General features: G+C 55.9%; 51 protein-coding genes, 1 tRNA gene and 1 other RNA gene (1 of these 53 only partly in view). 22 read left to right on the plus strand and 31 right to left on the minus strand.

Annotated features, from left to right (window positions below):
- Positions 1-256: 256 nt before the first annotated feature.
- Together B3075_RS00800 and B3075_RS00805 are read right to left on the minus strand one after the other, a co-directional pair.
- Entirely contained in the window at positions 257-871 is a 615-nt protein-coding gene (locus B3075_RS00800) for a PA14 domain-containing protein (RefSeq protein WP_290488653.1), read from the minus strand.
- Positions 872-933: 62 nt separating this feature from the next.
- A complete protein-coding gene (locus B3075_RS00805; RefSeq protein WP_290488654.1) occupies positions 934-1,164 on the minus strand; it encodes a hypothetical protein in 231 nt (76 codons plus the stop codon).
- A gap of 246 nt (positions 1,165-1,410) precedes the next feature.
- Between B3075_RS00805 and B3075_RS00810 the strand changes: the two genes are divergently transcribed.
- Both B3075_RS00810 and B3075_RS00815 read left to right on the plus strand, forming a co-directional pair.
- A tRNA-Ala gene (locus B3075_RS00810) sits at positions 1,411-1,486 on the plus strand.
- Positions 1,487-1,636: 150 nt separating this feature from the next.
- Positions 1,637-2,641: a hypothetical protein gene (locus B3075_RS00815; protein WP_290488655.1), complete on the plus strand. Its 1,005-nt coding sequence runs from the start codon at positions 1,637-1,639 to the stop codon at positions 2,639-2,641.
- Here the strand turns inward: B3075_RS00815 and B3075_RS00820 are convergent.
- Positions 2,638-3,081, minus strand: coding sequence for a pyrimidine dimer DNA glycosylase/endonuclease V (locus B3075_RS00820; RefSeq protein WP_290488656.1), 444 nt, complete (start codon positions 3,079-3,081; stop codon positions 2,638-2,640). The two genes, B3075_RS00815 and B3075_RS00820, sit on opposite strands and share 4 nt — an antisense overlap.
- Positions 3,082-3,267: 186 nt before the next feature.
- On the minus strand, positions 3,268-4,689 hold the full coding sequence (locus B3075_RS00825; protein WP_290488657.1) for a cytidylate kinase family protein: 1,422 nt from the start codon (positions 4,687-4,689) through the stop codon (positions 3,268-3,270).
- 263 nt (positions 4,690-4,952) lie between these two features.
- Between B3075_RS00825 and ybaK the strand changes: the two genes are divergently transcribed.
- From ybaK to B3075_RS00840, 3 genes are all read left to right on the plus strand, one after another.
- Positions 4,953-5,447: a Cys-tRNA(Pro) deacylase gene (gene ybaK / locus B3075_RS00830; RefSeq protein ID WP_182916153.1), complete on the plus strand. Its 495-nt coding sequence runs from the start codon at positions 4,953-4,955 to the stop codon at positions 5,445-5,447.
- Between the two features lie 308 nt (positions 5,448-5,755).
- Positions 5,756-6,247: a pyridoxamine 5'-phosphate oxidase family protein gene (locus tag B3075_RS00835; RefSeq protein WP_046436288.1), complete on the plus strand. Its 492-nt coding sequence runs from the start codon at positions 5,756-5,758 to the stop codon at positions 6,245-6,247.
- Entirely contained in the window at positions 6,247-6,951 is a 705-nt protein-coding gene (locus B3075_RS00840) for a TIGR02206 family membrane protein (RefSeq protein ID WP_290488658.1), read from the plus strand. The genes B3075_RS00835 and B3075_RS00840 overlap by 1 nt, the downstream gene beginning before the upstream one ends.
- Before the next feature lie 59 nt (positions 6,952-7,010).
- Here the strand turns inward: B3075_RS00840 and B3075_RS00845 are convergent, their stop codons facing one another.
- A complete protein-coding gene (locus B3075_RS00845) occupies positions 7,011-8,147 on the minus strand; it encodes an NADH:flavin oxidoreductase (RefSeq protein WP_290488659.1) in 1,137 nt (378 codons plus the stop codon).
- Positions 8,148-8,262: 115 nt separating this feature from the next.
- Positions 8,263-8,880: an anthranilate synthase component II gene (locus B3075_RS00850; protein WP_290488660.1), complete on the minus strand. Its 618-nt coding sequence runs from the start codon at positions 8,878-8,880 to the stop codon at positions 8,263-8,265.
- 30 nt (positions 8,881-8,910) lie between these two features.
- On the opposite strand from B3075_RS00850, the gene B3075_RS00855 reads away from it, so the two are divergent.
- Together B3075_RS00855 and B3075_RS00860 are read left to right on the plus strand one after the other, a co-directional pair.
- Complete coding sequence (locus B3075_RS00855; protein WP_290488661.1) at positions 8,911-9,927, plus strand: aminodeoxychorismate synthase component I; 1,017 nt, start codon at positions 8,911-8,913, stop codon at positions 9,925-9,927.
- Positions 9,908-10,522, plus strand: coding sequence for an aminotransferase class IV (locus B3075_RS00860; protein ID WP_102735889.1), 615 nt, complete (start codon positions 9,908-9,910; stop codon positions 10,520-10,522). The genes B3075_RS00855 and B3075_RS00860 overlap by 20 nt, the downstream gene beginning before the upstream one ends.
- 66 nt (positions 10,523-10,588) lie before the next feature.
- Here the strand turns inward: B3075_RS00860 and B3075_RS00865 are convergent, their stop codons facing one another.
- The 5 genes from B3075_RS00865 to B3075_RS00885 form a co-directional block, all read right to left on the minus strand.
- A complete protein-coding gene (locus B3075_RS00865) occupies positions 10,589-11,770 on the minus strand; it encodes an AGE family epimerase/isomerase (RefSeq protein ID WP_094137026.1) in 1,182 nt (393 codons plus the stop codon).
- 19 nt (positions 11,771-11,789) lie between these two features.
- Positions 11,790-12,707, minus strand: coding sequence for a dihydrodipicolinate synthase family protein (locus tag B3075_RS00870; protein ID WP_094139575.1), 918 nt, complete (start codon positions 12,705-12,707; stop codon positions 11,790-11,792).
- Between the two features lie 354 nt (positions 12,708-13,061).
- Complete coding sequence (locus tag B3075_RS00875) at positions 13,062-14,618, minus strand: hypothetical protein (RefSeq protein ID WP_290488662.1); 1,557 nt, start codon at positions 14,616-14,618, stop codon at positions 13,062-13,064.
- Positions 14,619-14,630: 12 nt separating this feature from the next.
- Positions 14,631-15,464, minus strand: coding sequence for an NAD(P)-dependent oxidoreductase (locus B3075_RS00880; RefSeq protein WP_290488663.1), 834 nt, complete (start codon positions 15,462-15,464; stop codon positions 14,631-14,633).
- A gap of 32 nt (positions 15,465-15,496) precedes the next feature.
- Complete coding sequence (locus B3075_RS00885; protein WP_290488664.1) at positions 15,497-18,253, minus strand: tetratricopeptide repeat protein; 2,757 nt, start codon at positions 18,251-18,253, stop codon at positions 15,497-15,499.
- Between the two features lie 116 nt (positions 18,254-18,369).
- Between B3075_RS00885 and pepT the strand changes: the two genes are divergently transcribed.
- From pepT to B3075_RS00905, 4 genes are all read left to right on the plus strand, one after another.
- Positions 18,370-19,623: a peptidase T gene (gene pepT / locus B3075_RS00890; protein ID WP_290488665.1), complete on the plus strand. Its 1,254-nt coding sequence runs from the start codon at positions 18,370-18,372 to the stop codon at positions 19,621-19,623.
- Between the two features lie 243 nt (positions 19,624-19,866).
- Positions 19,867-21,291, plus strand: a complete 1,425-nt coding sequence (gene purB, locus B3075_RS00895) for an adenylosuccinate lyase (protein WP_290488666.1) — start codon at positions 19,867-19,869, stop codon at positions 21,289-21,291.
- A 229-nt stretch (positions 21,292-21,520) separates the two neighbouring features.
- Entirely contained in the window at positions 21,521-21,976 is a 456-nt protein-coding gene (locus tag B3075_RS00900) for a YbjN domain-containing protein (protein ID WP_094137033.1), read from the plus strand.
- 27 nt (positions 21,977-22,003) lie between these two features.
- Positions 22,004-23,116 (plus strand): efflux RND transporter periplasmic adaptor subunit, encoded by a 1,113-nt coding sequence (locus B3075_RS00905; RefSeq protein ID WP_290488667.1) that lies wholly within the window; start codon positions 22,004-22,006, stop codon positions 23,114-23,116.
- Between the two features lie 196 nt (positions 23,117-23,312).
- Here the strand turns inward: B3075_RS00905 and polA are convergent, their stop codons facing one another.
- Positions 23,313-26,150 (minus strand): DNA polymerase I, encoded by a 2,838-nt coding sequence (gene polA, locus B3075_RS00910; protein WP_290488668.1) that lies wholly within the window; start codon positions 26,148-26,150, stop codon positions 23,313-23,315.
- A gap of 239 nt (positions 26,151-26,389) precedes the next feature.
- Here polA and B3075_RS00915 point away from each other — a divergent pair, with 239 nt between their 5' ends.
- The 3 genes from B3075_RS00915 to B3075_RS00925 all read left to right on the plus strand — a co-directional run bounded on the left by B3075_RS00915 (position 26,390) and on the right by B3075_RS00925 (position 28,938).
- On the plus strand, positions 26,390-26,932 hold the full coding sequence (locus B3075_RS00915) for a phosphoribosyltransferase (protein ID WP_290488669.1): 543 nt from the start codon (positions 26,390-26,392) through the stop codon (positions 26,930-26,932).
- 93 nt (positions 26,933-27,025) lie between these two features.
- Positions 27,026-27,457, plus strand: coding sequence for a hypothetical protein (locus tag B3075_RS00920; protein ID WP_290488670.1), 432 nt, complete (start codon positions 27,026-27,028; stop codon positions 27,455-27,457).
- Between the two features lie 524 nt (positions 27,458-27,981).
- Positions 27,982-28,938 carry an acyltransferase family protein gene (locus tag B3075_RS00925; protein WP_290488671.1) on the plus strand — a complete coding sequence of 319 codons (957 nt, stop codon included), beginning with the start codon at positions 27,982-27,984 and terminating at the stop codon, positions 28,936-28,938.
- 55 nt (positions 28,939-28,993) lie between these two features.
- Here the strand turns inward: B3075_RS00925 and B3075_RS00930 are convergent, their stop codons facing one another.
- From B3075_RS00930 to B3075_RS00940, 3 genes are all read right to left on the minus strand, one after another.
- Positions 28,994-30,994: a family 20 glycosylhydrolase gene (locus tag B3075_RS00930; protein WP_290488672.1), complete on the minus strand. Its 2,001-nt coding sequence runs from the start codon at positions 30,992-30,994 to the stop codon at positions 28,994-28,996.
- A 409-nt stretch (positions 30,995-31,403) separates the two neighbouring features.
- Positions 31,404-31,847, minus strand: a complete 444-nt coding sequence (locus tag B3075_RS00935) for a DciA family protein (RefSeq protein ID WP_143245695.1) — start codon at positions 31,845-31,847, stop codon at positions 31,404-31,406.
- A gap of 72 nt (positions 31,848-31,919) precedes the next feature.
- Positions 31,920-32,153 (minus strand): ferredoxin, encoded by a 234-nt coding sequence (locus B3075_RS00940; RefSeq protein WP_094137042.1) that lies wholly within the window; start codon positions 32,151-32,153, stop codon positions 31,920-31,922.
- A gap of 134 nt (positions 32,154-32,287) precedes the next feature.
- On the opposite strand from B3075_RS00940, the gene lnt reads away from it, so the two are divergent.
- Positions 32,288-34,180, plus strand: coding sequence for an apolipoprotein N-acyltransferase (gene lnt / locus B3075_RS00945; protein WP_179218512.1), 1,893 nt, complete (start codon positions 32,288-32,290; stop codon positions 34,178-34,180).
- Here the strand turns inward: lnt and B3075_RS00950 are convergent.
- Both B3075_RS00950 and B3075_RS00955 read right to left on the minus strand, forming a co-directional pair.
- Positions 34,147-34,896 (minus strand): phosphodiester glycosidase family protein, encoded by a 750-nt coding sequence (locus B3075_RS00950; protein ID WP_290488673.1) that lies wholly within the window; start codon positions 34,894-34,896, stop codon positions 34,147-34,149. The two genes, lnt and B3075_RS00950, sit on opposite strands and share 34 nt — an antisense overlap.
- Before the next feature lie 2 nt (positions 34,897-34,898).
- Positions 34,899-35,810 (minus strand): nucleotidyltransferase family protein, encoded by a 912-nt coding sequence (locus B3075_RS00955; protein ID WP_290488674.1) that lies wholly within the window; start codon positions 35,808-35,810, stop codon positions 34,899-34,901.
- A gap of 155 nt (positions 35,811-35,965) precedes the next feature.
- On the opposite strand from B3075_RS00955, the gene B3075_RS00960 reads away from it, so the two are divergent.
- Positions 35,966-37,282, plus strand: a complete 1,317-nt coding sequence (locus tag B3075_RS00960) for a bifunctional UDP-3-O-[3-hydroxymyristoyl] N-acetylglucosamine deacetylase/3-hydroxyacyl-ACP dehydratase (protein WP_094137046.1) — start codon at positions 35,966-35,968, stop codon at positions 37,280-37,282.
- 182 nt (positions 37,283-37,464) lie between these two features.
- Here B3075_RS00960 and B3075_RS00965 read toward each other — a convergent pair whose 3' ends face one another.
- Positions 37,465-38,427: a PfkB family carbohydrate kinase gene (locus B3075_RS00965; protein ID WP_179218513.1), complete on the minus strand. Its 963-nt coding sequence runs from the start codon at positions 38,425-38,427 to the stop codon at positions 37,465-37,467.
- Between the two features lie 307 nt (positions 38,428-38,734).
- Here B3075_RS00965 and crcB point away from each other — a divergent pair, with 307 nt between their 5' ends.
- Positions 38,735-39,103 (plus strand): fluoride efflux transporter CrcB, encoded by a 369-nt coding sequence (gene crcB / locus B3075_RS00970; protein ID WP_094137049.1) that lies wholly within the window; start codon positions 38,735-38,737, stop codon positions 39,101-39,103.
- Positions 39,104-39,341: 238 nt separating this feature from the next.
- On the opposite strand, the gene B3075_RS00975 is transcribed toward crcB, so the two are convergent.
- The 4 genes from B3075_RS00975 to B3075_RS00990 all read right to left on the minus strand — a co-directional run bounded on the left by B3075_RS00975 (position 39,342) and on the right by B3075_RS00990 (position 44,368).
- Positions 39,342-40,502 (minus strand): iron-containing alcohol dehydrogenase, encoded by a 1,161-nt coding sequence (locus tag B3075_RS00975; RefSeq protein ID WP_290488675.1) that lies wholly within the window; start codon positions 40,500-40,502, stop codon positions 39,342-39,344.
- Between the two features lie 101 nt (positions 40,503-40,603).
- Positions 40,604-41,884, minus strand: coding sequence for a hypothetical protein (locus B3075_RS00980; protein WP_290488676.1), 1,281 nt, complete (start codon positions 41,882-41,884; stop codon positions 40,604-40,606).
- Between the two features lie 476 nt (positions 41,885-42,360).
- Entirely contained in the window at positions 42,361-43,248 is an 888-nt protein-coding gene (locus tag B3075_RS00985; protein ID WP_290488677.1) for a tyrosine recombinase, read from the minus strand.
- Positions 43,249-43,273: 25 nt separating this feature from the next.
- Positions 43,274-44,368, minus strand: coding sequence for a DNA adenine methylase (locus B3075_RS00990; protein WP_297603047.1), 1,095 nt, complete (start codon positions 44,366-44,368; stop codon positions 43,274-43,276).
- 213 nt (positions 44,369-44,581) lie between these two features.
- On the opposite strand from B3075_RS00990, the gene B3075_RS00995 reads away from it, so the two are divergent.
- Complete coding sequence (locus B3075_RS00995) at positions 44,582-45,172, plus strand: hypothetical protein (RefSeq protein ID WP_290488679.1); 591 nt, start codon at positions 44,582-44,584, stop codon at positions 45,170-45,172.
- 108 nt (positions 45,173-45,280) lie between these two features.
- On the opposite strand, the gene B3075_RS01000 is transcribed toward B3075_RS00995, so the two are convergent.
- Both B3075_RS01000 and B3075_RS01005 read right to left on the minus strand, forming a co-directional pair.
- Positions 45,281-46,288: a GGGtGRT protein gene (locus tag B3075_RS01000; RefSeq protein ID WP_094137057.1), complete on the minus strand. Its 1,008-nt coding sequence runs from the start codon at positions 46,286-46,288 to the stop codon at positions 45,281-45,283.
- Between the two features lie 45 nt (positions 46,289-46,333).
- A complete protein-coding gene (locus B3075_RS01005; protein ID WP_094137058.1) occupies positions 46,334-47,026 on the minus strand; it encodes an iron-sulfur cluster assembly scaffold protein in 693 nt (230 codons plus the stop codon).
- 154 nt (positions 47,027-47,180) lie between these two features.
- On the opposite strand from B3075_RS01005, the gene B3075_RS01010 reads away from it, so the two are divergent.
- Together B3075_RS01010 and B3075_RS01015 are read left to right on the plus strand one after the other, a co-directional pair.
- On the plus strand, positions 47,181-48,038 hold the full coding sequence (locus tag B3075_RS01010; protein ID WP_290488681.1) for a metallophosphoesterase: 858 nt from the start codon (positions 47,181-47,183) through the stop codon (positions 48,036-48,038).
- A 93-nt stretch (positions 48,039-48,131) separates the two neighbouring features.
- On the plus strand, positions 48,132-48,611 hold the full coding sequence (locus tag B3075_RS01015; protein WP_290488682.1) for a hypothetical protein: 480 nt from the start codon (positions 48,132-48,134) through the stop codon (positions 48,609-48,611).
- A gap of 273 nt (positions 48,612-48,884) precedes the next feature.
- On the opposite strand, the gene B3075_RS01020 is transcribed toward B3075_RS01015, so the two are convergent.
- From B3075_RS01020 to rnpB, 5 genes are all read right to left on the minus strand, one after another.
- On the minus strand, positions 48,885-49,775 hold the full coding sequence (locus B3075_RS01020) for a hypothetical protein (protein ID WP_290488683.1): 891 nt from the start codon (positions 49,773-49,775) through the stop codon (positions 48,885-48,887).
- 32 nt (positions 49,776-49,807) lie between these two features.
- On the minus strand, positions 49,808-50,893 hold the full coding sequence (gene aroC / locus B3075_RS01025; protein ID WP_290488684.1) for a chorismate synthase: 1,086 nt from the start codon (positions 50,891-50,893) through the stop codon (positions 49,808-49,810).
- Between the two features lie 130 nt (positions 50,894-51,023).
- A complete protein-coding gene (locus B3075_RS01030; RefSeq protein WP_012420924.1) occupies positions 51,024-51,293 on the minus strand; it encodes an HU family DNA-binding protein in 270 nt (89 codons plus the stop codon).
- A gap of 81 nt (positions 51,294-51,374) precedes the next feature.
- On the minus strand, positions 51,375-52,652 hold the full coding sequence (gene murA, locus B3075_RS01035) for a UDP-N-acetylglucosamine 1-carboxyvinyltransferase (RefSeq protein WP_094137063.1): 1,278 nt from the start codon (positions 52,650-52,652) through the stop codon (positions 51,375-51,377).
- 140 nt (positions 52,653-52,792) lie between these two features.
- Positions 52,793-53,212, minus strand: an RNA gene (gene rnpB, locus B3075_RS01040) — RNase P RNA component class A.
- 357 nt (positions 53,213-53,569) lie between these two features.
- Between rnpB and aroA the strand changes: the two genes are divergently transcribed.
- Entirely contained in the window at positions 53,570-54,877 is a 1,308-nt protein-coding gene (gene aroA / locus B3075_RS01045; RefSeq protein WP_290488685.1) for a 3-phosphoshikimate 1-carboxyvinyltransferase, read from the plus strand.
- A gap of 84 nt (positions 54,878-54,961) precedes the next feature.
- On the opposite strand, the gene B3075_RS01050 is transcribed toward aroA, so the two are convergent.
- Both B3075_RS01050 and B3075_RS01055 read right to left on the minus strand, forming a co-directional pair.
- Positions 54,962-55,315 (minus strand): YkgJ family cysteine cluster protein, encoded by a 354-nt coding sequence (locus B3075_RS01050; protein WP_290491990.1) that lies wholly within the window; start codon positions 55,313-55,315, stop codon positions 54,962-54,964.
- Positions 55,316-56,152, minus strand: coding sequence for a hypothetical protein (locus B3075_RS01055; protein WP_143245698.1), 837 nt, complete (start codon positions 56,150-56,152; stop codon positions 55,316-55,318).
- Between the two features lie 127 nt (positions 56,153-56,279).
- Here B3075_RS01055 and B3075_RS01060 point away from each other — a divergent pair, with 127 nt between their 5' ends.
- Positions 56,280-56,400, plus strand: partial view of a hypothetical protein gene (locus tag B3075_RS01060; protein WP_290488687.1) — the start only. The gene runs 704 nt beyond the window's last position; the window shows 121 of its 825 coding nt (coding positions 1-121); the start codon lies at positions 56,280-56,282; its stop codon lies beyond the right edge, outside the window.

The following is a 56,400-nucleotide window of genomic DNA, read 5'->3' on the forward strand; positions in this document are numbered from 1 at the left end:
ACTGCGGATTCTAAATCCGTTAGATTTGGATTCAGAAGGTGTTTTGGCATTTTTCTGTGTCAGGCCGCTTCAATTAACTACATGATAAATGACGAGAAAAGACCGGACTTCTCCCATAGGGGGGAGGTCCGGTTTTTTCGTATTGGAAATAATTGATGGATAGAGTTTGATGAAAAATATTCATTTTCTCATCGGCAAATTGATACTATCTCCTGAAAGCAGGGAAGGGCCGGAGGGAAGGTAATCAAAGGGCTTTTCAGTCCGCTTTGGCCGGGGATTGCTTTTTTTCTTCCGGCAGGATACCGGGAGGTATGAACAGCGCCGTGGCAGGGATGATGACGGGAGAGGGGATGCCCGGCCCGGACCAGGCTACGGACATGTGGTCCGGGCCTCCATCCTCCTTGTGAACCACCTGAAGGAAATAAAACCGGTCCGCCTCCAGTTGGATAGGTTCGGAAGCCTGGTTGGGCTGATTGCCCCAATTATGGATGTCGGAATATCCTTTGACGGTGGCGATGCAGGTCATGTCCTTCTGGGTAGCATCCTTGCCCAGCCATAATTCTGCGGAATCATCGGAAGACAGGTAAAGGCGGTACTTCCCGCTTGCCGGGACTTTCAGAAGGGCTGTGTAACGGGCCCCGTACCTGTCCCCCTGGTTTTCCACATCCAGATTGCTGATCGTGCGGACATCCGGGGCCGCCGTTTCAAAAATCTTCCTGTGGGTCAAATCCTTTACGGATGCTCCCGGAATGCCGAACCATAATTCCTGCACTACGCCGGGAGAAGGCTTTCCCTCCCCGGAAGAGCCGGAAGCCGCTTCCGTCAGCATGACGCCGCACAGAAAGCTCAGGATGGGTAGAATCATGTTCATGGCCGGAGACACTTTCCTGCAACGACTACGCCAGGAAGCAGGGCAACCTTTCAAAAACGGTGTCATTCCCGGGGAGTCTCCTGTTCATGGTCTCTGTCCTTTTGGCGGCTGGAACTGCTTCTCCAAATCATCCAGCCGATCAGGAACGCCAGAACGCCCAGTCCGGCGACTCTGCGGGGTGTGGAGATGCCGCTGTCCTCCGTCTGGGCCGGCGGCCTTCCTGCAGCAGAAGTCTCCTGGGCATGAACGGAACCGGCCAGAAACAAAATTGCCAGAGCGCAGGCGAATATCATGCGATGAGTAAAAAGAGGGCGTTTCATCATTTATGGAATGGTAAAACAGGAATGAGTCTTATTCAAACACATTTGTTCAGACTGTCCGTGTTTTCGTCTGCATGGGATTTGCACCCCTTCCCAGATTCAGTATTTTCCGGAAAAATCATCTCGGAACAATTTTTTTGTAGAAAAAGCTTGCATGCCCGCTTTGGAAATGATAATTTCTCCCCGTCCTCTGCAGGACGCACCAAGACGAAAGTCAAAGGGGTATTAGCTCAGTTGGTAGAGCGCTTCAATGGCATTGAAGAGGTCAGCGGTTCGAACCCGCTATGCTCCACCAAATAAAGGCCTTAAAGCACAAACGCTTTGAGGCCTTTTCCATTTTGCCAGGCATGGATTAAAGTGCATGCTCATGAGGAATTGATCTATACCGGAAAGATTATCTTTATAGTCTGTACAAATTAGGTAAAACAGTTCCTGTTTTAAGAATATGGCAACTATCAGCAGACTTTTAAGAGAACTCGAAGCAGCGAGCAGAAGAGCGGCCCGTGAGGCCGCAAGGCAGGAAAAACTGGCCCTAAGGGAATTGGCTCTTCAGCAAAAACATGATGAATTAGTGAGAGCGCAAATGGAAGTCGAAAAATTTGAGGAGCGTATCAGCCAATTAACCACAATTCATCATGAAGTAGGCGATTCGTTTGACTGGGAGGAAATAGTTAATCAGCCCCCTCCGGCGTATCCAGTAAAAAACGATAAGGAAGAACGTATTGCTATGCAAAAACTTAGAATGTACAGGCCTAAGTTTTTCCACCGCATGTGCGGAAAAGTTGAAAAAATCAGATCCGATCTTGAACAAAAAGTCGTTCATGCGAAGCAAGTGGATGAGTATAATTATCAAAAGTCCATTGAGTGTTATGAGCTTAAATTCAGCCAGTGGTCGGCGCTTCATGAACTGGCGTTATCTATTAATCGGGGAGATACTTTAGCCTATCAGCAGGCTATTTTGGAAATTAACCCTTTGAATGAAATTCAGGAAATAGGATGCGAGATTCATTTTGCAATTCCTGATTCTGATACTGCTGTTATTTATTTGACGATAGATGGAGAGGTTGTTGTTCCCAAACAGATTAAGACCCTTACTGTCAGGGGCAAGTTAAGCGTGAAAAATATGTCCCGGACCAGATTCTGTGAGCTGTATCAAGACTACGTATGTGGATGTGCTTTAAGAATTGCCCGTGAATTATTTTCATTCTTGCCGCTTTCAAGGGTAGCAGTGCATGTTCAAACGGATGTATTGGACCAGGCTACTGGGCATATGGTGCAACAGACCATTTTGTCAGTGTGTATGCCCCGTGCTATTCTTTCTCAAATTAATTTTAAGGCTGCCGATCCTTCAGAGGCCATGAGCCTTTTCCCTCACCGCATGGGCTTTAAAAAAACAAAGGGCTTTATTGGAATAAAACCGTTGTCGGAGTGGGAAATGCGGTCGTTTTAATTATAAAAAAGCCTTTTCTCCCAGCAGCAAATATCTCCGGGTTCTACTTGGAAAATGGGGTGAGGAAGAATGGAGGCCGTTTGCCGCAACAGGGAATATTGCCGCGGAGACCTTTCCTTGAGCTTGTCCAGAAGATGAAGGAATTCGTATTCGAGCTGTTTATCCGGAAGTAGAAGGGAAGGAGGCCGGACTTCACAGGGAGAAATTTTGCTTAAATCAAAATGGTAGCCTCTGCGGATGGATTCGTCATGGACGGTTTTCAGGTAGAAATCCAGGACATGAATGGGGTTTCCCGTCTCCCGGAAGCGGAAGAGCTGGGGATGATGGATATAGCCTTTTGTCTGCCCCTGCAAAACTTTGCGTGCCAGGAGGCCTTCTCTCCACAGGGCAACCAGGCCGACAGCATCCAGGTAAGAGGGGTGGAGTGACCAGAGTCTCATGCTTTTTGGACTCAGAAAGGCCGTATCTTGTTGCTTTGAATTGCGCAGCCGGAAAAAAGCCGGGGAAGTTTGGAGGGATGGGGCTGCTTTTATAGGGAAAGAGCCATCTGCTTTCCTGCCGGGTTTTTTATTTACCGGTCAGGCAGTTTTTACATAAGTATTGCCTGTTTGAGACATTTGCCCCGATCAGGCCAGGGATATTTCTCCGGGAATGCTGCCGGCCTCCGGTTCGGGAAAAGATGCGGAGCGGACGGGAACCGTTTCTACAGAGGAAGATTGTTCGGTTCTGGTGTTGATGGCTTCCAGAATCAGTTCCACCGTGCGCTCCAGGCCATAGTCGGACGTGTTGACGCACAAGTTGTAGAGGCGTGCATTGCCCAGTTCCTGCCCGGTGTAGTGCAGGCAGTGGGTGCGGCGGCGGGCGTCCATGATATCCATGGCCCGGGCTGCGCCGCCAGGTTTTACCCCGTAGTTTTCAATAACGCGCTGCATGCGCGTGTTCCTGTCCGCATGAAGGAAAACACTGAACAGGTTGGGCCTCCCTTTCAGGATGAAGTTGGCGCAGCGGCCCACGATGACGCACGCCTGACCGACCGAAATGTCCCGGATAACTTTGCTCTGGGCCAGGAAGGCGGCGTCTTCCGGAGGCAGTTCCTCCGCTGTGTAGGCGTAGTTCTGGGCGTAGAGTTCATGCAGGAAGCGACTGGAAAGCTGTTGTTCGTGCTTGCGGATGTAGTCCGGAGTGAGGCCGCTCTGGGAGGCCGTGAGGTACACCAGTTCCGAGTCGTAAAATCGGATGCCCAGCTTTTCCGCCAGCATTTTCCCGATGGCATGGCCGCCGGAACCGTATTCCCGGTCAATGGAAATGACCAGAGGGGCGTCCGGAGCATAAACGGCTGTTTGCGCCAGCGAAAGAAGTTCGCCTGAGGCTCCAGGGTTTGCCAGCCGTTCCAGGAGCCTGTCCGGCCAGAAGACGTGTCTGTTGAAAAAACGGACGATCATTCCCACCAGGACGGCGGCCACCACGGTTCCTTCCCGTATGCCCGTCAATCCGGGCAGAAAGATGAGGGAACAGGCCATGCCGATGCAGACGAGCGTGCAGTCCACCCCGGTTTTTACGGCGCCGAATTCCCATTTGAAGAGTTTGACGAAGGCCAGGCTCATTCCTTCCGCGGCCAGAAGAACGGCATCCGCCTTAACCTGAAGAAAGACGCCAAACCCGATGACCACGCAGCTGAACAGGCAGAGAATAACGGACCACAGGTATCCGTCCGGTTCCAGAGGCGCCATGAGCCACATGGAAAAATCCGTCAGAATGCCGAAGATAAAAACAATGGGAATCTGGAGCAGATGAGCCGGACGGAACTGTCTTTTCAGCAGGGCCGCCTGCACGGCTACAAAACTCAGATGCATGAGGATGGTGACGGTTCCCATGGTTAGCGGAAATGCCAGGCTGAGCACATAGGGCGTGCAGGAGATGGGGGAGACCCCCAGGTCTGCCTTGGCGGACAGAGCGATGCCCAGAGACATGATGAAGAGGGCTGCAATCAGGACGGAGCAGCGCAGGACATGTTCTCCAAAGCTTCTCCGGACACGATAATCTTCCATGATGCCGGATGTTATCTTTTCTGCCAGCGTCAAGTCAAGGGTTCTGCGGAAATGAGGCGTTTTTCCTTTTTCGCTGTCCACCGTTTTTGAAATTTTCCGCTGTGAACAGGCGGCACTGGAGGAACGGCGTTGCCGTCCTTACCGTTCTTTCAGAGAAAGCCCCGTTTTCCATTCCACTTTTTCATAGAGGCCGTCGGGGGCTCCCGGGCTTGTCAAAGGAAGGCTTTTTCCCTATGTTACCGGGACATTCCTTTTTCAAGTTTATGTCCAAAAAGAAGGAGGCAAAGACAAATGCCATGCGCCTGCTGGATGCGCTGCATATCCCGTACAGGCATTATTCCTATGAATGCCGCGAGTTTGTGGATGCGCGGCATACAGCGGAAGCACTGAATCTGGCGGAGGAGAAGATGTACAAGACGCTGGTAACGGAGGGTGCTCCACGGCAGTATTACGTGTTCGTGATCCCCATAGGCGCGGAGCTTTCCTTGAAAAAGGCTGCCCGAACCGTGGGAGAGAAGGCTCTTTCCATGCTTCCGGTGAAGGATATTACTGCCGTGACGGGGTATGTGCGCGGCGGCTGCACGGCTTTGGGGATGAAAAGGAAATACCCTGCTGTAATTGATGCCAGCGCGGAGGCCCTGCCGGAAATGGTGGTGAGCGGCGGACGCCTGGGGTGCCAGATTGAGTTGAATCCTGTGGATTTATGCCGCGCGGCGGAGGGTATTTTTGCGGATGTGGCGGATATTCCCGTTTCATGATGGACATCCCGGTTCCGGAAATGCGTAGAGAAGAGGGCAAAAAGCTTTTCCCGGAGGTCTTTTCCCTGTATTTTTTGCTGCGTTTCATCTTCCGTCGCCATGAGTAGCCGTTCTACATTCCGTCCCTGTCTGGTTCCGCTCCATGCTATTTCGGAAGATTCCGGCACGCCGACGTCTCTTTTCAGGGGCAGAGGCTTTCGAATGCTGCACATTCAGGCGGGGTCTCCCTGTTCTTCCGTGCGGAATGGCTTTCTGCCGGACGAACATGCCGTTTTTTGGATGAATGAACGGATGGAGGATGCCGGCTTATGAGAAGAAAAGACAGGGAAGTAACCCGGCATGGGGATTTGCTGGGAATGATCGCCCGGTTTAAGGTGTGCCGCCTGGGGCTGTGGGACGGCAGGGAGGTGTATGTAGTTCCTCTCAACTTCGGTTATGAAGAAAAAAATGGTTCCCTGAGCCTGTTTTTCCACTGCGCCAGGGAAGGAAGGAAGCTGGATATCCTGCAAAACCGTCCGGAGGTTTCTTTTGAAATGGATGGGGATCATGTGTTGCTGGAGGGGGATATGCCGTGCCGGTACAGTTACGCCTACGGCTGCGTCATGGGGCGTGGCGTCGTCGAATTTCTCCGGGAGGATGAGGAAAAGATGCATGCCTTGCGCCGCATCATGCTGCACCAGACGGGCAGGGATGCGGATTTTACCCCCGGCATGGTCCGTTCCGTATGTGTTCTGCGTCTTAAGGTGGAGGCCATCAGCGCCAAACTTCATGCGTGCCCGGAACCTCCTCCCTCCCGTTGATGGATCTTTTTATGACCGGAGAAATGGCGCCCCTGTTTGTCCGTTGGAGCCTGCCGCACTGGGCTGCCCTGGGCATCGTGGCCCTGGCCGCAGGGGGGCTCCTGTGGGGATGCCGGCGGCTCCGGATGGAGAGCCGTTCGCTTGTGGGAAAGATTCTGGGAGGGGTTTTCCTGTTGACGTTTCTGATGGAAACATTCGGCCGCATCGTCAGAGAACATTGGGAACCCTGGCAGGACAGGCTTCCGCTGCATTTTTGCAGTCTGATGACGCTGGTCTGTTTTATTGCCCTGTGGTTCCGCACGCCCTGGGCATGCGCCGTGGCGTATTTCGGCGTGCTGACGGCGAGCGTCCAGGGACTGATTACACCCATGCTTCATGACGGTTTTCCCTCCGCCGCCTTTTTCGCCTTTTTCGTTGGGCACGGGCTTTTATTGATTTCCGCCCTTTACCTTCCCACCGTCCTGCAATGGCGCGCGCGGCCGTGGGACGACATGCGGGCTCTGGGTTTGTGCGACGCCTACCTGGTTTTGATTATTCCGGTGAATATCTGGCTGGATACGAATTACGGTTTTACCCGGTATGCCCCGGCTGGAACCGTTCTGGAATATTTCGGTTCCGCTCCGTGGTATTTGCTGACGCTTCAGATTCCGGCCCTGGTTCTTTTGCGGCTGTTGTACCTGACTGTCCGCGTCAGGAAGAAATAAAAGGGTCTCTTCTGCGGGAATGATGATTACTGCGGAAATGGGGGAAGAGGCCTGATCCGTTATTGCAGAGTTTTCAGGTCTTCCTTCGTAAACAGGTGGATTTCTTTTTCCCGCGCATGGCGTATTTTTTCCGCCCATTCCGCATCCGCCAGCAGGGCGCGGCCTACGGCAATCAGGTCAAATTCCCCTGCTTTCAGCCGTTCCACCAGCGGTTCCACACTGGCGGCCTCCGCTTCCGGCCCTCCGTCAAAGGCATTAGTAAAATCTCCCTTAAGCCCCACAGAGCCGACGGAAATCGTGGGTTTTCCGGTAAGTTTCCTGGTCCAGCCGGCCAGGTTGAGGCGGGAACCTTCAAATTCCGGTTCCCAAAAACGGCGCGTGGAACAGTCGAAGATATCCACGCCCGCATCCGTCAGCGGAGCCAGAAAAGCTTCCAGTTCCTCGGGGGTATACGCCAGCTTGGCGTCATAATGGCCCGTTTTCCATTGGGAGAAGCGGAAGATGATGGGGAATCGGCTGCCCACCGCCTTGCGGACAGCATGGATGATGCGGCTGGCAAAACGGGTTCGGCCTGTCAGGTCGCCTCCGTATTCATCTGTGCGCCTGTTGGTCTCCTTCCAGAAAAACTGGTCAATCAGGTAGCCGTGCGCTCCGTGCAGTTCCACACCGTCAAAACCCAGCCGTTTGGCGTCTGCGGCCGCCTTCGCAAAAGCATTGATAACCTCCTCAATTTTGGAGATGCTCATCGGTTCAGCCGTCTGTTCCAGCGTGTTTACGTCAATTCCGGAAGGCCCGATGGGCGGCAGCTCCGGATGGGGCAGGTCTTCTCCCTTGAAGGGCCGGGCCATGCCTACATGCCAGAGTTGCGGGGCTATTTTGCAATCCGTGGCGTGAACGGCTTCCAGCACCTTTTTCCATCCCCGCAGGGAGGCTCCCCCGAAGAAATTGGGATAGTTGGAGGAAGGTGAGGCGCTGGGCTCGTCAATGAACGTGCCTTCCGTGATGATGAGCCCTACTTCATGCCCGGCCCGCCTTTTGTAATAAGCGGCTACCTGGTCCGTGGGAACCCCGTTGGGAGAAAATCCCCGGGTCATGGCGGGGAGGACGATGCGGGTGGGAGTGTTGAGCTTGCGTGAGTGGAAAGGCTGGAACAGGATTTCCATGTCCCTGATCTTGAGTTCGTCCTGTGCATTCATAAAGGGGAAAAACGTTATCTCTGAAGCGGCCGGGCATGGGAGCCGGAACCGCACGGGAGTGAGACACCTTCCAGTCTTGTCCCGTTCATCCCTGATGCCGGGGGCTGGGATGGAATCATTGGATGCGCCGTTTTTCCCGGCTTCCTGCCGGAAGGGACAGGAAGTTCCGGAGCAGCGCTTCTCCGTCCGGCGTCAGGATGGATTCCGGATGGAACTGAATGCCGTAAAGAGGGAGATGCCTGTGGCGGATGGCCTGCACGTTTTTTCCGGAATCCCTAGCCGTGACAATCAGCTCCGCCGGCCAGGGGAAGGAGGCAAGGCGCCAGGAATGGTAAAGCGCGGCGGGAAATTGTTCCGGCAATCCCTCCAGGATGGGACACTGTTCCGTTCTGCGTATGAATTCCCGCGCTCCGTGAAGGGGCCGGGAAAGGTGTTCCAGACGGGCTCCGAAGCGCACGCCCAGAATCTGATGCCCCAGGCATACGCCCAGCACCGGAGTAAAACGGGGCAGGCGCTCCAGAAGGCGGAAGGTGGCCCGGTGGCAGTCATCCTCCACCGTTCCCGGACCGGGAGACAGGATGAGCTTTTCCTCCGCCTGAACCGCCTGTTCCAGTTCCGGTGATTCATTGGAAACCACGCGCGGAACGGCCATTCCCGTCTTTTTGACGAGTTCTGCAAGGTTCCAGGTGAAGGAATCCCGGTGGTCGATGATCCAGACGTTCGGTTGACTCATGGCGCGCACATGATAGAGTAATTCCCGACAATGTACACACGGGAGCAGACCATCAGCCGCATGAACGCCCTGGGCCGTGCGGAATGTCCGTTCTTTTTTGTCATCTCCCATGATATGGGCCATAACCTGCTGTTTGAACCTTCGGAAACGGAAAGGGAGCGCATGGCGGCTTTTTCCCTGCCGCTGGGCGCCATGGAAAGTCAGGACGGCGGCCCTCCGCTTCCGGAACGGCTGCGGTTCATTCCGTCTCCCCAGCCCATGTCCCGGTATGCGGCATCCTTCGCTTCCGTCCGGAACCATCTGATGAGGGGGGATTCCTACCTGCTGAATTTATGCGTGTCCACCCCCGTGGAAACCAACCTGACGCTGCGCCATCTGTTCCGGTTTGCCCGTGCGCCTTACCGGATGCTGCTGGGGCCGGACGCGCGGATTTCCGGAGTGCACGGCCGCGGCTGCGTCTGCTTTTCTCCGGAACCGTTTGTCACGGTGCGCGGGCGCTCCATTTCCACGTTTCCCATGAAGGGAACGGCGCCGTCCGCTACGCAGGAAGCGCGCCGCTGGCTGGAAACGGATGAAAAGGAGAATAGGGAATCCGCCACCATTGTGGATCTGATGCGCAATGATCTTTCCATGGTGGCAACCGGCGTGAGGGTAAAACGCTACCGCTATATCAGCCCTGTAGAAACGTCCAAAGGTTCTATTCTTCAATGCAGTTCCGAAATTTCAGGGCTGTTGCCGGAAAACTGGCGTTCCCGCCTGGGGGAAATTCTTCTGAAGCTGCTTCCCGCCGGGAGCGTGACCGGCGCGCCCAAGGAAGCCACCTGCCGGGCCATCGCGGAAGCGGAGAATATGGAAAGGGGGTTTTATACCGGAATTTTCGGCTTTTTCAATGGGCGGGATTTGGATTCCGCCGTCTCCATCCGCTTCATGGAGGAGGATGAACGGGGAATGATATACAAGAGCGGTGGAGGAATTACCGTCATGAGCCGGATGGAAGAGGAATACCGGGAAGCTGTTGCCAAAGTTTATGTGCCGTTTGATTTTTGAAACCGTCAAATGGGAGAATGGCGCTCCCTGCCTGCTTCCCTGGCACCAGCGGAGGGTGGAGGCCGCCATCAGCGTTCATGGCTCGAAAAGCGCCCCCGTTCCCGATCTGGCCTCCGTTCTTTCGGGCTGTTCCGGCCCGGAGGGCCGCGGCGTTTACAAATGCCATATCACGTATGATACGCGGGGAAGGGTGATCCGCACCTCTTTTGAACCTTACCGTCCCCGGCAGGTGAAGACGTTGACGTGTGTGGAAATGCCCGGCCTGGATTATTCATGCAAGTGGGAGGATCGGACAGAGCTTCTGGCGGCAGGGGCGGGACTGGCCTGTGACGAAGAAGCTCTGATTCTCCGGAACGGGATGGTGGCGGATACGCGGTACAGCAACGTGGTGTTCGGGGACGGTTCCTCCTGGGTTACTCCGGAAACTTTTCTGCTTCCGGGAACCAAGCGCGCCTTCCTGTTGTCCCGCGGAGACATTCAGGAATGTTCCGTAAAAGCGGAAGATATAGGCAAATTCCGTTTCTGTTCCCTGATTAACGCCATGCTGGATCCCGGAGATGTGGTGGTGCGGACGGAGGATATCATCCTGCGTTGAGGGCATAAAAAGCGGCCACTCCGTAGATACGGAATGGCCGCCCGGCAGGAAACATTTGATTTCTTCTTAAATGGCTCCGCAGTAGTGGGCGCAGCACCACATGGCGCGGGGATGGTGGAAGAAGGATTTCCAGAGGCTTCCCTTGAGGGTGTTGGCCCGGGAACCGTCCTTATTCAGATAGCCGAACCAGTCGCCGTGCTGCGCGTCCTGGAAGTGGGAGAAAGCCCAGTTGCGCACCATGTCATGGCGGATGGCATAGCGTTCTTCCCCTGTGAGCTTGTAGGCGAGCGTCATGGCGATGAGCGCTTCATCATGCGGCCACCAGAACTTCATGTTGTGCCAGTATTCCTGGACGGGCTTGTTGTACACGTCCGTGTAGTACAGCATGCCGCCGTTTTCCTTGTCCCAGCCGCGGGCGAATGCCCAGTCAATCATGTCGCAGCCCACCTTGATAAGTTCGGGGTCATTGCCGCGATGGCGGGCTTCTTCCAGCACGAACCATCCTCCCTCCGTAGTGTGGCCGGGGTTCAGGGTGCGTTCATCGAAGTGGTCGATGATGGAGCCGTCCGTTCCCACCACTTCCATGACTGCCTGGATGTCAGGTTTCATGAACAGGGTGCGGAGATCGTTGATGCAGCGGTCTGTCCAGCCGGTATAGAAGCCGTCGTCATCTCCCAGGTACTTGCGCATTTCCTGAGCTGTGTTCAGCGTAATCATGCGGGTGCCGAGGCCGGTCGTGGGGCGTTCCCCGGTGAACTTGGGAACCATCTTGCCGGGAGTGAAGCAGTTGTCCGTGAAGATGTCGAACCAGTGGCGGGCTTCACGGGCGGAATCCCGGCTGCCGGTCGCCCTGGCGTGCGCTGCAAAGGCGATGGCGGCGAAAGATTCGCTGTAGGCGTAGCGGCGTTTACGGATGGGGGTGCCGTCGGCGGCTACATGAAAGAACATGCGGCCGTCCGTTGGGTCAACGCACTTGGTTTTCAGGAATTCCAGAGCACTTTCCGCCCATTTGAGCCAGTCCGGATTCTTTTCGATGCTGTTGTACATCGTCAGCAGCATCCATGCCATACGGCCCTGGGCCCAGACGGATTTGTCGGAGTCCACCAGTGTGCCGTCTGCGTCAAAACAGTGGTAAAGACCACCGTTTTTTTCGTCGTAGGCACGGGGGAACCAGAACGGCAGAACGTCTTCCAGAAGCTGGCGGCGGTAGAACTTGCCCAGGGAGGGCATATCAAGAGTTGCAGCCATATCGGTCAGATTCCGGGGTTCAGTTTAAAGCCCACTGGAAGAAGCCGATGCCTTCCAGTTCGGAACGGAGTTCCTTCAGCTGATCAGCGGTCGGGTTGCCCTGCGGAAGTCGGGCGGGTCCAAGATCGACGCCCAGCCAGCCCATCAGAGCCTTGGCGCAGCCCATATACCCTTTGGAGGCCAGGATATTGATCATCTGCACGGACTTCCACTGGCAGTCGCGCGCCGTTTCCACGTCGCCTTCCGCAAAGGCTTTCATGAGTTTCTGGTACAGGGCCGGAGCAAAGTTGAAGGAACTCCCCACGGCGCCTTTGGCCCCTACGGAAAGAGCGCCCGTAAACCATTCGTCCACACCCCAGGGGATGTCCACGGTTTCGTCGTAATTCAGCGTGGTCTGGTACAGGGCCAGATCCGGATTGGTGAATTTGATGCCTGCGAAATTCGGAATCTGTTCCTTGGCCAGCTTGATGAAGTCCACCGGGTTGAAGCGTACGCCCGTCAGCACGGGGATATCATAGTAATAATAGGGCAGGTCGGGTGCGCCGGAGGCGGCGAAAGCGCAGCACTCCACCAGGCGCTGGACAGTGCCGGGCTTGTAGTAGGAGGGAGCAAGGGAACTGGTGGCCACGAATCCGCACTCCTGGGCAAAAGCGGCCAGTTCCCGGGCGTCCCAGACGCTGTTGGAACCGGTATGGGCGATAACTTCCACGCCATGCTTGGCGGAGGCTTCCTTCCAGGCGGAATAGATTTCCTTGCGTTCTTCAAGCTGCATGGAGGAGGATTCACCGGTACTGCCGGTAATGAAAGCAAGCTTGATGCCCTGGGAGGCAAGCAGCTTGGCCTGGGCGTCAACGCTGGAAGGATTCAGAGAACCATCCGCCTTGAACGGAGTATGTACGGCGGCCACCAGGCCGTGGAGTTTCAATGACGTGTCCATATTGTGTAGTGATATGAAAATAATTCGGGGCGATGATTGCAAATCATCTTGGGAAAGACAATCCCTGAATCCTCCTGAATCAAAAAAGACCACATGAAAAAATGCGCGTGAGCGCAGATGCAGAGAATTCTTCAAAACGCTGGAGGGAACGGTCTATTGGTTCATAACGTGATGCGGCGATTTGGCCTGTCCCGGCAACCAGTTTGCTTCATAGCGCCAGATATCCGCTCCTTCCGGTTTCCGGGGAGAACCCATCGGCATTTTGTGTTGCCGTGAAGGTAACATTGCCGGCATGGGAGAACGTTTTTCCCGGAAGTGCAGTGCTTTTGCCGGGGACGGCAAAACTCCCTTCCCTCAATTCTTCCCATGCAGGGAGGGCACAGGAGCCCTGGCCGGGAGGGTGTACAGTTTTTCAATGTCGTCCAGATAGCGGGAAATGGGTGTATTGGCCGGCTGCTCCTGTTCCCGGAGGATTTTCACGGCTGCCGCGTAGGAAGCGAATGTCTTGCCGGTTCCGGACCGCGTGTTGATTTCATACCAGTCCATATAATCCCGGACGCGGCGGGCGGTTTTCATGGAAAGGTTCCTGATTTCCCGGAGCTGGCTGATTTTGGGGCCGGCTTCCCGGCTGTTGACTTTCCCTGTTTGCATCAGGGCCACCAGCTTGGCATATTCTACAATGACGGGCCGGTATGAAGGAAAGGAACGTCTGCTGAGGTTGAGCAGGCTGCCGGCCACATTGGAAAGCTGCCTGTTCAGATCCGGCAGGGAATGGGCCTGCTCCAGGTCATCCAGGGGAAATGTGACGGTGGTGCGGGTATCCGGATCATACTTGACCAGGGTGAGTGCTTCCTGAAGGTGCCGTTCCGTTTCCGTAATCGTGAGAGTTTCCGTCAGGGGAGGCGTCGCCATGCGGGAAAGCTGAAGCGTCCACCATTTATGGAGGGAAGTGGGAGTCAGGCTGAGCTGCGGAAAATGGCGTTTGATGAGGTTTCCGGGATCGTCATTGCCCAGAATAGCCTGGTCCAGAAGCTGTTTCATGCCTTCCGGGCCGTTTTCCTGGTTCAGCAGGCAAAGCGCCAGGGCTCCGCAGGAAGTTTGATAGGCCGCGTAAGAGGTCGCATCCAGTTCCTTTTCCGGTTCCCGGCAATTCAGAATTTCTTCCGGAGTCATAATGCCGGACTGCTGGAACAGGGTGGAATACATGGCGCGGTCAGCTTCATTATTGTGCCACAGAACAGCCTGTTCCAGCCCGGCAATCAGCCAGGGGGGCAGCGTGACGTTATCCGGCAGGCCTTCCGGATCCACCGTGCGCAGCATCATTTCATAAAGCAGGGTGGAGACGATGGCGCGGCGCAGACTGTCCTGGTTGATACCGTGGCCCAGGTGAATGAAAATATTATAGGAGAGGGTGTTGCCCACAATGACGGTTTGCATGCGGACGGGGTTGGCCGGAACGGGGCTTCCCGGTTCTCCTACCAGGCGGATGTTGATGCCGTTTTCCCATTCGTCAGGCTGCTTGAGGACCTTGAGCAGCGCGGTGCGTATGGCATCCGCCCGGGTGGCGATGGCCCCGGCCAGCAGGGAGTCCATCCCGGTGACATGAAATTGCCTGGAAGTGGAAACGCTGGTGAACGGTTGCCGTCTGGCAGGCTGTTCCTCCGTTCCGGCGGCGGCTTTTGCCGGAGGCGAAGGGGGGACAACGGGACTCACATTGGAATTGCCCTGCAATACAGGACGGTCCGAGGCGTCATCAATAAAAGCCGCATCCTGGACGGATATTGCTTCTTCTTCCGGCGGCCGCACTTCCGCGGAAGAAACATCGCCAGCCCCTTTCTGTTCCTGCCCCCGGACAGCAGGGGGCAGAAGAAGAGCCGTCAACAGAAAGACGCATGTTCCCCTGAATTTCATCCGCGGAAAAAGTTAGTCGAATTGTTCCGCCAGACAGCTGAAATCCTCTTCCGCATGACCTTCCCGGCACAGCTTACCCATGATGGAGGAAACCAGGGAGGCAACAGGAGGGTGGATTCCTTTTTCTGCGGCAAGTTCCTGAGCGTAAATACTGTCTTTCCTCATGTTGTCCAGGGAGAAATGAGTGGAAAAGTCGCGCTTTGCCATCAGGGGCAGCTTCAATGCGGCCAGAGGGGAGGCGATGACGTTCCGGGAAATGGCCTGGCCCAGCATTTCCGGGGAAATGCCGTACGCCTGGGAGATGGCCAGGGCTTCGCTCAAACTCTGCACCATGGTGGCGGAGACCATGTTGGTGACCAGTTTGACGACGGTGCCGGCTCCAATGCCTCCCAGATGCAGGATGTCCCGGGAACTGTGCTCCAGCACGGGGCGTATGCGGTCCAGAGTGGTGGAATCCGTTCCAACGTAGTAAACCAGTTCCCCTTTTTCCGCGGGCAAACGGGAGCCGGTGAACGGGCAATCCACATACGTGCAGCCGATGGAGGAACTCATCAGGGAGAGTTTTCCGACAGTCGCCAGGTCAATAGTCGAGTGGTTCAGAATGATATGCTCCGGTGTCAGGGCCTCCCTCATTTGTTCAAACACTTCCAGACAGGCATTCCTGTCTTTCAGGTAGAGCTGGATAATTTTGGAAGCGCGGGCCGCATCCGCCGGGGTAGGAACCGCTTCCGGAAAATCCTCCCGCGGAGTTCTGTTCCAGACGGTGACCGTGTCGCCCATCCCGGCCATATGGCGTGCAATCCGTGAGCCAATGAGGCCCAGTCCTAAAATGGAAACGTGATACATGGCTTTATTTAGTGGGAAAAAGGAGAATGACGTCAGGAACCGATTCGGAAACGGCTTTTCCTGCGCGGAGGTTCCTGTTTTTCCGGCTTGGGCGTTTCCGTTGCTGCAGTCGCGGTTTCTGCCGGAGGTTGTGCGGATGTAGCCGCGGGGGCGGTTTCCTTCATTTGGGAGGCCAGAGAGGCTTGCCCGGATTCCGGACGGTGGCTGACGACAACTTGTTTGGGACCGGCGGAAGGCTTTTCCCGCGCATTCGGATCCTCCGCCACATGAGCAGGCACTTCATTGGCTTCGTGGGGAATGGCAGACGGATCGCTTATTGCCGCGGCCAGCCGGGTTTCTCCCTCTTTTGCGGCGGATGAGGGATTCTGGTCCGGAGCCTGCTTTTTGCGGGGCAGGGTGGTGGTTCCGGTAATGGCAAGTTCCAGGTCGGAATCCGGTAGGCCTCCGCTGCGGATGGCTGCGTCATAGCTCTTGCGGGCCTGCGCTGTGCGGCCCAGCCGAGAATAGGTCCAGGCCAGGTTGAAATGCGCGTCCGGTGATTCCGGTTGGATTTTCAGGGCGTTTTCAAAGTGGATAACCGCTTTTTCATAGTTTCCGGCGCTGGTTTCCAGGTTGCCCAGGTAAAGCAGGGCAAGGGCGTTGGCCGGATCCAGCCTGACCGTTTCCGTCAGGGAGGCGATGGCGCGCTGGTCTTCCCCGGCGCGGTATTGGGCCACCCCCATCATGAACCATGCAGGGGAGGATGATGCGTCCAGTTCCGTGGCTTTTTTCAGGAATTTGATCGCTTCCTCCGCCTTGTTGCGCTGAAGCAGAATAGTCCCCAGATTGACCAGGGCCGGAACGTGCGCCGGCTGGAAGTCCAGCAACGTCCGGTACAGCTGTTCTGCGGCGGCATAGCGTTTTTTGGCGAAGGCTTCTGCGGCGCCTTGTCCCAGGGCTTCCGCCTCCAGCTTCCGGCGCACCGTGGCTTCCATGCTCCGGTTCAGCGCCTTTTCCTGATCCGGAGTAATGGCCCCGGCGGAGATGGCGGCCAGGCGGGCCTGTTCGGCGGAACGTCTTTTCAGTTCTTCCATCTGCCGGGTGAGTTCTTCCACCTGAGTGTTTTTCTGTTCCAGGGCCTTTTGGGCCCGCGCCAGGGCTTCCGCCTGTTTTTTGTCGTTTTTGGCGGATTTGTCCGCTTTGGTTTTCATCTGGCTGCGCGCCAGTTCCAAATCCCGGGCAAGCTGGGCGGCCTTGCCGCGTTCCGCAGAGAGGGCTTGAGCCAGCTTATTGATTTTTTCCTTTTGCTGAGCCGTCAGGGGAACATTGATATTGTTATCCTTGGCAATGGCGTTGACAATTTGTTTTTCCGCGGGGGTGAGCCTGATAGCCTCTTCATTATCCATCAGGGAGGCTATTTCCGCTGTATCCGGGTTTTCCTGATGCAGCCGCTTATAGGTGCTGATGAGCAGGGAGCGGCTCTGGTCCTGCACGGAAAGGATGCGGAGCTGCTTGGCGATGGTGGAGCGCAGCAGCTGGTTTTCTTCCAGAAGAAGCGGGCTTTTTTCCGGATTGGCCTCCAGCTTGGACAGTTCCACATCCGCATTAATGAGCTTGGTATTCAGCTCTGTAATGCGTTTGCGGTAGCCGATGTTTTCATCCCGGATGGCAATCAGTTTCTGTTTCAGGTCTGCGGATTCCCCTCGCGCCTCTTCCAACGCTTTCAGATTGGCTTTCCGCTGTTCTTCGGAATCGGACTTGGCCGTTTCCAGAGCGGCGATTTTGTCCTGGGCATCCTTGAGCTGGGCCGCCAGCGTCAGGTTGCGGTCCAACAGGTTTTTTGTTTTGTCCGGACTGTTGAGCTCTACCAGGGCCGCCAACTGGTCGCGGTCTTTCTGGAGGGCGTTTTTCTCATCCGTCACTTTGTCCAGTTTGTCCTTGTACTCCTTGAGCTGCAGCTGAAGATCGGCGATCTGCTCCAGGTAACGGGCTTTGTCCTGGCTGAGGGAAGTGACATGTTGTTCCAGTTCCTCCACTCTCCTGGTGAGGGTCTGGATGAGCTTGTTGCTGGTCTTTCTCTCATCCTCCATCTGCTTTTTGACCTTGAGCAATTCATCCCGGTAAACGGATTCTCCGGCGGATGCCACGGCCAGTTTCGCCAGAACCTCCTCCTGCTCCCGGCGGGTACGCTTGAGAGCCTGGATCAGGGCCTTGTTCTCCATGGTGGTTTTATCCAGCAGTCTTCGAATGCGTTCGTAATTGCTTTCCACCACTTCCGGAGCCGCCCCGGGAGAAACGGAGGGGGACGGGATGGTATTGACCAGGGATTCTCCGGGCCGGGTAGGGAATTCCACGCCCTTGTAGCCGGGAGGAAGGGCTATGTTGGGTTTGGGCCTGGGGCGCTTCGGCACGGAGGCAGGGCGTTCCAGCTCCAGGCCGGAGCCGGATGAAGAGGCGGCAGCCTGCTGCTGGGCCAGTTTCTGCCACTGGTCCAGATTTTCCCTGTTGAGCTGGCGGCGCGTTTGCAGCAGTTTGGGCCGCCATTGGGGATAAGATTTGGACAGGCGTCCGAACTTGTCTTCCGCCTGCTGCGTCAGGCGGATGGCTCCTATATAATCCCGTTTTTCCACCAGCCCCGCGGCTTGGGTCACCAGCTTCAACGCCTCCAGATACATATCCGTTGGGTCCTGCCTCGCTCCGGCGGTGACGGGCATGGGGCCGGGCATATACACCCCCTGGGCCAGAAGAGGCATGGAGACGCTGGTCAGGGACAAAGCAAGGGTAATGCCAAGGGGGAGAGGTGTCATCATGGGGAGAGGCTTTGTTTACATACGGCACACCGTCCTGAATCGCAAGAATAAACCGTGTCTTGTGCTTGTGTTCGCGGGGGCGGGTGCTAGACTCTTGCCAATCCTTGATTTTTCCCATGAACATCTCCGTTTTAGACCGTTTTTTGAAGTATGTCTCCGTGGGTTCCCAGTCGGACGCGGATTCCTCCACCGTGCCGTCCACCCCCGGCCAGACGGAGCTGGCCCGTCTGTTGGCCGGGGAGCTGAAGGACATGGGAGCGCAGGCGGAACTGGATGAGGATTCCGGCATTGTTTACGCCTCCATTCCTTCCAACGTGGAAGGGAATGTTCCCGTCATCGGCTGGGTGGCCCATGTGGATACGGCTCCGGGAGTCTCCGGCAGCGGCGTAAACCCCCGCATCATACGCTCGTACGACGGTGGGGACATCCTGCTCAACCCGGAGCAGGGAATAGTGCTTTCCCCCGCCGTTTTTCCCGAGCTGGCGGATTATTTGGGCCAGGACCTGGTCGTGACGGACGGAACTACCCTGCTTGGCGCGGACGACAAGGCCGGTGTGGCGGAAATCATGGATATGGCCGCCTCCTTCCTGCTGAACCCTGAACGGCCTCACGGCGAGATACGGATTGCCTTCACGCCGGATGAGGAAATAGGGCGCGGGACGGATGCCTTTGACGTGGCGCGGTTCGGCGCGGATTTCGCCTATACCGTGGACGGAGGCGCCCTGGGGGAAATTGAATATGAAAATTTCAATGCGGCTTCCGCGGTAGTGACGGTGCAGGGCTCTTCTATTCATCCCGGAAGCGCCAAGGGCAGGATGTTGAATGCCTGCCTGGTTCTCATGGAATTCCAGGGCATGCTGCCCGCGTTCCAGAATCCCGCTTTCACGGAAGGATACGAGGGCTTTTATCATCTGGATTCTCTCCGGGGAGACGTGGAACAGGCGGTTGCGGAGTACCTCGTCAGGGATCATGACAGGGCGGCGTTTGAGCGCAAGAAGGAGTTCATGCAGGAATGCGCGGCCCTGCTGAACCGTAAATACGGAGAGGGGACAATAAAGGTGGAAATTACGGATTCCTATTACAACATGAAGGAGAAGATACTCCCGCACATGCACCTGGTGGAACATGCCCGCAGGGCCATGGAAGCCGTGGGAGTGAGGCCGGAAATCATCCCTGTGCGCGGTGGCACGGACGGAGCACGCCTCTCTTTCATGGGGCTGCCGTGTCCCAACCTGTGCGCCGGAGGCCACAACTTCCATGGAAAGTATGAATACGTCCCTGTCCGTTCTCTGGAAAAAATTTCCGCCATCCTTCAGGAAATCGTTTCCGGTTATGCCCGGTACGGCCTGGAGCCGCCGCCGGGGGAGTGAGGGAACATGGCGATAAGCGGAAATGTTGCGATTCCGGCATTCGGCAATAAAAATTTTTGCCTGTTCCTGAAACTTTTATTGGGAGGGAGGGCAATACTGAATCAAGTTCATAAAAGGAATGGCTTTGAATTCCCCGGCGCCCCTAATCCGTGAAGCTGTGGGAAAGTGCTTGCTTTTTTTCCTTCCGTCATGATCATGGCGGCTTACCGTTGTTGATAACCCCCCGCATAGACATATTTTGATATGAGCGTGATTCCCAATGTCCTGGCTGAAAGGTACGCCTCCGCCGCCATGAAATCCATCTGGTCCGCAGAGGGCCGCATCATTCTGGAACGCGAATTCTGGATTGCCGTGATGAAAGCCCAGAAGGATCTGGGGCTGGATATTCCGGACGGAGTCATTGAGGCCTATGAACGGGTGAAAGACCAGGTAAACCTTCCTTCCATTGACGCGCGTGAACGCGTGACGCGCCACGATGTGAAGGCGCGCATAGAAGAATTCTGCGAACTGGCCGGATGCGAGCATATCCACAAGGGCATGACCTCCCGGGACCTGACGGAAAATGTGGAACAGCTCCAGATCTGGAAATCCATGCAAGTCATCCGGGACAAGGCCGTGGCCGTGTTGAACCGCATGAGCGCCCTGGCCGAACAATGGAAGCACGTGACCATTGCCGGACGCACGCACAATGTAGCCGCACAGACCACGACCATGGGCAAACGCGTCGCCATGTTCGGGGAAGACATCGTGCACGGCCTGGGGACATGGATTTCCCTCATGGACCGTTACAGCGTACGCGGACTGAAGGGCGCCGTTGGAACCCAGCTTGACCAGCTTTCCCTCTTCGGACAGGATGCCGGCCGCGTGCTGGAACTGGAAGACCGCGTGTGCGCCCACCTGGGCATTCCCGCCAAGTGGATGAATGTGGGGCAGGTATATCCGCGTTCTCTGGACTTTTCCGTAGTTTCCGGACTGGTGGAACTCACCTCCGGCTGCTCCTCCTTCGCCAAGACCCTGCGCCTGATGGCCGGCCATGAACTGGCCACGGAGGGGTTCGCCAAGGGACAGACTGGCTCCAGCGCCATGCCGCACAAGATGAACGCCCGCTCCTGCGAGCGCGTCAACGGCTTCCACGTCATCTTGAAGGGTTTCCTGATGATGATTTCCGGGCTGGCCGGGGATCAGTGGAATGAGGGGGACGTTTCCTGCTCCGTGGTGCGCCGTGTCGTCATGCCTGATTCCTTTTACGCTGCGGACGGCCTGTTTGAAACCTTCCTGACCGTTCTGAACCAGATGGGCGTGTATGAGGCCGTGGTGGCTGCGGAATTGCGCCGCTATCTTCCTTTCCTGATGACAACCACCATCCTGATGGAGGCCGTCAAGCGCGGCATTGGCCGGGAAACCGCCCATGAGGTGATCAAGGAACATGCTGTGGCCGTCTCCAATGACCTGCGGGCCGGAAAAATCACGGAAAACAATTTGCTGGACCGCCTGGCGGAAGACGGGCGCCTGGGAATAGACCGGGCGGATCTTCAGCGCATCTTTGATTCCAATTCCTCCGCTACGGGCATGGCTGACGCCCAGGTGGAAGCATTCCGCTCCATGGTGAAGGAAGTGACGGACAGATTCCCGGACGGGGCAGGTTACCAGCCCGGGGATATCCTGTAAAAAGAACCTCGGAAAGAAGCCGGAACTTCCGGCGCACACATTTTTTCCAGACGCCGCCCCTTCGGACGGCGTCTGTATTTTTATGCCGGCTTGCATACATGTTTTTTCAATTTCTTTACGTCAGGAGAGCTTGACGAATCAGAAGGATGCCAGTAAGCTTGGATTCAGTAAACGGGCGCGTACGTTGCATGCGCCTTTGCAAGCAACCCCCTGTTAAACAATTTTCAATATGGAAAACCAGCATCTCAGCCTTTTGGACCGTGTGTACACCGTTCTCAGAAAGAGAGGGGAAGAAACGGAATGGATCACTTCTGCTGATGACCACAACATTAAGACGGGCATCGCATTCGTTCCCTGTGATACGTTCACCCCGGTGAGCCTCCTGTACACCATGATTGAACGTCCGGAGACGCTGGTCATTGACGTGCTTTTTGCCGCCAAGGTCCCTGAAGCCCGCCGTGTGGAAGTCAGCATTATCCTCAGCGAACTGAATGCGGACCAGACGGCCGGCGCCTTTCAGCTGGACCCCAACAGCGGGTACGTTTATTACCGCCAGTCCTTCGTTCTGGAAGGCATGGACCTCTCGGAAGCCCAGTTTGCCCAGTTGATGAAGAATATTGAAACCGTGGCTGTGGAAACGGCGGAGGCCTATTCCCACATCATGGAGACGGAATATCCCAAATAACGGGACGCGTTTCCCCCGGAACTGTCGATGAGCGAGGCCCCTCAAAAAAAGGGAACGTTCTGGTCCATAGGCATCGGCCTGGGGATTGTGGCGCTTTTGACGGGAACGGCTATTGTAACGGACCCTTCCATCTCATTTTCCTCTTCCGGGAACAGGGGCTGCGCGTCCGCAGGAACGGAGAAACCCCTCCGGCTGCAGACGAACACCCTTTCCATTTCCGCGCCCGGCATTGTAAGGGCCTCCTACCTGACGATGCTTTCTCCCAGCGTTTCCGGAAAGGTGGACAAAGTGCATCCCCTGTTTAACGTGGGGGAAATTGTCCTGAAGGGAACCCCCCTGATGGAATTGGAAAAATTTGAATACCGCGCCCGGCTTGCAAATGCCCAGGCGGAACTGGAACAGGCCCGCCTGGATGTTTCTACGGAGCAGGCGGAAGCCCTGAAAGCCATCAAAAAGACATACAGCTCCGTCTCCAAAAGCGGTGAGGAATCCGAACTGGTGCTCCGGGTGCCGCAGAGAAGAGCCGTAAACGCGAGGCTGAACGCCGCGGAGGCGTATGTGGCGGAAGCGGAACAGGCCCTCCGGGATACGGTGCTGGAAGCTCCCTATACCTGCCAGGTGGTGGAATGCTCTGTGGGCGCCGGTGCCCGCGTAGTCGCCGGGCAGCCGGTGGGGAAAGTAATTCCTCTTCAGGAACGGATGATACGGATTCCCGTTCCTCTGGAAGAATTTTCCGCGTTGCCCAGGGATGAGCAGGGCAAAGTGAATACGGCTCTGACCGCCTCTTGCGTGCTGAATAATGGAAAACGTCTGCAATGGCTGGGCCGCGTTACGGCGGTGGATGCGGCTCTGGATTCCGAAAGCAATTCCGCCGTGCTGATTGCCTCTCTGGAGCCGAATGCCTCCCATGTCTCCGAGTGGCAGGTGGCTCCCGTCAACATGTCCCTTCAAGTGGCCATCAACGTGCAGGTTCCCGTTTCCGCGTGGATTCCCGCTTCCGCCGTCAGGGACGGTAGCTCCATCCAGGTAAAAACGCCGTCAGGAATGCAGGAACGCAAGGTGCATGTAGTGACGTTGAAAGACGGCAGCGCTCTGGTGACCGTGCCGGAATTCCAGGCTGGGGACGCTCTGATTCTTTAACTCATTTTTTCAAAGGGATATCCTTTCCTACTCATTTTTCCTGCCGCTGGGGAATCTTCTTTTTAAAAACTTTCCGTTGGCGGGGCAGCGCGTCCACAGATTGGGAACCGGCGCGGCTGGAAGAAAAAGTAAGGCATCGGGAAAGCTCGGGAATCCCGGTATGCGGGACGCATGGGAGCCTGCTGAAAGAATGTTTTTAATGAGCTTCCAGCCAGTTGCCGCCCGTCCTGGCTTCCACCAGAATGGGAACGCCGTTGGGCAGGGGCAGCGCGCTGATCATGGCTTCCTCTATCTTGGGAATAAGATCCAATTCATCCCTGTGCAGGTCCACCAGCAATTCATCATGAATTTGGAGGATAAGCCGGGATCTGGCGCCTTTCAGCAATTTGTCCACATGGATCATGGCTATTTTAATCATATCCGCCGCCGTGCCCTGGATGGGGGTGTTGATGGCAGTGCGTTCCGCGGCGGACTTAATGGTCTTGTTGGCGGAGTTGATTTCCGGAATCATTCTCCGGCGCCCCAGCAGCGTTTCCGCGTAACCGGCTTGTTCCGCTTTGTGAACCAGGTCTTCCATGAAGGATTTAACTACGGGGAACTGGGTGAAATAGTTTTCAATCAGAGTGGCGGCTTCTCCGCGGGGGCAGCCCAGCCTCTGGGAAAGACCGAAGGCGGAAATGCCGTAAATAATGCCGAAGTTCACCGTTTTGGCCGCGCGGCGCATAACGGCGTCCACCTGGTCGCGGGGAATGCCGTACACACGGGCGGCCGTTTCCGTATGGATGTCCCGCCCTTCCTTGAATGCTCCGCACATGGCGGGGTCTCCGGAAAGCGCCGCCATGATGCGCAGTTCAATCTGGGAATAATCTGCGGACAGCATGGTGTATTCCTCTGAGGCGGGGACAAAAGCGGTGCGGATCAGGCGCCCCTGCTCCGTCCTTACCGGAATATTCTGAAGATTGGGATACTGGGAGGCGAGCCTCCCGGTAGCGGTCAGCATCTGGTGGAACTGGGTATGGATGCGTCCGTCACGCGGGCAGATATATTTGGGCAGCGCATCCAGATACGTGCTCTTCAGCTTCATATTCTCCCGGTAGGCCAGGATATCCGCTACAATGGGATGCTGGGGAGCCAGAGCGGAAAGGGTGTCTTCATCCGTCACGAACTGGCCCGTCTTCGTCTTCTTGGGCTTCTTCACCAGTTCCAGTTCTCCGAACAGGAAATCTCCGAGCTGCTTGGGGGAATTCAGGTTCAGGGGATGGCCTGCGGCTTCTTCAATTCTTTCCCGCAGGCCGTCAATGATGGCTCCTACCTTGACGGAAGCCTTTTCCAGGGATTCCGGAAGCACGCGGATGCCGGTGAACTCCATGTCCGCCAGCACGGGAAGCAAGGGCAGTTCCACAGTGCGGAACAGTTTCTCCATGCCGCTTTCCTTGACCTGTCTTTTCAGGATGGAGGAAAGCTGGAGGGTGATATCTGCATCCTCCGCCGAATATTTGCCCATGACCTCCACGGGAATGCCGCTGGTGTCCAGTTCGCGCTTCCTGGCTCCCGGCGCGGCAATATCCCTCAGTTTAATCGTGGAATATTGCAGCAGATTTTCCGCCAGAATGTCCATTCCGTGCTTCATGCCCGGAGCGATCAGGGCATGAGCCAGCAACGTGTCGAAAAAGGGGCCTTTGACGTGAATGCCGTTGGCTCTCAAAACCTCCAGGTCAAATTTCAGGTGATGCCCTATCTTCTCTGCGGGGCCTTCCAGGAGCGGTTTAACCGCTTCCAGATCCTCCGGGCCGGAGACAGGCATGTACCATGCCTTGTGCGGTTCCGCGCAGAAGGCGACACCCAGCAGATTGTCCGTAAGGGGATTCAGGCCCGTCGTTTCCGTGTCGAAGCACCAGGAATCATGCTTTTCCAGCTCGGCAACCATGGCGGAACGGGCTTCCGCCGTGTCCGCAATAATATACTCGTGCCTGAAATCATCTACTGTTTTCAAATGGCGTTCCTCAAACAAGTCCATTTGGCCGGAACTGCTCTGCCGTGCTCCCGAAACGGGGGCGGAGAGCGTCTCCAACGGAAGCTGTTCCGTCTGCGGGGCGGGAGCAAACAAATCGTCCGCAGGGAGGGGGGATTTTCTGGCCTCCGGCGCTTTTTTCCCGAACAGCTTGGCCTGCATGGAGCGAAACTCCAATTCCTGGAGAAGGGACAGCAGTTCTTCCGGGCTGGGTTCTTTTTTAACCAGGTCAGGCAGGGCCACCGTCAGGGGAACGTTCCGGTCAATGGTGGCCAGTTGTTTGGAAAGAGTTGCCATGGCTCCGTTTTCCTCCACAATCTGCCTGCGCTTCCCTTTCAGCTTATCCGTATTAGACAGCAGGTTTTCCACGGAGCCGAACTCTCCGATCAACAGTTTGGCCGTCTTTTCCCCCACGCCGGGAAGGCCCGGAATATTGTCGGAGCTGTCCCCCATCAGGGCCAGAATATCAACTACCTGGTCCGCACGTTCAATGCCCCATTGCTCTTTGAGTTTTTCCAGGTCAATCACTTCGTGGTCATTTCCCCTTTTGCCGGGTTTCCACAGAAAGCAGGTGGAGGAAATAAGCTGGCCCAGGTCCTTGTCCTGGGAAACCATGTAGGTCTGGAACCCCTCCGTACCGTCCGCAATGCGCGCCAGCGTGCCTATCGTATCGTCCGCCTCATAACCCTCATAACGCAGAATGGGAATATTCATGGCCTCCAGCAATCTGAAAATCAGAGGCATTTGAAAGCTCAACTCTTCCGGCATGGATTCCCGGTTGGCTTTATAGGCAGGGTAAAGCTTATGGCGCGCCGTAGGAACGGAAGTGTCGAAGCAGGCCGCGATATGCGTGGGGCGTTCATGTTCCAGAATGCCCAGCAGCGTATTGGCGAAGCCGTACACGGCGGAAGTATTGACTCCCTTGGAATTGCGGATGGGATTGGAGAAAAAGGCGAAGTGGGCTCTGTAAGCCAGGGCCATTCCATCCAGAATAAAAAGGCGCTTGGAAAGGGAATCAGTCATCTCTGCCTTACTCTACCATGCGGTCCGGCGGGAAGCCACCGTTAAATGCGCCTCCGCATTCTCTGCCGGCCGGGGCAAGGAAAACATCTCTTGAGAGCGCTTGTTGATGCCTCCTGCCTGTGGAGATTTATTCTGTTTTTGAAAAAATCACTCAACTCGGCCCGGAAATTTTCCATTTCCGTTCGTTCTTCTTCAAGGATTGATTTTCCTTACAGGAAACATTATCATACCTTATTTCCATGACTTACACCATCACCCCTTTGATTGCAGAGGATGCCATCTGCGCGCGCGTCAGGGAACTGGCCGCATCCATTGACAGGGCCATGGCAGGGAAACCCTATATTTTATTGCTGCTGCTGAACGGAGCTCTTCCTTTCGCTGCGATGTTGGAGAAGCATTTGAAATCCCGGCCCGTGGTGAAAGCCGTCAAAATTTCCAGTTATGCCGGGATGAAAAATTCCGGCTCCGTGGCGTGGGAGGGGGATTGCGGTGATTTCCAGCCCGATGTGCCCGTTCTGGTGGTAGATGACGTTCTGGATACGGGCGCCACGCTGGATGAAGTTTGCAGGGAATTGAAAAGAAGAGGGGTGAAGGAAGTCCGCACCGCCGTAGCTGTGGACAAGCGTTGTTGTCGGAAAGTACCTTTTGAGGCTGATTACGTGGCCTTTACGCAGGGAAACGACTTCCTGGTGGGTTTTGGAATGGATCTGGACGGGCATCATCGGGAACTCCCGTACATTGGAAAAGTGGTCATAGCTGACACAGTTGAGAATTCAGGTTGAACAACCTGTTGGAAAAAGTGTCCAAAGTAATTGGGGCCGCATAATTATCCGCCGCCCTGCTTAACAAGGGAAACCGGAAAGGAGAACCAGGACATGAAAATCAACAGGGCAAAACAACAGGAAAGCGTGGCCGTTTTCGGCCGTGAAACATCTCTCATACGGGATGTTCTGGACAATCTGGAACTGGAACATGCGCTGACGTGGCTATTGGAGGCCATCAGCCAACACCGGTCCGGAAAAATGGGCGGGGAATCATGGCATCTGTACCAGACCACGCTGTTCGCCATGTATGTGGACTATGGCAACGGTAAGGTGCGTCTGTCCGCCGCGCTGGCATGCCACGATGCGGATCTGGAAATGTCCTTGAAAGATTTTGTGGAGATATTGAGCCATGAAGCCGCCAAGGAGGCGGATCCTCTTCATTATACCCCCGGGAGTTCCGGCAAATGCATTCACCGATACCGCAATCCGTATTTGAAACGCAGGCGGCGGGACCGGGAACCGGATATCGGCTTTTATTCCTGAACCGTGTATTCTCTCCTTTCCGAAAGGCTGGATTCCATAGAAGAATCCAGCCTTTTTCGCTATTTCTGGAAGAGGCTTCCCATAGATGGACATGGGATAAAAATACGGTTTTTACGCTGACGGGAACGGCGGCAAACATGCGGCAGATGATATTTCCCGGAAATGACGGGTATTCGGGCAGCAGTTAAGAAATGCGATCCGTTCGGATAAATGGAAGATAAAGCCATGAATGTATGGGATAAATTGTATGAAGAAGGTCAACAGGACGGACGTATTTCCCCATTTATCAACGCAGGAGCGTATTTGATACAACCTCTCCGCTCGGAATGTGTGCAGAAAGAAATGCTGTTTGGCCTATAAGCAATAAATGCAAATATGGGGAAAATGCTTAATTTAATTCATTCTCAAGTATTTTCTCTAAGTGAGGCTTGCGAAGGTTAATAAGCTGTTTTTCGGAAATATTCCGTCTATAAAATCAATAAAAATAGTGCTTTTTCAGAACAATCATCCAGAATGAGGCAGTCATGACCGTCTTCCCCACGTCCGGTAAAGAAATTCACCCCCGTTTGCCTTGGGTGGAGATTGCTCGGTTGCTGGCGACGCTTGTGGTCATCATGCAGCACGTTCCTTCCGTGGCGTTTCCTCCCAACCAATGGCTGATTGGTCCGGCGCTGGCGACGTTTTTCCTGCTGGCGGGTTATTTTTCCGCCTCCGGCCTTGGGAATCAGGACTCCGGAACGTGGACGGCACGCCGCCTGATGGTTTTGCTGCGGCCCTATCTTTTCTGGTGCGCGGCCTATTGGCTGGCGGTCGGCATGCCTCTTGACCCCAATGCGCTCATTTCCGTGTTTGGGCTGGGAGCATGTCCCATGCTGACCCCGATGTGGTTTCTGAGAGACTTGATGATTTTTACCCTGGCTGCTTTTTTGTTCTCCCGTTTCCGTTCAGCTCTTTACGCCCTTGGCCTGTTCTGCCTGTTTCTGCACCGGTGGGATGACTCCCTGGCGTGGCCCAGCCCGTACATGTTCGGGGATTTTACGCTCGGTGTTATGCTGGCGTCTGCCGCCCCTGGCTGTCTGAACCGCTGGGGCAACATGCCCCTTGCCGTGCACACTTCCATTCTTTTAGCTTCTGCGGCCCTTGTATGGGCAAGCTGTGCAGACTCTTTCCTGATTCCGGACGGCTCTTATTCCGGATTGCTCGTTCTGGCCTTTCTCAGCTTCGGGATTATTGTGAAAGCCGTCAGCCCCGGCTGGTCGGAAAGGCTGTCCCTGTGGGCGTCCGGCAGCTTCTTCGTGTATTGTTCCCACATTTTCGTGCTGATCGTCCTGATAGGCGTAGAGAACTGTTTTCCCTCCCCATGGCCTGCCTGGGTGTGGTGGTGCCTGGTGCCTGCGGTTTATATGATGGCGCGGAGCGTTTACGTGTTTCTCAAGCGATATTTTCCCCGCTCTCTCGTCCTGATGACCGGGGGAAAATGACCTCTGGAATGATGGGACGGAACATGAAAAGGTCCGCGGGGAGAGAGTTCCATATTTACTTTGATGGCACCAGAGAGACGTCATCCTGTTTCTCTCTCCCGGGTTTGGCATAGCAGCTTGGGTCGGCAATCCAGCGGTCTCCGGCTTTTTTTACCGGAATGAAGCTGACTCCCCATGACTGGAATTCTCCCGTATACGGCTGTTCAATCAGGATTTTGTTTTCTCCGGCCTTTACCTGAAAGGAAACGGGAGGACGCGCCCACCAGAATTCTTCATTGTCAAAGGGGATTTCATTGGCAGGGGAATTCCAGGTGTGCTTTTCATAACGCCTCTGTCCCGCCAGCCTGCAGGTCTGGGGATTGTTCACTTCTTTTCCGTTCACCCATATTCTGGTTTCGCATTGGGACCATTCCCCGGCGGACGGAACCCCGGAACAGCGTCGCGTGGAACGGGCCGGCGCGTCAAATCCTGTCATGGCGTACATGGTCCCGGGCCTGGCCGCATAAAAAGTCGTTTCCGCCCAGGCTGTATTTCCCGGCTTGGTCTTGGAGAACAGGCCTTCCGCCCCTGCACGGGTACGGAAATACAAATTGCCTCCCCGGGCTCGGATGGGGTTCAGCCCTGCGGGAGATTTTCCTGCCAGCAGGCTGTTCCTTACTTCTTCCTGCCTGTCCTTCGGAACGGGACCGAATACGGTCCATTCCACAAAAGAATCCCGCCAATAGGGGAAGGGCCTGTTTCCGGCCAGGGCTTCCATACGCTTCTCGAACAGGGAAAAGGCCTGATAGGCCTCCGTATCTTTTTCAGGCAGTTTTCCGGCAAAGCGGGAACCATCCGCCGGCAACCCCTTCCAGCTGCGTTCCGCCATGGCGAACATGGCCGGCCACTGAGGGCTCTGAATGGGAATATTCTTTTTGTCCCCCACCCGGGTATCCGGCCACAGGCACTGAATGACTCCCAAAGAATGTTCGTCGCTCTTCACCGTTCCGCAGGGTTGGCGGAAGAAATTCCTGCGCACCAGAATGCCGGGGTCAAAGGAATTGACGTACCCTGCTGTGGAATCGAAATAGGGATTCTTCTGCCTGGCTGGATCCGGCAGACCTACGGAATTTTCGTCATTCCACAGCTGGGCATAACTGTCTCCGGACACAGGCAGGTCATTGTTGCCCGCCCATTGGATGGGCTGGCGTCCCAGGGATTTGACCTTGGCCGCCATCCGGTCCGCAAACTGCTTCCCGTTGGGGATGTGGATTTCATCAGCTCCAATGTGCAGGTAAGGAGACATTTCCACAGGAATTTCCCTGCAAAATTCTTCCAGCAGTTCTTCCAGAATCTTCATGCCCCTGGGGTCGTGCATCGGAAAGCCGAAGCAGTTTCTGAAATAAGTGCTGTGTCCAGGCATATCAATTTCCGGGATGATCTGGACGTGACGCGCCCTGGCATAGCGGAACAGGTCCCGGATCTGCTCGTAGGTGTAGGTGTCATTGACATCCCGGTTCTTGATCCGCTTGGAGGGATCATTCAAGACAGGATATTTTTTGCTCTGGATGCGCCATGCGGGATAGTCCGTCAGGTGCCAGTGGAAAGCATTCAGTTTCAGCCGCGCCATTTCGTCAATATCCGACTTGAGCGTTTCAATAGGCCGGAAATTGCGGCCTACGTCGTGCATGAAGCCGCGAATGGCGAATGCCGGGCTGTCCTTGATGTCGCAGCACGGGTAATTTCCCTTGGCTCCCAGCTGATCCAGCGTCCTGCGGGCATAGAAAACGCCCGAATCCGTAGCTGCCTTGATCAGGATCCCTCCGGGGCGAATCTGGAGTTCATAGCCTTCTTTTCCCAGCGATTGGGCCAGGGCAGGGTCCTTGTTAACGGAAACGGGTGCTTTTTTGGGGCATGTCCCTCTTTTCCAGTCCACCTGGGACGGAAAGGGAATGAGAGGAACCGGCGCGTCTTTTTCCTGCTGGAGGGAGTGGGGGGAAGTCCAATCTCCGTAGGAAGAAGGAAAACAAAGAGTCAGGCTTGACGTCAGCAGAAGGGCAGGGAGAGTAAATCGCATGTGATAACTATTACACTTAAATAAAAAACTCTCTTTCGTCAAATTTTTAATGTCGCGGCACACTGTTTTTCTATCTCCTCACCTTTTTCTTTCTTCTGGAGATCCAGACTTCCGCTCCGGTTGGAAAATAGAAATCAAGCCGTCACGAAGGGAATTCCGCTTTATCTGGAATAGTAATTACAGAATTTCCAAGCCTCTAAAAAACGCTATCGCAAAAAAACTGACAATTTTTCTTTTTCCTCCTTTTCATATGGGGGAAAATTATGGGGAAGGATAGAAAATTTACGATCCTAAGAAAAAGGAAAATCCATTTGACGGCGGATCAGAAATTCTGAAAGGTTTTCCGCATCCGTTATAATGCATGAAATGAGGATCAGGCATTTTGAAGAAATGCCGTGCGGCGGCAAAATTATCCTATCCGTATGCGGATGGAATGGACGGCATCCTTGCCGAACTGGTCCTTCAGTTTTCCCAGCAGGGCTCCCTGCCACTGCTGAAGATGGTAGCGCATGGCCGGTTGAAGCACCTGGATGGTGGCTACTCCCTTGACAATGGAAAGAAGGTTGGATTGCTGGCCCAGGAATGGCCCCGCAGCTTTCAGCCATCCTTCCCGGAGCAATTCGGGGTCCATGCCGTCGCCGTCCAGGGGAAGCCTGGACAGGATATCCCCCAGCAGGGACTCCGCCGTATGGAGGTTGCGTGTTTCACTGGCGGCGGGGGATATCTGGAACCAGTCCGCCAACGCCTGCCTCACCTCCTGCTCATCACGGGAAAGATAATCATACCGGACTGGGGAGGCGTAGGGATCCGGACGGTCCCTGTCCGGCGTGTAGGGAGACCAGGGGGAGGACATGGATGGAAAATAAAAGCCCGGAGCGTTGAATGCCAACAGCCCCGGGCGGTTAAAATAATATATGGAGAAATATTATTCGCCGTCGTCGCCAATCGCTTCCACGGGGCAGCCTTCCATGGCTTCCTCGCATGCGCTCAGCTCTTCGTCGTTTTCCGGCTGCTTCTTGACATAGGATACTCCTTCGTCGTCATCCCGTCCAAAGTTTTCCGGAGCGGTTTCGCGGCAAAGGTCGCAGTCAATGCAGGAACTGTCCACGTAAAACTTGCCGGGGACGTTTAGAGGTGTTTTTTCGTCGATATCTGCCATTGTGTATGATGGGTTGTATGAACTGAACCCACTATTTCCGCATTTGAATAAATTTTGCAATCTTTTTTGTTGCAGGAATGAGTCAGCATGGGGGACAATGGCGGCATTCCCGTTCCCGGAATAAAAGGCTTTTCATGATGAATACCCCACCTGCTTCCCTCCCTCGTCTCCTGCCCGTGTGGGCAGGGCTGCTGCTGGCCGCTTTTTCCGGAATTTTGATGGCCTGCGCCTTTATTCCGGTAGACTGGAGCGGGTGCGTATGGATAGGATTCCTGCCTTTGCTGACAGCCCTGTGGCACGGCCGCAGACGGGAGGGGAAAAGGGGAATGCTGGCGTACGCCCTGTATGGCTGGGTATTTGGCGTGGTATTTTACGGCATCTCCTTCTGGTGGGTCAATGAGGTCAGCACGCTGGGCTATATTCCCCTGATGATTTTTTACGGAGGCCTGTTTCCCTGCTTATGGGCTCTGGTCATGGGAGTGTTCTTCCGGCCGGCCGGCCGGCCGCTGCCTGATGCGAAGCTGGCGGCAAAGGAACGCCGGGCCGCCTGGAAAGCCTGGGCCATGGGCGACATATTGCCCAGCGCTTCCGCCGCTCTGGCGGGCGCCGCTTTATGGGTATGCCTGGAATGGGGGCGGGGCTGGCTGATACCGGGTTTCGGCTGGAACAATCTGGGCGTGGCCCTGTACGGAAATCCGCTGGCCCAATGGGCGGAATACCTTGGCGTGACGGCGCTGGCCTTTATTCCGGCCGTCTTTTCCGTCTGGCTCTGGCGTGTTTGCCGCCGTGCCGGAATCATGATTGTCCATGAAGGCAGACGGACCGTTCCCTGGGACTTTTTCATCCTGGTGGCGGTCCTTTTAACCATGTTTGTCGTCGGCGTGTTCTGGACGGCTCGTTACTCCCCCCAGTCTGCCGCGGTCATGGGAAACGGCAGGCTTACCGTTCCCGTCATGGCCGTGCAGCTGAATCTGAGCCAGAAGGAAAAATGGGATCCGGCCAATCGGGGAAGCATTTACCGGGCTTTGCTGGACATGACGGAACAGGGAATGCTGGACCTTCAAAACCGCGCTCTGGAACAGGCGGTCAAAGACGGCGCGGAAGCCTCCCTGGATATGCCGGCCTGGGTCATCTGGCCGGAAAGTTCCTTCCCCATTTCCACGTTTTACCGTGATTCCACTGGGGAACGCTTCCCCAATCAGGACAATGTCAACTTTCTGAGCGCGGAAGAGGATTACGTCCAGGCCCTTCGGAACGGGATATGCAATTTTATCCTGCTGACGGGCACGGATGATATTTACCTGTCTGATGAAGGGCGTGTGGCGCGGGCTTACAACTGCCTTACCGTCTTTGAGGGGGATTATTCCACAGCCCGTCCGCACGCCAAGGCCATGCTGGTTCCCTTCGGAGAATACATCCCTATGCGGGAAACATTCCCGTTTCTGGAAAAAGCCTTTGAGGCTTCCGCCGGAACTGCCATGGGCCTGAACTATACGCCCGGGTGTTCCTTCAATCCCGTTCCCGTGCCTATCCGCCCCGGAAGCTCTTCTACGGTGGGCGTTATTCCGCTGGTCTGCTTTGAGGATGTGGTGGGAAGCTGGGTGCGCCGCTTCGTCCGGCAGGAACCCCAGTTGATGGTGAACGTGACCAATGACGGGTGGTTCAACCGTTCCTGCGCCAATGAACAGCATTGGCGCAATGCGGCGTTCCGCTGTATTGAACTGCGGCGTTCCATGGTCCGTGCCGCCAATACCGGCGTAAGCGTGGCTCTGGCCCCCAATGGCGCGGTTATTGCGGATTTGAGGGATTCCTCCGGTTCGCCGTTTACCAGAGGGGTGATGACTGCCACATTGCCTGTGGGCTGTACGGAAATAACCCTGTACGCCATGCTGGGCGACTGGGCCGTTCTGGTTTGTTTCCTGGCGTTCGCGGTTCTGTTGCTGCGCAGGATAGGCGCCGGGAAACGTGTTCACGGCCCCGTGGAGGACGGCGTTTACCGGCGTTCCACGGGGGCTACGCCCAGATAATTCCTGACCTGTTTGAACGCAGGGTAGGAAATGCCTGTTTCATGGCACCAGAAGGCGGAAGACGAGCCGCCGTCCATATTCAGGGCCGTTTCCACCCGGAAATTCCCCAATGCTCCGGGAGTCGCCAGCCAAGCTGCCAGTTCCTTCAAAGTCAGGGAAGAGGAAACGCCGATGCACCACCTTTTTCCTCCGTCCGTGGCAATGAAGGTGCGGTAAGTGGACTTCTGCGCGTTAAGCCCTTTTACGGCGGAGCCGTTCTCCACCAGAAAGGGGCCTCCCTGAATGGCTGCCTGCGTGGCCGGAAGCTTTTTCATGCGTTTCAGCACGGAACTGCGGACCAGAGTCAATCCGCTTCTGCCTCCTTCATAAACGACCCCGGAAACGGCGAAAGACCCCGTAGCCAGCGGAGAAAGCCGTTTGCCGTCCTGAATGACCAGGCCCAGGGGAGTTCCCTCCGCGTCCGCACTGAAAAATCCTCCGTTGACGCCGGCCACGCAGGGGCTTTTCCTCATGGCCTTGTCCAGGGAGCCGTACCGGGGCGTTTTGACGCTTCCTTCGTCCCTCACCAGCAGACGGTGCGTATCAGAACGGAAAAAATACACGTTCAGCTTGTCCCGCATGGACAAAAAGCCGTCCTTCCTGGTGAAAACGCGGTGTTCCGCGTGAACCAGGCCGGAAAAGCACAACATCAGGGGAAGAAGGCGCAGCAAAAGCATGGTCAATGGCCGTTGGGGGAACAGTAGAAAATCCGGCGTTCCGCGCAGGTGCCTGAAGGCACGCGTACGCCCGGCCAGACAACGCAGCCTTGCAGGCGGCAGCCGTCCTCTACCGTTGCACCGGGACCTATCACGCAATTACCGTCCGCAAAGGAGTGGGGGGACACCCGGGCCCGGGGGTGGATGCGCGGAGCGGGGGAGGGAAAATCCAGATGAGCTTGAAGGTAGGCCTCCGGCGTTCCCATGTCCATCCACAACCCGTCATCCGCCAGAATGCCGCGCAGGCACCCTTCCCGGATGTAATCCAGAAACAGGGGAATGATGGAAACGGCCTCCCCGGAAGGGATGCGCCCGAATACTTCCGGCTCCATGCAGTACGCGCCGGTAAATTGGCAAGATCCGGGGTCGCGGTCCAGGGCGTACCTCATATCCGTCACCAGTCCGGAAGAAAAATCAAATCCCACGTTCTTCTTATCTCCGGAGGTGCGGAGGGCCAGCGTCACGGGAGGGCGGCGGTTCAAATGCTCTTCCAGAAGGCGGCCCAGATCAAATGTGGCCGCCATGTCTCCGTTCACCACCAGCAGCGGTTCTTCCGGGGAAGCCAGGGGCTCTATCTTTTTGACGCCGCCGCCGGAATCCAGCAGCACGGGTTCATGGCTGAAATGAACAGGGCAGCCGTTCCATGAGCGTTCAGGGAACACCTTATCCCAGGCCGCCGCCAGATGGTGGGTATTGATGATGAACTCCCGTATGCCGCAATCGTAGCATCGGCGCATGGAATGCAGAATAAGGGGTTCATGGAAAAAGGGAATCAGCGGCTTGGGCAGAATGCCGGTGAGAGGGCGCAGGCGGGTACCCAGCCCGGCGCCGAGAATAAACGCGCGGGAAATGCGGAGGCCTGCCGTGATGTGCATGGAACATCACTACCGGGTGAGCGGCGTTTTTTCAAGCGCCCTTTATCCACTTCTTTCCGGGATGACACGCCGGAATACCGTCTCTTCCCTGAATTTAAAGGAAAATCCGTGATTTCGTGCTTTCCAAACGGAAGCTCATTCACTAGCATCCCCGCATGGCATGTGGAAACCAAAGAACTGTCGGCTCTCCGGCCTCCCTGGCCGGTACCTCTTTGCATACGGGGCAGCCCGTTACCCTGACCCTGAAACCGGCTCCCGCCGACTTCGGCATTAAATTCCGCCGGGTGGACATTCCGGACCAGCCTTTCATCAGCGCGGATGTGGAAAAGGTGCAGACTGTGGAACGCGCCACCAGCCTGGCTGAAGGTTCCGTCAAGGTGCATACCGTGGAACACATCCTCTCCGCCCTCACGGGCATGGGCATTGACAACGCCGTCATTGAAATGGACGCCAACGAACCTCCCATCGGGGACGGCTCCTCGGCCCCCTACGTAGAACTGATCAAGCGCGCCGGCATCGTGGAACTGGATGTGCCGCGCCGCTATCTGGAAGTGCGCGAGGCCGTCACCATTGAAACCAAGGGCGGTTCCATCCTGACCATTCTCCCCTCCAAGCAATTCCGCGTTTCCGTCACCTGCGTGGGACCGGAAAACCGCATCACCCAGTACTTTGACGCGGTCATCACGCCAGAAACGTATGAAAAGGAACTGGCCCCGGCCCGCACCTTTACGTTCTACGAAGACATCAAGCCCCTGCTGGAAAAGGGCCTCATCAAGGGCGGCAGCCTGGAAAACGCCGTGGTCATCCGCGGAGAGGAGCTCATGAGCAAGGAACCCATGCGTTTCATCAATGAGTTCGCCCGCCACAAGGCCATGGACCTTATTGGGGACCTGACCCTGTGCGGCAAGCCCATTCTGGGCCACGTCATCGCCATCAAGCCGGGCCACGGCCCGAACACCGAACTCACGGCCAAGCTCAAGAAGGAACACCACCGCAACCAGCAGATGGCCCCCAATCCCGTCAACGTGCCGTACGGAGACGCCGTGCTGGACATTAATGAAGTAATGAGCCTTCTGCCGCACCGCTATCCTTTCCTGATGGTGGACCGCATTATCGGTTTTGAAGGAGAAACCAAGTGCCGGGGTCTGAAGAACCTGACCATGAACGAACTCTTTTTCCAGGGCCACTTCCCGGGCCATCCGGTCATGCCGGGCGTCCTCCAGGTGGAAGCCATGGCCCAGGTGGCCTCCATCGTCATGCTGCGCCAGCCCGGCAATGCCAGCAAGCTCGGCTATTTCATGAGCGCGGACAAGGTAAAATTCCGCCGCGTCGTGGTTCCCGGCGATACGCTCATCATTGAAGCGGAACTGACCAAGATGCGCGGAAACATCGGCCAGGCGACGGCACGCTGCCTGGTGAACGGCCAGGTAGTTTCGGAAGCCGAGCTTAAATTCGGCCTTCAGGATGCTTGATCCCGCCGACAGCATCCCCTGTTTTTACGAAAACCCCGGCTGTGCATGCCACGCCGGGGTTTTTCATGTTCCGCATCCTGGCTTTCTTTACCTGAACATTCCGGACAGCCCGCAAAAACGGAGACCGGAAAACGAACCATGAAGGGCGGCATTTCCTCCTTTTCAGGGGATCTGATCCCGTCTTAACAGTCACTTGCGGAAAAGAGGCGGATATCAGGCAGGCGGCACATCTCCGCGTACTCTTCAAGACGGCGGCGAAAAGTCTCTTTGGTCATGGAAAGAAGGGCGTCTGCCGAAAAGGACTCGCAGGTGAAGGAGGCCGCCACCGTTCCGTACACAATCCCCTTCTTCACTTCCTCAAACGGAGGAAGGCCGGGAGGCAGGGTGGACAAATAGCCGGCCAGAGCCCCCAGGAACGTATCCCCCGCACCGGTGGGGTCCACCAGTGTTTTCAGAGGATAGGCGGGACAACGGAACATCCGGAGATTCCCGCCGGCATCCCGGCCCAGAAGCGTGGCCCCGTATTCCCCCTGTTTCACCACTGCGTACGCGGCGCCTTTGGAAAGCAGGAATTCCCCGGCTTCCATGACGGTGGACGCCTGGGCATATTCCTTCGCCTCATCCTCATTCATCATGGTGATATGGGAACGGCTGATCACGGCATCCAGCAATTCCGGCTGGCGGCGCAGCCACTTGTCCATGGAATCGGAAAGTACCAACGCCGCGTCCGGACATTGTTCCATGCACTTGAGCTGCTGGGCCGGAACCATGCAGCAGCAAACCAGCACCGGATGGTTCCTCAAAGGCTCCGGAACGTGCACATTCCATTCCAGCATCACGGCATCATTGGCACAAACGGTCCTCCGCTTGTTCATATTGTCAAAATATTCCCCGGTCCAGGCAAAAGAAGGCCCTTTCTTGCGTTCTACACCGTTCATGCACACCCCTTTAGCCTCAAGGGCCGCTTCATAATGGGCGGGGAAATCCTCCCCGATGATGCTGACGGCATCCACGCGGTCGGCAAACAAAAGGGCAGCCACGGCCGCAAAGGAAACGGAACCGCCCAGAACACCGTCCGCCCTGCCGCCGGGAGTAAGGATGGTATCAATTCCGATGGTTCCGGTAACGAGAAGGGGCAGGGACATGGAAAAAAGGAAATACGGTTTTACCCTGCAATCAAGAACAAAAAGGCTGGCGATATGGAAAAAACAGGGTATTTTATCCGCACACGTTAAAGGAAATGGTTCTGCCGGCATACAGACCGACAGCTTCCGCAGAAATCTTGTTTCCGGTAAAGGGTTTCACCAGGCGGCACGAACGTTTCCAAACCAGTTTTCGGGAACGCAGCCAGCAACCCTTTCATGGACAAGAAGCCGCAGCCCGTCTTTCCCGGCAGATTTCGGCGCTGCTCCGAAACTTTATTCCCCATTAAAACATAGAAAAAGCCGCTATATGATGAAAATGCTGATGATAGTGGGCCTGGGAAGCTTTGCGGGCGGTGTATTGCGTTTCCTGCTGTCCCGTTTCGTCCAGGTCAATTCGGCAAGTTCGTTCCCCTGGGGTACGGCGGCAGTCAACCTGCTGGGATGTTTTATCCTGGGCGCCCTCTACGGTTTGTTCGACCGGAACCTGCCGCATACGGAAACGCGGCTCTTTCTTACCGCAGGCCTGTGCGGCGGTTTCACCACCTTTTCCACGCTGATGAATGAATCCTTCCTGCTGTTGAAGGAAGGGAACTTCTCCGCCTTCTTCCTTTACACCCTCATCAGTTTTGCCGGGGGGCTCCTGGCCATTGGCCTGGGCTATCTGGCCGCCCGATAAGAGAACAACATGGCAACCCCGGCGCGACACATGTCCAGCCGCGTTGTTTTACAGGGGAACTGCTGCAATGGAAAATGGACAGCCAACCGAACCATGCTCCTTCTCTATAGGGAATGCCCCGGCATGACGGAAATAGCCGGCATTCCTGAACGCATCGGAACGGCAACAATCTTTTGCCGGACGGGCTGCCATGCAAGAAAGCTGCCCGCCCGGCCTGCGTTTCCTCGACGGCTTGTTTCTAGGAATAGGATTTTTCCAGGATGCTGACCACGTCCGCCGGAGTCAATTTGCAACGGTCCATCTCAAACAGATTGCCCATGGTGGAAAAAGCCGTTTTAGCGTATTCATCAAATAAATCCGGGGTAATGCCGAACTCGGACATCTTCAGCTTGTCCACGCCGCAGGCTTCCTTCAGTTTGTTCAAGCCGTTCAGGAAACCGTCCACCGAGGCTTCCTGCCCCATGGCCGCGGCAACTCTTGCGTAACGTTCCGGGCAGGAGGGCGCGTAGGCTTCATGGTAGGCCCAGGAAATCATGATTAACCCCGCGCCGTGGGGCAGGGAAGGATGGAAGGCGCTGAGGGCATGTTCAATGGAATGTTCCGACGTACAGCAGGAAATGGTTTCCACAAATCCGGAATAGGTATTGGCCAGAGCCACATAGGCGCGCGCCTCCAGGTCATCCCCGTTATTCACGGCGCGCGGAAGATATTTGGCAATGTATTCAATGGCCTGGAGCGCAAACATGTCCCCCATGGGAGAGGCGATTGTGGCCATATATCCCTCCACGGCATGAAACAGGGCGTCAAATCCCTGGTATGCCGTTAATTTGGGAGGTACGGAAAGCATCAACTCCGGATCGACGATAGACATGGTGGGGAAAGTACCCCTGCAGCCGAAACCGATTTTTTCCTGCGTGTCCTCCTTTGTAATGACGGTCCACGGATCCGCCTCCGTTCCGGTTCCCGCCGTAGTGGTAATGCAGACGATGGGAAGAGGTTTGTTGGGAATGGGAAGCCCCTTGCCGGAACCGCCCTGGATGTAATCCCAGTAGTTCCCGGGATTGGCTGCCATCACGGCGATGCTCTTGGCGGAATCCATGCTGCTGCCCCCGCCCAGGCCGATGACGAAATCACACCCCGTTTCCCTGGCTAGGGAGGCGGCTTCCATCACGTGCTCCACCACGGGGTTGGGCTGCACCTTGTCGAAAACGACGCTTTCCACTCCCTGGCTTTTCAAAAGAGCCTGCACGCGGTCCAGATATCCGAGGCGTTTGACGGACGTGCCGCCGATGACGATCAGGGCCTTGGCGCCGGGCAGGGGAGCGGAACCAAGATTGTCCAAAGAACCCGCGCCGAAGAAGATTTGCGCGGGCATGAAAAATTGAAATGGCTGATACATGCCCTTACTGTATAAAACGGCAGTTCCGGACGTCAAGGATGCTCTGTGCATTCCATGAACAGGGAAACCGCCGTTCGGGCAGCATCTTTGTCTGAAGAACGTTAAACGTCTTCAAAAAAATCGTCGCTCCGGGTTGGATCCGGTTTGGGCGGTGACGGCACATCCGTTCCAATGGCGCCGGGATCATCCATTTCACGACTGGTCGTGATCGTGGTGGAGGGCGTCTTCCTTTTGGGCGCGCGCACGGCAGGGCGCGGAGCAGGGGATGAAGCGGAACCGTCAGCCATGCTCCCTTCTTCCGGAGAATCAATCATGCTCTTCATGCTCTGAATCAGTTTATCCCGGAGGGTGCGGATACCCTGTTCCCGGCGCACGGGATCCACTGTCGTCCGGATGAGCGTCATCATATTCCTCGTGGCGTTTGCCTGGTCTCCCAAGTCGAAGCAATCAAGTTCGCAGCGCCAGCGCAGCCGATCCAGAACGGCGGCTCCCTGCTCGTCAAATTCGTCTTCGGACGCATTGGCGATGCGGCCCTGCATGCCGGACTTCTTGCCGGAGGAAATGGCGTGGCTGATTTTTCCCAGAGCCACTTCCATGGAAATTCTCTTGTTCCATGCCTGCCTGAGGGCAGGGAGGTTGCGGGTCTTCCGGTATCCGGTAAAGAACAGTTTGTCAAAAATCTCATCCCGGTTCTTCATGGAATCAGGGAAAGCCTTGGAAGACATGCTGCTGATGCCCAGGGCCTCACCCACTTCCGTATTCAGGACGGATTGTTCCGCAATACGGGCGCCGGCTTTTCCGGCCGCTCCATTATTATTTTTGGAAGAGGAAGGGTCGATAAAATCAGGGTCTGAGCAGGCGGACAGGTAGGCATTCAGCAAATCCATGGCCGGCTTCTGGAACTCCGTAACATCCAGGATTTCCTCCGCTGTTCCGCCGGAGGAATGGGAAGTGGCGTTCATTAAATTTTCCTTAAGGCGCGCCTTGAGGACGAGAACACCCCATTGATATTGAATCATTAATCCTTTACGGGCATTTTTATCCTGGTACTTCTTCGCTTCACGGTCCATCCAGTCCTTCATGGAATTGGAGGCGATTTTGGCGCTCTTTCCCTGGCTCCTGTCCTTTTCCTTTTCTGTTTCCATCAGAAATTTCTTGGACTGGATCAGCAGGTCATATGCGGCGCCGGGATCCCTGCCGGCGGAATTCAGTTTGCTGATAGCGGCATTGATCACTTTGGTTTCCGCAGACCTGTTCAGAGCGAGCAGATTATCCAAATCCTTGATTACCTTCTTCTTGGCATCGTTATCCATGTACTGAGCATAACAAAAGGAACCCAGGCTGAGGCCCCCGACCAGGCAAAGAGAAACGAAAGTATTCATGCTTTTTTTATTATGAAGGATGAAAGGTGATCTGGCAAGAGAGAAGCGGAGGGAAAGATTCGCCTCAGTAGAAAAAAGGATAGGCCGAAGTGGAACAAAAATGAGTAATGGATGAATGATTTCCATTCAGAACAGAACAGGCAGCGGGTCATTCGTTCCACGCCCGGATTTACGAGTAAAAAAAGTCCTCGGAATATGAATCTGGTAACATCCTTGATAAGCAGGGAATCTTATTTCCTGCCATCTTTTTTGGGGATGCGTCAAACGGGGGCTTCCGGAGACGGGATTGTTCTTTCACACATAACCGGAGCAAGTGGGACATATATTTCTCTCTGTATTTATACTTCGCATAATATATGTAATGCAAAATATAATACCGGTAAAATAATTCTCCGTCCATTAATAGTTAAATGATTATGATGTGATTGGAAGAATGCGAAAAAACGTGGCATGGAAATAAGGAAGAAATAGCGTTCCTATCCTCTGGGATGAAAACGGTGATGAATCGAATTCAGCCGCTGCTGCTCCAAATGCGTATAGATCTGAGTGGTGGAAATATCGGCATGACCCAGCATCTCCTGAATAATGCGCAGATCCGCTCCGTTTTCCAGAAGATGCGTGGCAAAGGAATGACGCAGGATGTGCGGGAAAACATGCTGTTCCAGTCCTGCGGCTCTGGCGCGTTCCCGGAGAATTTGGCGGACCCGCTCCCTTGTCAACGGACGGCCGCGTACCGTCAGGAAGATATGGTTTTTCGTTCCCGTCCTGACCAGTTTTGGTCTTCCTTTTTCCAAATACATTTGCAAAGCATCCAAGGCGGACCTCCCTATGGGCACCAGCCGGGTTTTATCCCCCTTCCCCAGCACGCGGACAAAAGCTTCATCTTTATCAAAACTCTCTAATTTGCAGTTGATTATTTCGCTAACACGCATCCCGCAAGCGTAGATCATTTCCAGGAGGGTCCTGTCTCTACACCCTAGAGGAATATCTTGAACATCAATGCTTTCAAGAAGATTTGAGACAGTTTTCTGATCCAGCACATGGGGAAGCGACAGCCCCTGCCGGGGCATTTCCAGAAATGCGGAAGGATCTTTTTCCAATATTCCCGTTCCGGCCAGCCACCGGAAAAAAATACGCAAATGCACCATTTCCACCCGCATGGAGCTGCGGGCCATCCCCCGGTCCTGCAAATGCCGCAGAAATGCCGAAAGCGTATCGATGCCCGCTTGGGCAAGACCAGTATCTTCCGTTTCCAGAAACCGGGCGAATTCCTCCAGCGTCTGCCTCACGGAAAGCTGGTAGGCGGTACTCAAGCCTTTCTCCGCGGCCAGAAAACGGATGAAGCGTTCCAAATGGGTCTGCATGGAGGCTTGCCTTTCCTGTCATCTGTTAGAACCGTTCCACCAGGAACAGGAATTCCGTCACGTTCTGAGGACGGTTTCTGAAATTCCGGCTGCCCCGGAATGCGGCGTACGGCGTTTCCAGCGTAACGGTACGGCCCAGTCGTCCGAGGAAACCGGTCATTTCCTCATAGTTAATAAACCCCTCAGAACTGTAGGAAAGCAAAATAAATTTGGACGGACAATCCTCCAACAGACGGAACAGGGCCTCCGGAGCATGCTGGCGGCTGTTGTACGTGGAGCGTTTCCAATCTGCGGGAATGCCGGAAACCCGGCTGGTTTCCTCCGGCTTTTCATAAGAAGACAGCAAATTCAGCATGAAATAATTGGACCCGTACGGATGCTGGTTATAGGGAGGGTCCAGATACACCACATCCATTTCCGGCAGCTCGGCAGCCAATTCATTGGCATCGCGGCAATGGATGGAATACTGGCAGTCAAACCGGGAAAACACGGGAAACGGCAGCGAAATGTCTCCCAGAATGCGGGAAAGGGCGTTGCCTCCCGTTCCCCCGAATTTGCCGATTCCGTTCCTGTCTTTGTAAAAGCCTTTGAATACGCCGGACGTGTTTGTGTGAATGGAAGCTTCCGCCAGAAGAGGCGCGATAAAATAGGGCCTGACTTCTGCCGGAAGCAAATTGATGGTCTGCCTCGCCGTATCCAGGTACACGGCGTTGCGGCGCGTATAAAAAACGCGGTCATCCGCCGTGATGCAGTCCGGATTTCTGGGGGCGTACAGTTCCGTGATGAAGCCAGGGGATTCATGCGTTTCCATATACCGCAGCAGGCGTCTGTAATGCCTGTCCAGCTCCAGATTCTCTACTTCCTCCGCATTGCTCAGGTAACAGGTATTGACGATCCGGCTGTATTCCTCCAGATCATTGACGATCAACTCTTCCGAATGCTGTTTCAGAAAACGCGCCACGATGCCGCTGCCGGAAAAAAGATCCCCTGCTTTCAGCCGTTCCTTACCCAGGCGTTTTTTCACCTGTTCCAATCCCGTTCCCAGGAAATGAAGCAGGGAACGCTTATTGCCCAGATACGTTACAATTTGTTCCGTCAGGAATCTGGGATCTTCCTCCATCTGCGGAGCTGGAAGGGATGATGGCGCGTTCCGGGTCATATAGCAGGTCTAAACCATCATACGGCACTCCCGCCTTTCCGTCAAGTTGTGCCGGGGTTCGGAATGGAGAACATTTCCTCTTCTCCGCAAGGGAAACGGGGTTCTGCCCTGCGCAAAACATGCCGGAAGAAAGGCCTTTCCAAAACGGAGAATCATGTTATCGTGCCAACAATCATGAAAAGACATCTTCTATCCTGTTCCCTGCTCTGCATGTTCCTGGCGGCAGCAACGGCCCTTGGCGATCCCGGAGACGCTTTTTACGAAGCCAACCTTTCCCTGATGCGCGCGGCACGGCAGGAGAAGGAGGGAGATTATAAGGCCGCCCTGGAAAGCGGCAAGAAAGCGGCTCAGTTGCTCCAGTCCCTGAAAGCATCCGAGCCTGAATGGAATCCGGAATGGGTGGACGGCAAACTGGATGCCGCCGCGCAGCTGCAGCGACGCGTGGAACCTCTGGCGCAAAAAGCCGGAACTCCCCAAAAGGCGGATTATTCTCTGAGACCGGGAGAACAAAGGGATTTCACCCTGCAACGCGCCTATAAGGCCCATGAACGGCAAAAAACGGTTGTCGGAACCGTTCCTGTTCTCCCGTCTTCCCACGGAACGCAACCGGAAAAAACGGTTGCTCCCGCTTCTTCTTCCCGTCCGGAAATCCGCTCCGTCAAGCCGGCAGCTTCCAGGCCGGAATCCATTTCCAGAAGATCCGTTCCTTCGCGCGGGCTTCCTCCCCGAACAGACCGGGCCAGCAGATTCCGTATCGGAAGCTGATGCGGAAACAAAAAGGCAGGAATAGGCCTATCTCCTTTTTTCAACTGCTAAAAGAGCCGCTTTCCCGGTTTGGGAAAGCGGCTCTGCGATTTTTGATCAGCTGCGCGCTCAGGCGTTCTGCTTGGCGGCTTCTTCAACAGCCACGGCCACCGCTACGGAAGCGCCGACCATCGGGTTGTTGCCCATGCCGATGAGGCCCATCATTTCCACATGGGCGGGCACGGAGGAAGAACCGGCGAACTGGGCGTCGGAGTGCATGCGGCCCATGGTGTCAGTCATGCCGTAGGAAGCGGGACCGGCAGCCATGTTGTCCGGGTGCAGGGTACGGCCCGTACCGCCGCCGGAAGCCACGGAGAAGTATTTTTTGCCCTTCTCATTGCATTCCTTCTTGTAGGTGCCGGCTACCGGGTGCTGGAAGCGGGTGGGGTTGGTGGAGTTCCCGGTAATGGAAACGTCCACGCCTTCATTCCACATGACAGCCACGCCTTCGCGCACATCATCGCAGCCATACACGCGCACGGCGGCCTTGGGGCCCTTGGAGAAAGCTTTCTCCTGGATGATATTCAGCTTGCCCGTGGCGTAGTCGAACTTGGTTTGCACATATGTAAACCCGTTGATGCGGGAGATGATGTACGCGGCATCCTTACCGAGGCCGTTCAGGCAGACGCGGAGATCCTGCTTGCGGACGCGGTTGGCGGACTTGGCAATGCCGATGGCGCCTTCAGCGGCGGCAAAGGATTCGTGCCCGGCCAGGAAACAGAAGCATTCCGTTTCATCGCGCAGGAGCATGGCGGCCAGGTTGCCGTGGCCCAGGCCCACCTTGCGTTCATCCGCAACGGAGCCGGGAATGCAGAAGGACTGAAGACCTTCTCCGATGGCTTCAGCGGCGTCGGCGGCTTTCGTGCAGCCCTTCTTAATGGCGATGGCGGCTCCCACCACATAGGCCCAGCCGGCGTTTTCAAACGCGATGGGCTGAATGCCGTTCACAATTTCACGGGGGTTGATTCCCTTGGAAAGGCAGAGTTGTTCCGCTTCTTCAATGGAGCTGATGCCGTATTTGGCCAGGGCTTCATTGATCTGCTTGATGCGGCGGTCGTAGGATTCGAAAAGAGGCATAATAGTAATATTGCTTGAAGTTAAGATACTCTTTTTAATTCAATCTCATTCGTGACGAGGATCGATGTACTTGGCGGCCTCGTCGAAACGACCGTAGTTGCCCGTGCATTTGGCGACGGCTTCGTTGGCGTCCACGCCCTTCTTGATCATTTCCATCATCGGCCCCATGCGTACAAATTCGTAGCCGATGATTTCACCGTCTTCATCCAGGGCAAGCTTGGTAATGTAGCCTTCAGCCATTTCCAGATAACGGGGCCCCTTGGCGCGGGTGCCGTACAGAGTGCCGATCTGGGAGCGGAGCCCCTTGCCGAGGTCTTCAAGACCGGCGCCGATGGGAAGTCCTCCTTCAGAGAAGGCGCTCTGGGTGCGGCCGTACACGATCTGCAGGAACAGTTCGCGCATGGCGGTGTTGATGGCGTCGCACACGAGGTCCGTGTTCATTGCTTCCAGTAAGGTCTTGCCGGGCAGGATTTCCGCAGCCATAGCGGCGGAGTGGGTCATGCCGGAGCAACCGCTGGTTTCCACAAGTGCTTCTTCAATAATGCCGTTTTTGACATTCAGCGTCAGTTTGCAAGTGCCCTGCTGGGGAGCGCACCAGCCCACGCCGTGGGTCAGGCCGGAGATATCCGTGATTTCCCTGGATTGCGTCCAGTTGCCTTCCTGCGGGATAGGGGCCGGACCATGGTTGCAGCCTTTCTTGACGCAACACATTTGTTCGATTTCGTGTGTAAACTGCATGGTATTAGGATGTTAATATGAAGTAGAGCCGCAGTCATCGGACAGCCTCTACCTTGAGCGGGACGGATCATACCAGCAAAATTCCCGATTAGCAAACACGAATGATTGAAAAGCGGGTAAAAGGCCTCATAATCAGTAAGGAGTCCTGCCCTGCATGAAGTCACGCCCACACTGCCCCTTTCTCAACAAATTGGCGATCATCCTTGTCCCAGTATTGATGATCGGCTTCTCCTTATTCATGTGGGCATGGCAGGTGGAACCCAGTCGTGTGGAAACCGTCACGACTGCGATGGAGATGCCTCAGTGGAAGGGAAAAGAAGGCCAGCCCCTCCGCATCGTGATTGCCGGAGATTTTCATCTGCGTCCAAACGGCGGCGATCTGGCCCGCAGGTACATGGAAACAATCATGGAAGCCCGGCCGGATATGATTTTCCTGCTGGGGGATTACGCCAACGGCCACACGCGGGAGAGCAGCATGGCCCCGGAAACGGCCCGGGAATATTTCAAGATGTTGAAAGCGCCTCTCGGCATTTTTGCCGTGCAGGGCAACCATGACCAGTATTACGGCTGGGACTTATGGCGCAACATGTTTGCCGGGCTGGGCATCCTGCCCATGTGGAATGATTCCCTGCTGCTGCACCTTCCCGGAGGGCGGGAGCTGCAGATCTCCTCCGTCAGGGACGACTATCACCAGAGAATCAGGCAGGAGGAATTGCCACTGCGTTTTTCTCCGGATATTCCGCATATCCTTCTTTCACATGTACCCGATATTTTCCCCCTGCTGGCTCCCGGCGTGGCGGACGCCGTCATCAGCGCGCATACCCACGGAGGCCAGATATGCCTTCCCGGAGGCAGGCCCCTGGCAAACATCTCACGAGAGAAGGTCCAATTTTCCTATCCCTGGTCCCAGCTGAACGGAACCCCCTTCCTCATTACCCGAGGTCTGGGATGCAGCGTTCTTCCCCTGCGCTTTTGCTGCCCTCCGGAAATCATCGTGCTGGAAATTCAATAAGAAACAACTATCCGGATAACGCGCCGTCCCCTCATGCTCTTTATCTCTTATTCACATAATATTTACATATTGTTCACATCAATGTGCGCAGCCATGTTTCTGGAATCCTGCTCCACTCCAACTGCGGCTCCGGTACCCGTGGCCGGCTGGTATGAAGGAACCATCTATGAAGACAAGCCTTTCTACATCACTAAAAATGCCGTCAGCTGGACCAGCGGAAGAAAAAAAGCGGATTTTGGCCGCTGGACGGCCGTCAGCGCATATGACTCATCCATACGCATGCAGGCGGAGGGCGGTCGTTTCTGCATTAATCCCGGCTATGGCTGGGACGGCGTCACGTGTAGTTCCACCCCTCCGGATATGCTCCTCCCTTCCCTGTTCCACGACGCCATGCTGCACGCCAAAATGAACGGAGCGCCCATTTCCAGAAGCCAGATTGACCTGGCTTTTTACGATATCATGACCAGCCAAAATGCCCGCTGCAAGGGACTGTACTACCGTTTTGCACGTCTTTTCGGCTGGTGCTTCACCTTTCCGCAGCATCCGAACACATTGATAATCAGAAAAAATTAGTGTAGATATCGGGAAAAATCCCGGAAAACCAGCTGCCCTGAAGGAAGAAAAATTCAACTGTCGTCCAGCTGTTTTGCGTTGACGGAGCAGTTAGTTTAATCAAGCTTCGTTATCAGACCAATCATCAGAACAGGCGCTTTTTCCTAGAAACAAGCCGGAACTCTCTTTTTCCGGTTCGGACACGGGAGGGAAAATAATTCCCTGTTTTTTGGATTACAGGAGGATAAAAGGAACAAATTCATTCCGGCGGAACAGAAAATCCGCGCTTATTCCTCAATTGGCGTGGCTTCGGGAATTATATTCATTCCCGGCTGGGGCCGTCCGGCGAATTTCCGTGACGAAGCCCAGCACACGGTCCACATCCAGTTGGGACAGGACGGAGCGGACATCATGATCTTCCAGAAAGCGGGTCAGCTTGACATCGTTGTAAAGGCCCTGCATATCCCCCTTCTGCACCAGAAGGCGGATGGCGGGGTCTTCGCTCAGGCTTTTCAGGCTTAGCACGCGGCTGGTAATGCGGGAGCGGGGCATGTAGCAGTCCAGCTGGGCGCGCCGCTGGTCAGAAAGCTCCGGCTGGAGCGTCACCAGATAGGCGATCATTTTTGCCAGGGAAAGCCGTTCCGGATCGTGCTCCGGAGATATCTTTTCCAGCCAGCTCAGGCGGGGATTGTCCATGATGGACTTCTTGACGGAATAAATGGCAGGGAGGGAAATGGTGCGGTTGGGGTCCATGTGGTACAGGGCCAGTTCACGGGCGCGGGTCATTTCCGCCATGGAGCCGTAAAAGAAGATGCACATGACTCCCACCCAGCATACGACTGCCGCCATCAGTACCGTTGTGACGATTCCCTTGGCACCCCCGAAACCCATGCGCCTCCCCCAGGAAAAGACGTCGCTGAACCAGAAGAGACCGTGCATAAAGACAAAGAAGACCGCCGCCGCGCCTCCGACGGACAGCACGGTGACCATCCATTCCCGCGGGTCACTGGTGATGAAAGAGAGATAGGTGAAACCATATTTGGATAACCAGAAGTAAGCGGCTACGGAAGAGAGCACTGCCGCGCCGAACAGGAGCATCTTGATCATCCCCTTCAGCATGCCGAGCACAATGAAGCCCAGCAGCAATGCGCCCAGAACCAGGTAAAATGTGAGGGAGGAATCCATGAGTAACGGGAAAGAAGCCGTGAACCCGGTTGTTACAGCGCCCGCTGGCAGCGTTGGCGCAGGTAGTGGTCGCACAGGCAAAGCCAGGCCATGGCTTCCACAATGGGCACGGCGCGCGGCAGCACGCAGGCGTCATGCCGTCCCCTGCCCTTGAGCCGGGCATCTTCCCCATCCCTGTTGACCGTCTGCTGGTCGATCATCAAGGTGGCCGTAGGCTTGAAGCCGATGCGCATCAGAATGTCCTCTCCGTTGGAGATGCCGCCCTGAATACCGCCGGAGTGGTTGGTGGCGGTACGCACCCGGCCGCCCTGCATGTAAAAAGGGTCATTATGTTCCAGGCCGGTCATGTCCGCCGCTTCAAAACCGGAACCCACGGCGAAAGCCTTGGTGGCGGGAATGCTCATCATGGCGTGGGCAAGCGTAGCGTCCAGCTTGTCAAAGACGGGATCCCCCAGGCCGGGAGGACAGCCGCGCACCATGCATTTGACCACGCCGCCCAAGGAATTGCCGGAATCACGGGCTTCCTTGATGGCGGCGATCATGGCTTCCGCCGCAGAGAGATCCGCCGTACGGACGATATTGCTTTCAATGGCTGAAGCCGTCACGGCTCCCCAGTCCACGGAAGCTTTCACATGGTGAACCTGGTCCACCCAGGCCAGAACCTCCATATCGGGAAAAGCCTGCTTCAAGACGGCTTTTGCCACGGCTCCGGCTGCGACGCGGCCGATAGTTTCCCGTGCGGAGGCCCGGCCGCCGCCCGCCCAGGCGCGAATACCGTATTTAGCGTCGTATGTATAATCCGCATGGGAGGGCCGGTACGTGCTGGCCATCTCGTCATAGGCGGAGGATCGGTGGTCCTTGTTCCGGACACTGACGGCTATAGGCGTTCCCAGGGTTTTGCCGTCCAGCACTCCGGAAAGGATTTCCGCGCGGTCCTCTTCCTTGCGGGGGGTTACGATGTCGCTCTGCCCCGGCCTGCGCCGGTCCAGCTCCCGCTGAATGTCTTCTTCCGTCACCGGAATGAGAGACGGACAGCCGTCAATCACCACGCCTACCCCGGTTCCATGGGATTCACCCCAGGTAGAAATCTTGAACACCTGACCAAAGCTGCTGGACATGGCGGCATTCTAGACGGAGGCGTTCATCCGGTCAAGCCGCCGGCATCCGCAGCGGGACATAAAAAACACCCCGGTCCGCAAAGGACGGGGTGCTGAAAGAAAAGTGCTCCTTTAGAAAGCAATTGCCGTCTTAGTCCTTCAAGGCGGAAGAGGCCTTGAAAGCAACCGTCTTGGAGGCGGGGATATTGATCGTGTTGCCGGTCTTCGGGTTACGGCCGGTACGGGCCTCACGGGTCTTGGTAGCAAACGTACCAAAGCCGATGATCTGCACCTTGCCGGATTCTTTCACGCCTTCCTTAATGGATTCCAGCACAGCGGCCAGAGCTTCTTCAGCGTGCTTCTTGGTCGTATCGGCACCCAGCTTGCTTTGAATCAGTTCAATCAGTTGAGCCTTGTTCATAGGACTTCGGTGAATAGCATATGGAACTCTGACAGTAAAGAAAAAATGTGGTGTGATGAAAAATCCGGACTTAAAACAGCGTTAATTGTCATCATCCGGCAATCTTTCCACAGCGGCGCCGATTGCCAGGAGTTTTTCATCAATCATTTCATAGCCCCGGTCAATATGATACAGGCGGTGGATCTCCGTGGTGCCTTCCGCCTTCAGGGCTGCCAGCACCAGGGCGGCGGAAGCCCGCAGGTCGGAGGCCATGACGGGTGCGCCGCTGAGCGTTTCCACCCCGGAGATGACGGCAGTGCCGTTGTCCACCTTGATGTCCGCCCCCATGCGCTTGAGTTCGGAGCAGTGCATGAAACGCTGCGGGAAAATGGTGTCCTTCACCACGGAAATGCCCGGCGTCGTGGCGAAGAGAGCCGTCATCTGAGCCTGCATGTCCGTGGGATAGCCGGGATACGGGGCTGTCTTGATTTCTCCGCATTTGGGAGTTTTCCCGGCAATGATGGTGACCGTATCCCCCCGTTCGTTGAATTCCACGTGGTGGCCGCATTTCCGGAGCAAATCCGTCACCACGGTCATATGTTCCTCGCAGACGCGCCGCAGGGTCACGCCATCCCCCATCATGGCCGCCGCCACCATAAAGGTGCCGGCCTCAATGCGGTCCGGGATAACGGTATGGTTGCAGCCGCGGAGCTTTTCCACTCCCTCAATGACGATCCGGCGCGTTCCCGCACCCTGAATATTGGCGCCCATCTTAATCAGGAAGTTCGCCAGATCCACCACTTCCGGCTCGGAGGCTGCGGATTCAATAACGGTGGTGCCTTTCGCCAATACGGCGGCCATCATTAAATTGTCCGTTCCCAGAACGGTGGGGCCGTGGTCTCCGCGCAAATCCACCGTGGCTCCTTTCAATCCCCCGGGAGCTTCAATAATCAGGTTGCCGCGCTCAATCTGCACCTGCGCTCCCAATGCCTGGATGGCCCTGATATGCAAATCCACAGGACGGTCGCCAATCACACAGCCGCCCGGCAGGGGAATCACGCACCGCTGCATGCGGGCCATCAAAGGCCCCATCAGGCAGATGGAGGCGCGCATCTTGCGCACCTGTTCATAAGCGGCTTCGGAATGCAGGTTCCTGGCCTCCACGCGCACATTGCCGCTGGACCGCTCCACGGAGGCTCCCAGCTGGCCCATGATCTGCACCATGAAATTGGTATCGGAAACATCCGGCACACGGCGCACCACTACAGGCTCATCCGTCAGCAGGGATGCGGCCAAAATAGGCAGGGAAGCATTTTTGGAACCGCTGATATTGACGGCTCCCCTCAGCGTAAAACCTCCATGTACGACAAGCTTCTCCATAGTGGGTGGCAATTAAGTGACGGATTCTACACATTTGACACGCCCATGCAACCCCAAAGAGCCCCCGGAACGGGACAATTTCCAAGTGGTTCTCTTCCCCGGAAAAGAGAGGATGAAAACAGCACGATAAATAAAACAGGAGCCGACCAGGTTCTGTAAGCCAGATTTTGTCCGCCGGCCAGAGCCGGCTGTGCGGTCATTTTTCTCACGCGGACTGCGGTCAGGCGTTCCGCGCGCCCGTTCGTTTTCACGAAACGGATGCGACTAATACCCGGGGATCCGGCGGGCAGGCGACCCTTCCCCTGTTTGTCTTGCATCGCGCGGGGTTTACCATGCCTCCTTGGTCGCCCTCGGAGCGGTGAGCTCTTACCTCCCCTTTTCACCCTTGCCCGGCACGGGGGAGAACCCCATCCGGGCGGTTTGTTTTCTGTGGCACTTTCCGTCCGGGAACCCTTGGGAGATTCCCGTCTCCCGCTTTCACGGGACACGCTGCCTTGTGATGTCCGGACTTTCCTCTACTCCGGTCTGAAGACCGGAACAGCGACCACCCGAACCTGATCGGCAGGGACTACATACGCTTTCATCGGCTCGCGGTAAAGTCCAAAGCGGGCATGAAGAACATTTTGTTTCTTTCTTCCTTCTTCAAGCCAACAGGCGCCCTTTTTCCTGAACAAGGTAAAGCGGCCACAGGACTGCTCCCGTGGCCGCTCCAACTTACTACCTATGAAAACCAGCTTGATCCATTGATCCTGAAAAGCTCTCTCCTTCTTTTCAGGGGGATGCAGCCGATAACGCACATGAATATACGCCACCGTTCCGGAAAATCAACTCCATTCTGGAAAGCCCCCTGATGCGGCCGTCCGCCTCGTAATTGGCTTGATTCGGCAGCCGATACAGGGTAGTTCTTCCGGACGCTCATGAACCTTCATTCCCATTCCATTCCCTCCCTGCAAGGGGTACTGACCGTACCCGGAGACAAAAGCATTTCCCACCGCGCCGCCATTCTGGGTGGCCTGGCGAAAGGAGTGACGGAAGTGGATAATTTCCTATGCAGTGAAGATTGCCTGAATACCCTGCGCGCCATGGAGCAGCTGGGCGCCCAGGTGGATGTGCTGGAAGAACGGCAGGGATATGGCCCAGTACGCTTCCGGATAACGGGCGTCGCCATGAGCCCCAAGGCCCCTGAACGGCCCATTGACTGCGGCAATTCCGGCACGGGCATGAGACTGCTGGCCGGGATGCTGGCCGCCTGCCCCTTTGATTCGGAAATGTTTGGGGACGCCTCCCTGTGTTCCCGCCCCATGGGCCGCATCATGCAGCCGCTGGAACAAATGGGTGCGAGGATTGAGGCCAGGGGGACCAAACCGGGCTGTGCGCCGCTGAGCATTCACGGCGGGCGGGTGCACCCGATTTCCTACACGCTTCCCATGGCAAGCGCCCAGGTAAAAAGCGCCATTCTACTGGCGGGCATGTTTGCGGACGGCGCCACCACCGTGCGCCAGCCGGCCGTCACCCGCGACCACACGGAACGCCTGTTCCGTCATTTCGGCATTCCCTGCACCGTGGACGGCCTGACCGTCGGAACCTGCGGGCCGGTTCTCCCCGTCGCCCATGATTTGACAGTCCCGGCAGATATTTCCTCCGCAGCTTTCTGGATGGTGGCCGCCGCCGGCCGGCCGGGCTCCCGCCTGACGTTGCGCCAGGTGGGGCTGAACAAGACGCGGAACGCCGTCATCAGCGCGCTGCAAAGGATGGGCGCACGAATGGACATTGTGACCACTTCTCCGGCAGATGCCGGCGAACCGTACGGAGATATTACCGTGTACGGCTCGGATTCCCTGCACGGCACCAGCCTCCTCCCGGAAGAAATCCCCAATCTCATTGACGAGATACCCATCCTGGCCGTAGCGGGAGCCCTGGGCCGGGGAGACTTCATCGTCCGAAACGCCCGCGAATTGCGCGTCAAGGAAACGGACCGCATCGCCACCACGGCGGCCAACCTCCGGCTCATGGGCGTGGATGTGGAAGAATTTGACGACGGCATGGTTGTTCACGGCGGCACCCCCCTGAAAGGAACGGAATTATCCAGTTATGGGGACCACCGCATCGCCATGAGTTTCCTGGTGGCCGGGTTCAGCGCACAGGGAGAAACCGTGGTGACGGATACGGAATGCATCAATACGTCCTATCCCGGTTTTGAACGGGATCTGGCTCAGTTCCTGTAAAAAACGCAACATTCCAGCCGGATTTTACCCTGTTCATGGAGTAATGCCGGAACAGGAAAAGAATCTTGCGGCATTCCGGCAGCGTTATACTTTCCCTTCCTCCCCCACTTCTCTGGCGCGGCATAAATCCCGCCAGCCGGGAAAATTCCATTTGTTGGGAAAATCCCGGCACTGGCGGGGTTTAACGGGATTGATCCGGCAGCCGTCTTTCGTCAGCATCATGCAGGCTCCGTCCTCCGCGTCCCTGATGGACAATCCGCGCCGGTTGGCTCTCAACCGGCAGCATGTGTCAATAAAATCCTGTTCGTCCATGTGCAGGAAACGGGAAATCTCGCGGATTTCATCCGCTTCAATGCACACATCCCCGGCCCAGCGGCAGCATGCGCCGCATCTGGTGCATTCATACCGCACCGCTTTTCCTCCGTCCTCCATACGCATTTAAGTGAAAATTCCGCTGATGACGCCTATGTTCATATGGGCATCCCTCCATCGCGGGCTATTGACGGCATGTTCAAAATCCTGCGGCAATTTCCCGATGGAGCCGGGAGCCTGCTCCAGCCCCGCCAGAATCTGCCTGATTCTGGAACGCGCAATGAGCGTAGGCTGATTGGTCCACTGGAAAACCTCGCTGTCAATGATATAGCCTTCATCAATCCTGGTAATGTACTGGGGAAAGCGAAGATGCGGGTTCTGCTCCACATAAACGCAGCGGCCTATCGAACGCTTGGAGCGGAAAGGATGGAAAAAGCGCCGGATGCTTTTAATCCAGTCAGGCGCTTCCGACAAACCTTCCGCATGCACCCACATGGTAGCCAGCTGCTCCACGGGATAAAAGTAGGAATATGTATAGGCGGCCTTGTAACGCGTGCAACCGCGCCATGCATGGCGCAGGCGCACCATATCCGCCTGGCCGGAAATCAGCAGCTCCAAGGCCCGTTTCAACTGCTTTTCCAGATTTTCCCCGCGCAGATGCTCCCAGATCATGCAATCATCCTCCGCCAGCAGCACATAATCCGTATCAAGAGCGTTGACCGCCGTATGGAGAGCCCCTATAAAACCGCCTTCCACCGGAGAGGCCACCGCGGAAAGGCCATGGGAAAGGGCCGTCTCCCGCACCTTGGCGGCGCTTTCCGGAAAAACGGCGCAAGCTTTGTCAAAATAGCCAAGCAGCCCGGACCTGCCATAGGAAGCCAGAGTCATGGCCAGCGTATAAGGGGCGTTATCACACAGCAGGGCCAAGCCGACTGTTTTATCTTGAAAGAGAATTCCCATCACGTAGAGCGTTTTTGCAGTCTAAGACAACAGGAAGCACGTTTCCAAGCAAAATAATTTTAAACAAATGTACTTTTTCCTTGCCGCTTTTCAGGCGAAGGGAAAATATAATTCACCCCGTTTCGTCATCATGAAAGCATACGTTATCTTAAAAAACTCACTGCTGGCGGCCGCTATCGGCTGTGCTTTGTCCAGCTGCTACGATCCTTATTATGACCATTTCAGCGTGTCAGGCTCCTACAGCAGCGGCG

It is taken from the genome of Akkermansia sp. UBA7090 (assembly GCF_002493465.1).
In the GTDB taxonomy this organism is placed as follows: Bacteria; Verrucomicrobiota; Verrucomicrobiia; order Verrucomicrobiales; family Akkermansiaceae; genus Akkermansia; species Akkermansia muciniphila_A.

Excerpts from the sequence above, each read along its gene's own strand:
- B3075_RS00800 (WP_290488653.1), bottom strand. The coding sequence starts at position 871 with ATGAACATGATTCTACCCATCCTGAGCTTTCTGTGCGGCGTCATGCTG.
- B3075_RS00805 (WP_290488654.1), bottom strand. The coding sequence starts at position 1,164 with ATGATATTCGCCTGCGCTCTGGCAATTTTGTTTCTGGCCGGTTCCGTT.
- B3075_RS00815 (WP_290488655.1), top strand. The coding sequence starts at position 1,637 with ATGGCAACTATCAGCAGACTTTTAAGAGAACTCGAAGCAGCGAGCAGA.
- B3075_RS00820 (WP_290488656.1), bottom strand. The coding sequence starts at position 3,081 with ATGAGACTCTGGTCACTCCACCCCTCTTACCTGGATGCTGTCGGCCTG.
- B3075_RS00825 (WP_290488657.1), bottom strand. The coding sequence starts at position 4,689 with ATGGAAGATTATCGTGTCCGGAGAAGCTTTGGAGAACATGTCCTGCGC.
- ybaK (WP_182916153.1), top strand. The coding sequence starts at position 4,953 with ATGTCCAAAAAGAAGGAGGCAAAGACAAATGCCATGCGCCTGCTGGAT.
- B3075_RS00835 (WP_046436288.1), top strand. The coding sequence starts at position 5,756 with ATGAGAAGAAAAGACAGGGAAGTAACCCGGCATGGGGATTTGCTGGGA.
- B3075_RS00840 (WP_290488658.1), top strand. The coding sequence starts at position 6,247 with ATGGATCTTTTTATGACCGGAGAAATGGCGCCCCTGTTTGTCCGTTGG.
- B3075_RS00845 (WP_290488659.1), bottom strand. The coding sequence starts at position 8,147 with ATGAATGCACAGGACGAACTCAAGATCAGGGACATGGAAATCCTGTTC.
- B3075_RS00850 (WP_290488660.1), bottom strand. The coding sequence starts at position 8,880 with ATGAGTCAACCGAACGTCTGGATCATCGACCACCGGGATTCCTTCACC.
- B3075_RS00855 (WP_290488661.1), top strand. The coding sequence starts at position 8,911 with ATGTACACACGGGAGCAGACCATCAGCCGCATGAACGCCCTGGGCCGT.
- B3075_RS00860 (WP_102735889.1), top strand. The coding sequence starts at position 9,908 with ATGTGCCGTTTGATTTTTGAAACCGTCAAATGGGAGAATGGCGCTCCC.
- B3075_RS00865 (WP_094137026.1), bottom strand. The coding sequence starts at position 11,770 with ATGGCTGCAACTCTTGATATGCCCTCCCTGGGCAAGTTCTACCGCCGC.
- B3075_RS00870 (WP_094139575.1), bottom strand. The coding sequence starts at position 12,707 with ATGGACACGTCATTGAAACTCCACGGCCTGGTGGCCGCCGTACATACT.
- B3075_RS00875 (WP_290488662.1), bottom strand. The coding sequence starts at position 14,618 with ATGAAATTCAGGGGAACATGCGTCTTTCTGTTGACGGCTCTTCTTCTG.
- B3075_RS00880 (WP_290488663.1), bottom strand. The coding sequence starts at position 15,464 with ATGTATCACGTTTCCATTTTAGGACTGGGCCTCATTGGCTCACGGATT.
- B3075_RS00885 (WP_290488664.1), bottom strand. The coding sequence starts at position 18,253 with ATGATGACACCTCTCCCCCTTGGCATTACCCTTGCTTTGTCCCTGACC.
- pepT (WP_290488665.1), top strand. The coding sequence starts at position 18,370 with ATGAACATCTCCGTTTTAGACCGTTTTTTGAAGTATGTCTCCGTGGGT.
- purB (WP_290488666.1), top strand. The coding sequence starts at position 19,867 with ATGAGCGTGATTCCCAATGTCCTGGCTGAAAGGTACGCCTCCGCCGCC.
- B3075_RS00900 (WP_094137033.1), top strand. The coding sequence starts at position 21,521 with ATGGAAAACCAGCATCTCAGCCTTTTGGACCGTGTGTACACCGTTCTC.
- B3075_RS00905 (WP_290488667.1), top strand. The coding sequence starts at position 22,004 with ATGAGCGAGGCCCCTCAAAAAAAGGGAACGTTCTGGTCCATAGGCATC.
- polA (WP_290488668.1), bottom strand. The coding sequence starts at position 26,150 with ATGACTGATTCCCTTTCCAAGCGCCTTTTTATTCTGGATGGAATGGCC.
- B3075_RS00915 (WP_290488669.1), top strand. The coding sequence starts at position 26,390 with ATGACTTACACCATCACCCCTTTGATTGCAGAGGATGCCATCTGCGCG.
- B3075_RS00920 (WP_290488670.1), top strand. The coding sequence starts at position 27,026 with ATGAAAATCAACAGGGCAAAACAACAGGAAAGCGTGGCCGTTTTCGGC.
- B3075_RS00925 (WP_290488671.1), top strand. The coding sequence starts at position 27,982 with ATGACCGTCTTCCCCACGTCCGGTAAAGAAATTCACCCCCGTTTGCCT.
- B3075_RS00930 (WP_290488672.1), bottom strand. The coding sequence starts at position 30,994 with ATGCGATTTACTCTCCCTGCCCTTCTGCTGACGTCAAGCCTGACTCTT.
- B3075_RS00935 (WP_143245695.1), bottom strand. The coding sequence starts at position 31,847 with ATGTCCTCCCCCTGGTCTCCCTACACGCCGGACAGGGACCGTCCGGAT.
- B3075_RS00940 (WP_094137042.1), bottom strand. The coding sequence starts at position 32,153 with ATGGCAGATATCGACGAAAAAACACCTCTAAACGTCCCCGGCAAGTTT.
- lnt (WP_179218512.1), top strand. The coding sequence starts at position 32,288 with ATGATGAATACCCCACCTGCTTCCCTCCCTCGTCTCCTGCCCGTGTGG.
- B3075_RS00950 (WP_290488673.1), bottom strand. The coding sequence starts at position 34,896 with ATGCTTTTGCTGCGCCTTCTTCCCCTGATGTTGTGCTTTTCCGGCCTG.
- B3075_RS00955 (WP_290488674.1), bottom strand. The coding sequence starts at position 35,810 with ATGCACATCACGGCAGGCCTCCGCATTTCCCGCGCGTTTATTCTCGGC.
- B3075_RS00960 (WP_094137046.1), top strand. The coding sequence starts at position 35,966 with ATGGCATGTGGAAACCAAAGAACTGTCGGCTCTCCGGCCTCCCTGGCC.
- B3075_RS00965 (WP_179218513.1), bottom strand. The coding sequence starts at position 38,427 with ATGTCCCTGCCCCTTCTCGTTACCGGAACCATCGGAATTGATACCATC.
- crcB (WP_094137049.1), top strand. The coding sequence starts at position 38,735 with ATGATGAAAATGCTGATGATAGTGGGCCTGGGAAGCTTTGCGGGCGGT.
- B3075_RS00975 (WP_290488675.1), bottom strand. The coding sequence starts at position 40,502 with ATGTATCAGCCATTTCAATTTTTCATGCCCGCGCAAATCTTCTTCGGC.
- B3075_RS00980 (WP_290488676.1), bottom strand. The coding sequence starts at position 41,884 with ATGAATACTTTCGTTTCTCTTTGCCTGGTCGGGGGCCTCAGCCTGGGT.
- B3075_RS00985 (WP_290488677.1), bottom strand. The coding sequence starts at position 43,248 with ATGCAGACCCATTTGGAACGCTTCATCCGTTTTCTGGCCGCGGAGAAA.
- B3075_RS00990 (WP_297603047.1), bottom strand. The coding sequence starts at position 44,368 with ATGGAGGAAGATCCCAGATTCCTGACGGAACAAATTGTAACGTATCTG.
- B3075_RS00995 (WP_290488679.1), top strand. The coding sequence starts at position 44,582 with ATGAAAAGACATCTTCTATCCTGTTCCCTGCTCTGCATGTTCCTGGCG.
- B3075_RS01000 (WP_094137057.1), bottom strand. The coding sequence starts at position 46,288 with ATGCCTCTTTTCGAATCCTACGACCGCCGCATCAAGCAGATCAATGAA.
- B3075_RS01005 (WP_094137058.1), bottom strand. The coding sequence starts at position 47,026 with ATGCAGTTTACACACGAAATCGAACAAATGTGTTGCGTCAAGAAAGGC.
- B3075_RS01010 (WP_290488681.1), top strand. The coding sequence starts at position 47,181 with ATGAAGTCACGCCCACACTGCCCCTTTCTCAACAAATTGGCGATCATC.
- B3075_RS01015 (WP_290488682.1), top strand. The coding sequence starts at position 48,132 with ATGTTTCTGGAATCCTGCTCCACTCCAACTGCGGCTCCGGTACCCGTG.
- B3075_RS01020 (WP_290488683.1), bottom strand. The coding sequence starts at position 49,775 with ATGGATTCCTCCCTCACATTTTACCTGGTTCTGGGCGCATTGCTGCTG.
- aroC (WP_290488684.1), bottom strand. The coding sequence starts at position 50,893 with ATGTCCAGCAGCTTTGGTCAGGTGTTCAAGATTTCTACCTGGGGTGAA.
- B3075_RS01030 (WP_012420924.1), bottom strand. The coding sequence starts at position 51,293 with ATGAACAAGGCTCAACTGATTGAACTGATTCAAAGCAAGCTGGGTGCC.
- murA (WP_094137063.1), bottom strand. The coding sequence starts at position 52,652 with ATGGAGAAGCTTGTCGTACATGGAGGTTTTACGCTGAGGGGAGCCGTC.
- aroA (WP_290488685.1), top strand. The coding sequence starts at position 53,570 with ATGAACCTTCATTCCCATTCCATTCCCTCCCTGCAAGGGGTACTGACC.
- B3075_RS01050 (WP_290491990.1), bottom strand. The coding sequence starts at position 55,315 with ATGCGTATGGAGGACGGAGGAAAAGCGGTGCGGTATGAATGCACCAGA.